This is a genomic window from Clostridium sp. AM27-31LB (assembly GCF_003480745.1).
Taxonomy (GTDB): Bacteria; Bacillota; Clostridia; order Lachnospirales; family Lachnospiraceae; genus Butyribacter; species Butyribacter intestini.
Map to the genome: position 1 here is coordinate 422 of NZ_QUJS01000005.1, position 57,671 is coordinate 58,092.

Sequence of the window (57,671 nt, forward strand, 5' to 3'; positions counted from 1 at the left end):
CCGGTTATTATATTTATCAATTCTACCGCTTCTTTTTCTACATGATTAAATCTTGAGTTTCCTTTTATCCAGCTACCGTCTTTATCACTTTGGTGTTTGATAAACTGTATCACTGCCCCTAAGTCAGTTTTGAATTTATCGAAATTTTCGTCTGATATTTTTGCCGGTTCTATAAGATTTATCTTATAATCCGGTACATACGACAGTAATTCAACATTATCAACTGACAACATTTCATGTATGCTTTTTGCACCATCCCAGTCTCTATCCCCAAAATATACTACCAATGTGATTACAGGCATTAATTTATCTTCCTTTTTAAACCCTGATAAAAATTCTTCTGAGTTTAACTTAATCTGCTTTTTCTTCGACCTGTCTCTATAAGACCGCTTTGCTTCTTCTACCTGCTTTGCATATTGTAATGCATCATAAAGCATATTTTTTACTGACATAGCATAATGGATTTTGTCCTGGTTTTCAATTCCAAGCACTACATAGACCGCCTCGTCATCCTTTGCCATAGACCACAACATAAGATTGTCTCTCAATTTCTGAACTGCCATATCAGCATCATTTCCATATGGCAATGCAATCTCTGCCGTATCTATTTTTTGCAATTCTTCAGGTTTTATTACCTGTCTTCCATCATAAATGTAAAAATTAAAGGCATCCGCTATAATATCCCTATGCGACATATACTGCTTTGTTGCTATATCGATTTTCCCCATAAATGTCTCCTTTCTTACATTATACATACTGTATAATAAAAATGCAATATTCCCTCCCAGTTTTTGCAAACACTTGTTCGCTTTTTGTATTTCTATATTATCACATGAATATATGTTCGTCAAGACATTTCATTCATGAAAGGATATTCGTGCTACGTACAATCATGTATTGACCCATCACACAAAAGCAATGATTGACTCTTTAATTTTATAATTTGATAATGTTTTTTTCTTATACATCACCTCTCAGTTTTTTACCATACAATAGTAAACATAATAAAAAAGACGGACTACCTGCATTGCAAACAGTCCATCTTTCCATTCCATTTTATCTCATCAGATATAATACATTTCATCCGCATCTCTGTCTGTGTTTGAATACTCATCAGCCAGTTTTCTGAGTGTTACATTTTTGATTACTTTTCCTGTCTCCTCATTTATACGGTCTATAACAAGTCTCTGGAGTGCTTTGGATATACCTTTTACCATACAGTTTTCGGATATTTCCTCGTCCTCTATCTTGTAATCACCCTCCACTGCATTTAATACATCCTCCACGCTTATATCTGTGGATGGTCTTGCAAGAAGATAACCTCCGTTTATACCAGCCACACTTTTTACAATACCGGAGCGTTTTAGATTTGAAAAAATCTGCTCAAGGTATTTGGTAGATATATCATTTTCTTTTGCTATCTTGCTCAATGTCATTTTCTCTTTATCACTGTTAAGTGAAAGATAAACCAATGCTCTTAACGCATATCTGCCTCTCTTGGATAATTTCATATCTACAACCCCTCCATATTTTATTATGTACTCTCGTAATCTTTTGAACGAAGAATTCCGAGAGTACATTATTTCTTAACATTACCGTTCATACAAAAGCTGGTCAATGCCTATTCTGCTCTTCAAATAAATTCACCGTTTCCTGCCACTCTCACATCATAGGCAGAAAGTTCATCAATATATTTAACGATTTCATCTGTCTCGACCTTGATATCCTCAGGAAGTACATGATAATACTCTTCACTTGCAATTCTTACTGTTGATGCATATTTCTCCTCTACAAGAAGTAATGTTATAACTCCTGCATGATGAAGATGCTTGATAACATCTGAAATATTTTCTTCTGACCCCGGAGCATAAAGGTATGTATGCTTGCCCTGGATTGAAAGTTCTTTTTCTACTTTTTCAAGCAGACTTCTTGACACGCCCTGTCTCTCAACCGAGAATGCTATTGCTACTGCTTTCTGACCGTTTAATGCTGCTCGTACATTTCTGTCAACTCTTCCTGCAAAAAGTCCTTCACCGCCCTCATTTACTTTTTCAACAACACCACAAGCTGATGTCATGTTTGTTACACGGTCGATAAGGATAAGTTCTCCAAGTGTCTTGTGGTTTTTAAATTCATCTACTACAATCTTATCTGCAAGCGATATTGTGCAAAGTGCGATTTCATTCTTTGACAGTTTGTCGGCTTTCTTTTCCTCACCTGTGTTTACATCTACAGTGTGAACGATTTCCGTTACGATACCAGGAATCATTTTTGTTCCGAGTTTTACAAAGTAGTTTTTGCCGTTTTCGAGAATATCATCATCCATCCAGAGAAGTGTTGCCGTGATTGATGATGATACTTTTATATCTGTATCTTTTTCAAGTACACATCCTCTTGATACATCAACCTCTCTGTCAAGCTGGATTGTAACCGGCTGTCCTTTTTCGATAGTCTCAGCCTTTTTGTCTCCTACAAGTAGGCTCTTTACATGAGCTTTCTCATTGCTTGGAAGTGTTGTTATCTCATCACCTACGCTTATTGTTCCTGCTTCAACCTGTCCCTGGAAACCTCTGAATGTGTGGTTTGGACGGCTTACTCTCTGAACAGGCATATAGAAACCTTTTTCTGTTGTCTTTTCTTCAATATCAACATTTTCGAGATACTCAAGAAGCGGAACACCTGTGTACCACGGTGTATTTTCTGATTTTGTCGTGATGTTATCACCCTCTGTTGCTGATACAGGCACGATGACATAATTTGCAAGCTCAAGCTCTTTTGCAAGTTCAGCAATCTGAGCTTCTATCTCCTTAAATCTGTCCTCACTGTAATCAACAAGATCCATCTTGTTTACGGCAAATACAAAGTATTTAATTCCCATAAGCTCACAGATGCGTGCGTGTCTTCTTGTTTGAACTAAAACACCCTGCTTTGCATCTATAAGTATAACCGATAAGTCTGCAAATGATGCACCTACTGCCATGTTTCTTGTATATTCTTCATGACCCGGTGTATCGGCAACAATAAAACTGCGATTATCTGTTGTAAAGTAACGGTATGCAACATCTATCGTGATACCCTGCTCTCTCTCTGCCATAAGTCCGTCAAGAAGAAGTGAGTAGTCAATCTTTCCCTCTCTGCTTCCAACCTTTGAATCAAGTTCAAGTGATTTCTCCTGGTCGGCATAAAGTAATTTTGAATCATATAATATATGTCCTATAAGTGTAGATTTTCCATCATCCACACTTCCGCATGTAATAAATTTTAATAATCCTTTCATCCTAGAAATAACCCTCCTTCTTTCTTCTTTCCATGCTGCCTGCTGCCTCATGGTCAATAACACGACTCGTTCTCTCTGACTCTACCGCACTAAGTGTCTCCTCAATAATCTCGTCAAGAGTCTCTGCATCTGACTCAACACCACCCGTAAGAGGATAGCATCCGAGTGTACGGAAACGAACTTTTTTGTACTCAATCTTCTCACCCGGTCTGAGTTTAAGTCTGTCATCATCTACCATAATGATGTTTCCGTCTCTCTCAATGACAGGACGCTCTTTTGCAAAATAAAGTGAAGGGATTTCAATGTTTTCTCTCTTTATATACTGCCAGATGTCTTTCTCTGTCCAGTTTGAAAGTGGGAATGCTCTTACTTCCTCTCCCTTGAATATCTTACTGTTGAAAAGTTTCCACATCTCAGGACGCTGGTTTTTAGGATCCCATGCATGAGCTTCATTTCTGAATGAGAAAATTCTCTCTTTCGCACGTGACTTTTCCTCGTCTCGTCTTCCGCCGCCAAATGCTGCAGTAAACTGATATTTATCAAGTTCCTGCTTAAGTGCCTGTGTTTTCATAATGTCAGTATAAGCTGAACCGTGGTCAAAAGGATTGATTCCTTTCTTAACACCATCTTCGTTTGTATATACTATAAGGTCGATTCCAAGTTTCTTTGCCATTCTGTCACGAAACTCTATCATTTCCTTAAACTTCCATGTTGTATCTACATGAAGGAATGGAAATGGTGGTTTCTCCGGATAAAATGCTTTCATTGCAAGATGAAGCATTACCGAGCTGTCTTTACCGATTGAGTAAAGCATTACCGGCTTTTCAAACTCTGCCGCCACTTCTCTTATTATGTAGATTGCCTCTGCCTCTAATTCATCAAGATGAGATAAATTTCCCATAACGAACCTCCTGTTCCTTTTATCAATATTTATTAGCGTCTTTTTTGTTTATAACTATCTCCTCTACACTTCCGTCAGCCTTTGTGATCGTCCATGTATTTATATCTCCCTTAGAGGATACTGATAAAACGCTGCCTGCGCCTCCAACATCAGCTCCCAGGAAAAAGTCGATTGCATTTATTTTACACTCTTTTATACATGATGTGCAACCCCAGCAATCTCTTTCATGCTTTATAAAAGCTTTTCCTTTTTCATTTTTTTTAATCAGATTTCCCGGACAGGCTTCAATACAAAGTCCGCATCCGACACACTTTTCATCATTTATCCGAATGCTCATAAACCTTGCCTCCCGTCACCAAATCTCTGTAAATAATTTTTATCCTGCCATCCTCATATCTTGAGTTTACATATTTGAGATAATCGTCGCTCTTATTAGGATAATCCAAATTTTCGGCAAAACTGTGCCATCTTGTCTCTTTTCTTGCTTTTAAATGCTCAATTAAGACTTTACATACGACTAATCTCTCTTTTAATTCATAAATTCTCAGCAAATCATCCATATCATCCGCATGAAGATTTACAGAAAGTTTTTCAATATCGTCAATCTTTCTCTTTGCAATCTCAAGTCTACTCTCATTATACTCGTAATTTGTACTTATACCGCCTGCATACTGATCCATTATCTTCTGCATTGTCTCCTCAAGCTGCTCTGTATCTATAAATCCTTTTGGATTTGCAAAATAGCTTTCATACTCGGCTTTCTTCTCATCTGTCGAAGCATCATTGCCATCGATAACTTTTACTGATAAATCGTTTGCTGCCTTACTATCTGTATCCGAGCCTGCAAATTCTTTTACATACTCTGCTGCCGACTGTGCCGCTATCTCACCCTCCACCAATGCTCCCGTGACATATTTCTGAGGACATCCTCCTGCAACATCACCTGCCGCATAAAGACCGGTGATAGTTGTCTTTCTGTCATTGTCTATCCAATAGCCGCTCGCCGTGTGACCGCCTACTATATATGGCTCTGTTCCCTCTATCTCAACATTTTCATTTTTAGGACCTCTTCCCAACTCTATCCATTTGAGCGTCTGACTCGGTGCCATGTTGAGATATGCCTTGTAAAGATCGCTCTGCTGTTCATCTGATATTTCGTCTGTCTTTAAGTAACAAGGACCCCTGCCTTCTTTGTTCTCTGTTACTGTACCGTAAAGACGCTGTGATGTTGTAAGACCATATTTATCTTCATATATCTCACCGGCAGAATTTAACTGCTTTGCGTGAACTCCCTGCGCAATAGTTCCCGTAGGTGCTATCGTGTCTTTACATCTGAGTGCGATAAAACGCATCTCAAATGTTGTCATCTCGGCTCCCGCCTTTATACCCATAGCGTATCCTGCTCCGGTGTTGAACGGCGGATACCACATCTTATGTCTTGAAAATCCCGGATTGTTCGGTCTGTAAAGACCTGCCGCACCGCCTGTCGCACAGATGACTGCCTTTGCATTTATCTTATAAACCGTCCTGTCATTTACATCAAACCCGTAAGCACCTTTGATAACACCGTCTTCAACTATATAATCAGTGATGTTTACATGATTTATAACTGTTGTGTTATCAAGTTTTTTTACTGCCTCTGCAAGTATAGGCTTGATATTTTCACCATTTATTTTTATATTTCGGTTGCCTCTTGCAACATATTTGCCATCTTTATCTTTTAAAATGACAAGACCGAGATGTTCCATATGTGCCGTAACTTCATTTAGCCTCTCTGACATTGAAAGAAGTAGATCCTCTCTCACTATACCGTCAGCGTCTTTTTTTGCATAATCCACATAATCCTGTGGAACATGACCTTCTGTGATGTAAGCATTTATGGCATTTACACCTGCTGCAAGACAGCCGCTTCGCTTAATATTGGCTTTTTCAACGATAAGGACATTTACATTCTTCTCCTGACCGAGCGTGATAGCTGCATAACAGCCTGCCGTGCCGCCGCCAATGACCAGCACATCGGTTGTCAGTTCTCTAAAATCCATTGGGCAACCCCCTTTATTTATCGTATTTCCTACTTTTTCTATATGTTTTAGTAACTCATAGCTATAACTATACCCTACTTTTCCTATCATGTCAATAGGAATTATGCAAAAATATTAAAAATAAGGTAACAGTTCAGCCAATTATCTCATCAAAAAAGAACTGCCATCCAAATATGCATCCGAAACAGCAGTTCTTTAATTATCCCATATTAAAAATGTTCTTTTCTTAATACATTCTAATGTACTATATCAATGACATTTCGCCAAATAACTTGCATAAATTTCCATCTGCTGTGTTGTTGTCAATCGCCGTAGCCCGCTACGGCTCATTCCTCCGCCTTGCAGAATGAAAATTTACCCTGCGTTATTTAGCTGAAAATCAATGATACACTACACTAGTAAATATAAAATTCGTATGTGTTTATAAGGTCGCTCTTATAAGTTTTCTTACCTGACTTTGTGCTTGCAAGTATTCTTATGTAATATGTCTTATGCTTTTTAATCTTGCTCTTGCCGCATTTTTTAATAGTAATGGCTGTTGTCTTTGCTTTAGTTGATTTAACAGTCTTAAAACCAGACTCCTTACTTGTAGAAATCATCACCTTATAACCTGAAGCATTTTTTACTTTTGACCAGCTTAATTTCACACTTTTTTTATTTGCCTTTGCAGATATTTTTGAAGAAAGTCCTGCATATCTGTAACTGCTCCATGCACTGTATGCCTTTTTATTGTTGCCGCATGACACATATGTACGAATTCTGTAACGATAAAATGTACCATTGAAATTTCTTATCTCAACTGTGTTTCCATCATTTGAACAGGTTCTTTTATTTTTTCCTGCCGGTGTCTGAAGCTGAACCTGAACACCGTCATATGCTCCTACTGCTGAATCAGCATAGATACCTATCTTATAATCATTCAGATTATACCAGATGTTTGTAAATCCAAAGTTAGAAGAAGCTACTTTGTTGGTAAGCGTTTTTACTCCCCATTTGCTTCCATAACCGGATTTTGCTATAAATCCTGTTGTCTCTGCTTTACGGCAGGGATAACATCTCACATCGTAGCTTGTTCCAGTATTAAGTGCCACTGAAGACTTTATTGTACTTGTTGTGCTTTCACCTATCTGAAAATCACCTGTATATAACTGATACAGATTAGCTCCGACAACATCTGAACTTTTCATCGTAATACTGTTTGTCGCAGCGCCCGTCTGAATAAGTGTCATACCATCTGCATTTGGAGCTGTAACTACTTCGACAGGCTCTGACCATCCTGAAGCTGGTGTCGGTGTATTAGTCTTATCAATTTTCCATGAATATGTAGAAAAACTTCCAACTCTCGCATAATATGTACTTCCTGCCGTGAGAGAATAGACCGTATCACTTGCAGATGATGTAGTCTCTACAGTAACCCATGTACTTCCGTCCTGGCTAAACTGAATCGCATAACTTTTAGCTCCAAGATCCGCATTCCACTGAAGACCTATACTGCTATTATCTCCTTCTGTCTGTGTAACTCCTGTTACTGCTGCCTTACTGTCTGCCTTAGAAAAGACAAGCATACCCGCTGTAAGTGCAACTGTAGCAACTAAAAATTTAACTGATTTTTTCACTTCATATCCTCCTTTTTCTTTTAATGTACTCTCGGTATCTTCTCAAAACAAGTCATTTCGGCTGCATTCCCGATATACTGTTTCCATTTTCTCGTCGTACACACTACAAAAATGTCATTGTATATCAAAAATCCATCTCGAAATTCTTCGTTCAGAAGATTCCGAGAGTACATTTTAATAAACATCAGTTTCGCATATTTATATGACAAAAACAAGTCACATATTCATGCATAAAATATGACATTATAATAATGATTTTAGAATGTCATACATTATAACAGTACACAATATTTTGTTTAATGTCAATCACATATTTTTGCAATGCTTATTTACAAAATACTCTGTGGTATAAATTTTATCTTCTATATTTAATGCAATATTATAACTCCCGTTTTTTATCCTGTCTAACGGCACATTTACATAGTATTTCTGCTTTATAAATATCTGACTTTTCTGCTCCGTATCTGAGAAATCCTGCTCATATGTTCCATTTTCATTGTAGAGATACACCTTTTTTACCAAGTGATCCCTGCCGTATATCTGCAATAGGTCTCCGACTATACGAACAATGACAGGAAGTCCGTTTTCAAAACACTCCACATCATCACTTTCTTCATACTCATTTATGGCAATGGCATTGCTGAGATTTTCAAAATTTCCCTCTTTATATGTTGGAGCTTTAAGTTCCCCTACAATTATATCTCCGTCACCGCAAACAGATTTCGATAATTCTTTTGCATCAAATTTCATCTCGCTTCCACTAAAGAAATCCTTTTTACAGGATATTTCTTTTACACATTTACCTGTCTGATAGTCATATTTATATATTTTTGCCCTGCAGCCGTCAATCTCCTCTTTCAGATTTCCACACATCGCATATATATAATCTCCGTCATCAGTCACAAATGCGTTCGAGCGTGTGATACTTAAAGCAGTCGGCACTCTTTTTTCCTTTGACACTGTTCCCTTTTTTTCATCTATATTTAATATAAGTACATTTGAGCCCTCTATCTTATCAAAATATCTTACGGGTCTTCGATTAGCCGTATGGTTGTCAAATAAGATAATCTTATATTTCCCTGCATCACTGTCATAATCTAAAAGTGAAACCGCATGCTGCTGAAAAAACCATTCCATACTCTCTGCCGGTCTTAATACCTTATCCTTTTGTGCTGTATTCTTATAAAATTTTGGATTTGCAATAATCCATACAAGTTCATTATCTTTAAGACTTATCTTCGCTATCGTGTGTATATTTCTCATTGATACTATGACGCAGTCCTCTTCAGCTATGTAGTCAAATGAATTTATATGTGCCCAGTCACTTCTCGTAACATATGTATCATCAAACAGCTCATTCACATTTATGCTTCTTAGCACATTTCCCGTTTCCGCATCTATTTCAATTATCATGTTTTCTGCAAATGAATCATTTATCGAACTTGATGCTATAAGATAATTTCCTGTATTTTTTTCTCTCACTGCCCAATGATGAAATCCGTTTGGATGAAGAAATGTCTTATAAACACGGCCCATATAGTCCATCTCGTGCATCACCACAGAATGTGCATTTCCGTAATTAGGCTGACGCATATATTTTTCAGCATATAAAAATCTTCCATTGCCAAGCTCATGTATGCCATAAGGATGCGACGGTCTTCCAAGTATAAATCGGACATTTCCATTTTCATCAAAGGCATAAGTTGAACCGCTGTAACCGCCTGTCACAAGCATAAATCTGTCGTCTTTTTCATCCGTCTGCCCCGTCACATTTACATTCGTTTCGAGTTTTCCTCTAAGTTTAGGCGTATGTATCATTATCTTGTTCATATCAAGCACATTTTTGTCAGCATCTAAAAGATACACCTGAACAAGGTTATAAGCATTTTCATAAAGACCTATTATCGGAACTCTGTGTCTTGTTGTGTATGTCTCATCACACACCGTATAATCTTTAGAGCCACGAATCCCTTTTATCACATATCTCACCATACATTGCATCTCAGTGTTAAAAAGCAGCACTGCCGTCAACAACGATATTTTATAAGGATTTAATATCAAAAGAGCATTTTTGAAACTGTAAATGTCATTGTCTAAAATGTGCTTTATCGCCAGTTCTTTTTTATAAGTCTGCACCGCCATAGACTGTTGAACATTTTCAATATTTGTATCATATCCGTATTTTTCTTGATTTTCTGAAAGCTGTTCTTTTTCAGCCATCTGTGAAAAAACTTCTTCATTGATTATAAATGTATTAAATAATTTCTTTTTTATCACATTGCTTAACTGACTCTTAATATTCATTCCGGTGACTCCTTTTTATTTTTATGTACTCTCAAATTCTTCTGAACTAAAAATTCTGGTAGTTCATTTTGTTATCATATAATAATGCTTTAACTGCATGATATGGCTTAAATTCCTATATCACAAAAAAGTGCATTTTTCTACATATAAATCATGTACCTGCCAAGATTAAATATATAATAAAGATAATTCGTGTCACCGGGACGAAAATTTCGTGTCAGTTTTGTTTTATTTTTGTGTCAGTTTTGTTTTACCAATCAACTCCATACCGACTAAGCTCCACCCTGCCATCTTCAACCTTTATGCCGTCAGCTTCGAGTCTTTTTTTCTGTTCGTTTTCACCGCCGAACGCAAATGCTCCCGAAAGTTCCCCCTTAGAATTTACCACACGGAAGCACGGTATATTCTCCGGGTCTGGATTTTTGTGCAGGGCATTGCCGACGGCTCTTGACATTTTAGGATTGCCAGCCATAGCCGCAACCTGCCCGTAAGTTGCAACTTTTCCTGCGGGGATTTTTTTAACCGCCTCGTAAATCCTCTTAGTGGGACTGTCAGTCACTATCTCATAGCTTTCCGTAATCATCCTTTTAATATCCTTGTCAGGAATTGAGCCGTCAAGAATGATAGTGTTCCAGTTTTCCTTATTCTGATGCCACCCCGGAATAACAGACTCAAAAGCATCTCTCCAAAAGTCACGCCACTCATCATTTACCTTTACATTAAGGTTGATGAAGCCGTTTCTTTCATATGTCCATAAAAAAACCTTTTTACTTCCTTTTACACGCACAAGCTGCCAGTTTTCATCGTGAAACGGAGCACTCTGGTAAGTGTTCGGAAATGAAAGTCCGAAGTTTAATGCTTCTTCTCTTGTTGTCATTGTTCGTTCTCCTCTCGTCCATATCCCCCTCCTCTTTCCACCTATTTTCACTACCCAATCAGTCCTCTATCCATATACTCCGCTATCTGCTCAGCAAAATAAGTAAGATATATGCTTGAACCAGCTCTGTAGGTTGCTGCTGCCATCTCACACACTATCTTTTCCTCGTCTATGCAGTCTGCTTTTGCGGCCGCTTTTACCATAGCATACTCTCCGCTCACACTGTATGTTGCCACAGGCACATCCACTATATCAGCAACTTCCCTCACTATGTCAAGATAACTCATTGCAGGTTTTACCATAATGATGTCTGCTCCTTCTTCAACATCCTGCAATGCTTCTTTTATGCCCTCTTTTCTGTTATGATAATCCATCTGATAAGATTTTCTGTCACCAAAAGACGGTGCTGAGCCTGCAGCATCCCTAAACGGTGAATAAAATGATGATGCATATTTTACGGCATATGACATTATCGGTGTGTTTGTAAATCCGTTCTCATCGAGTGCATTTCTGATAGCTAGCACTCTTCCGTCCATCATATCTGACGGTGCAACCATATCCGCACCGGCTTTCACATGGGAAACCGCTGTCTTTGCCAAAAGTTCAAGTGTGGAATCATTGTCTACATCATGACCGCAGAGCAGTCCGCAGTGACCGTGTGAAGTATATTCGCACATACACACATCTGTTATAAAATACATATCAGGAAAATCTTTTTTTGCTGCCCTTAATGCTCTCTGCACGATTCCATCATCATCATAAGCACCACTTCCGACTTCGTCTTTTACATCAGGTATGCCAAACAGTATAACGCTTTTAACACCTGCTTTTTTCAGACTTTCAAGTTTCTCTGACATTCTGTCTATACTGTAACGGAACTGTCCCTCCATAGACGGGATTTCCTCTACTATATTCTCTCCTTCTCTTACAAACATAGGATAAACAAGCGATGACTTATCCATTCTTGTTTCCCTCACCATCTTCCTTAATATCTCATTTTGTCTTAATCTTCTTGCTCTCTGTATCATATTTGCCCTCTTTTCTTTATATCTGTTTTTCTCACAAAATTTGTTATTTAAAATATAATGTTGAGTACAAAAATTATTTTTCCCTCTGCATCAATACATATTTTAATCATACAGCAATAATATCTCGTCGATAAATCAACAATACCACTGTATTTTTGCAATTATTTCCACAAAATCCTGAAATTCCTGTGCATTACTCTTTTCTTTTATATCAAAAATCATCTTATGAACAGCCGCATCCAGTGATTTTTTCTCAGCATTTTCTTTGATATATGCCATAAATCTATCTATTTTTTCACGGTTTGCCCTAAATATCTCATTTTTAAGATATTCCTGCTCATATTCTCTTATTATCTCTTTTGCATCGCACAAATAACTTTTCTTTAATTCATTGTTTTTTGCGGCAAGCCTGTTCATATCTTCCATTGAATATCTCGCCACGCCCTGTATTTTCTCTATATCAGGCGATATGTCAAACGGAACTGCAAGGTCGATAAATACAACTTTATTTTTATGCTCTTTTACCTCAAAATGCTTTCTTGTGACAGTATAATGCGGACTTGATGTTGCACTTATTATAACATCCATCTTTTCCATATGTTCATATCTGTCTTTGTAATCTATTATATTGCATCTCGCATTTTTCTCTGGGATGTGGCTTCTTGCGGTTACATAAACATTTGCTCCCTCTATATCAAGTGCATCCAGCATAACTATATTTCCGATTTTTCCGGACGCACCTATTATCATAATGTTTTTTCCGGATAATGTACCAAATTCCTCGCCCGCCTGTTTTAGTGCAAGACTTGCAGTCGATACGGAAGTCTTTGACATAGGTGTGTCTGTCTTTACTTTCTTTGCCGCCGCCATCGCTGCCTGAAAAAGTGAGTGAAACAAATTTCCTATATATCCTTTTTTGTCACTTGCAAGATAAGCATTTTTTACCTGTCCCAAAATCTGGTCTTCACCAAGCACAACAGAGTCAAGACCTGCCGCAACCATAAAAAGATGGTGAACCGCCTTTTTTTCTTCGTATCTTAATATTACATCCTGAATTTCTGAATTTTCTGAAACTCCGGCTTCTTCTAAAAGTACCTGCTGCATAAAAAGCACCGCTGTCTCCGTTTTTTCCCGGACTTCGCAATAAAGTTCCGTTCTGTTGCAGGTTGCAAGAAGTACCGCTTCATTTATATAAGGCGAACTTATAAGCCTTTCCATTATCCTCGCCTTTGCATCATCATCAAATGCAAACAGACCTCTTATCTTTGTATCTGCGGTCTTATGACTAACGCAAAGTAATTGTATGCTCATAAACTGATAACCTCACAAGTCCTCTCGATATCCTCTTTTGTATGTGCGACTGATACAAACATTGCTTCAAACTGTGCAGGTGCAACATAAATCCCATTGTCGAGCATTTTCCAGAAATATTCTGTATATGCGTTTGTATCAGATGTAAGTGCACTATCATAATCATCCACGACCTCACCTGTCTGGAACGCAGATAAAAGCGAACCTATCTGATTTACATGGAGAGGAATGTTTTTCTCTTTTGCCATCTTTCTGTACGCATCTGCAAGTTTTTTTGCACTCTCATCTATCTGTTTATAGTATTCAGGATGTGCTTTTAAAATCTTAAGAGTTTCAATTCCTGCCGTTGTCGCAATAGGATTTCCTGACAATGTACCAGCCTGATAAACCGGTCCTGTCGGAGAAACCCTGTCCATTATCTCTTTTTTTCCGCCATATGCAGCGATAGGCATACCACCGCCGACAATCTTGCCGAGCGTCGTCATGTCCGGCTTAACACCAAAATACTCCTGTGCTCCGCCAAATTTAAGCCTGAATCCTGTTATAACCTCGTCAAATATAAGAACCGTTTCATATTTTAATGTAATATCACGAAGAAATTTTAAAAATCCCTCTTTGGGAGGAACAACACCCATATTGGCGGCTACAGGCTCAACTATGATTGCGGCAACATTTTCACCATACTGCTCCATAAGTTCTCTTACGGAATCCTCGTTATTGTACTCTGCAACAAGAGTGTTCTGCGTATAAGAAGCCGGAACTCCCGCACTATCCGGAACAGCAGTCGTAAGAGCCGCCGAACCAGCTTTCACAAGAAGTCCGTCAGAGTGTCCGTGATAATTTCCCCTGAACTTTATTATCATATCTCTGCCCGTATAGCCTCTTGCAGTACGAATGGCACTCATCGTAGCTTCTGTCCCCGAATTTACAAGTCTTACTTTCTCAATAGATGGCATTGCATCAGTTATAAGTTCAGCAAGCTCCAATTCTTTTTTAGTAGGAGCACCAAAAGTAAGACCGTCAACACAGGCTTTTTTTACCGCTTCGATAACCTGTGGATGTGCGTGACCTAAAATCCCCGGTCCCCACGAACATACATAATCAATAAATTCATTGCCATCCACATCGTAAATGTGGTCGGCATTAGCACTTTTTATAAAAAGAGGTGAACCTCCGACACTGCCAAATGCTCTCACCGGACTATTAACACCACCGGGAATCTTCTCAAGTGACTTCTCAAACAAAACCTTAGAATTTTCCATATTCGACCTTATATTCATCTTAAAAAGCACCTCCATATCTATATTTACAAATATTCATCTTAATAATACCTATATAAATTCATTATGTTATAATCAATCTTTATCTTAAATTATAATATCTATTTTAAAACAATCTTTACCTGCAATAGATTGTACGGTAACTGTACAATCAACACAATCTAAAATTTTTTCGCAATGTCATTTATTATAACATCCACAATACCTCTTGCATCAAACTCCTCTGCAACAAGTTTCACCCTCAGTCCTGCCTCCTCGCAGTCCCTCTTTGTCACCGGACCTATAGCAACGATATTGTCATGCTCACAACCTGCCATGTTCCTTAATGCTCTTGCACCTGAACCGCTTGTCACAACAATATAATCAACATCAGGACATATCCTTTTTACTTCGTCAGCACGCCTTTCGTCCTGAATTGTCTCATAAATGCAGATTTTATCAAACTCAACCGACATTTCACTAAATTTATCCTCGATAAAGTTTTTACCCTGCTTTCCTCTTACAATAAGTATTTTATCCTTATCTGTCAATTCTTTTGACAATTCCTCCGCCAATATTTTTGATGTAAATTTTGATGGTATAAAATCCGCATATAAACCGTATTTTTCGAGTGCTTTCTTTGTCGATGTACCCACTACGGCAAATCTGGCATTTGCAAGTTTTCGTATATCTACTCTTAAATTTCTCAGCCTGTCAAAGAAAATATTTACACCATTTGCACTTGTAAAGATAAACCATGAATATTTTTCAAGATTATTAAATATATCATCACAATCACTGTAATCAGGTATTGTCTCAACAAGGCTTATCGCAATCGTCTCACCGCCGTACTGCTCAAATTCTTTTTCAAGACTGTCCGCCATATTCCTTGAACCTGTTACAAGTATTCGCTTTCCGCTAAGCACTTTTTTTTCATTTTTGCTCTGCCACTCACATATCTGTTTTCCGACTCCGACAACATCACCGACCACTATTATTGCCGGTGCTTCTATATTATTTTTTCGGACCTCGTCCTTAATAGTAAGCAGATTTCCATATACAGTCCTCTGTTTTGCCGTCATTCCTTTTGATATAACAGCCACGGGAGTTTCTTCGTTCTTTCCGTTTTTGATAAGTTTTTCACAGATATTTCCAAGACTTCTAAGTCCCATCAGAAATACAAGAGTTCCCTCCTCTTTTGCAATAACAGAAAAATCAAGAGCTTCTGATGGCTTTGCAGGATGTTCATGCCCCGTAATAATATGAACCGATGAAGCAGCCCCCCGATGCGTTACCGGAATACCTGCACTTGCCGGAACACTGTACGAAGAAGAAATTCCTGACACGATTTCATATCTTATCCCCGCTTTTTTAAGTGCTAAAGCCTCCTCGCCACCTCTGCCAAAAATAAAGGGGTCACCCCCCTTAAGACGCACAACATATTTTCCGCTCAAAGCAAGATTTACGAGAAGTTCGTTTATCTCAGGCTGTTTTTTATAAATCTTATCAGCCCTTTTTCCAACATAGATAAGCTCTGCATCCATCTTCGCTTCATTTAATATTGACGGTGAGATAAGGGCATCATATACGATAACATCCGCCTTTTTAATACATCTTAGAGCCTCGATACTCAGATAATCCCTCTTTCCCGGACCTGCACCGACAAGAGAAACCATTCCTTTATTACCAGTAAATGACTTTTTTAGTTCATCTTTTTTCGTATTTATATCAATGTCTTTTTTATCAATATTTCCATTATCTGATTTTAAATTTAAACAACATTTTGTATTTCCATTCTCTTTTTTAATATCAGTATTCTTAGCATCAGATTTCAAAACATCCACAAGCCTTTTTGCAAGACTAATGGCAAATTTTAAATCCGTATTATCGGCATTGACAGGCTTAGAGATTTTTCCCCACTGTTCATCCGGTTTTTCATTTATAACAGCATACTTTGGAGTTTTTCCATCATAAGCATACATTCCCCTGAAATTAAAACCGTGCTCATCCACCGTACAATGAGCACCGCATGGTGCATTACAGCTTCCGTCAAGACATTTTAAAAATTCACGCTCAGCTTCAAGACATATCCTTGCCTTTCTGTCATCAAGTGCCGCCATAACATCTTTTAAATCACCATTTCTGCACTCGATTGCAAGAATCCCCTGCCCTGCCGCAGATATAAATTTCTCCTCGTCAGGGTATATATAATCAAGCTCCTTATCATTGTCAAGACCAAGCCTTTTTAAACCTGCCGCCGCAAGAATAATCGCATCATACTCACCTGATTTTAATTTATCTATCCTCGTTCCGACATTGCCCCTCAGTGATTTTATCGTAGCATCCGGATATATCTGCTTTATCTGGATTTCTCTCCTCAAGCTGCTTGTTCCGATGATACTGCCTGCACCGATTTTTCCTGTTTCTTTTCTTTTGAGAATAACATCCCTGTTGTCATCCCTCAAAAGAACCGCCCCAAGACAAAGCCCGTCCGCAAGTTCCATAGGCACATCCTTTGCACTATGGACGGCAATATCAATAGTTTTATCGAGCAGCTTTTCCTCAATCTCTTTCGTAAAAACTCCCTTGCCGCCAATCTCACCGAGCGGCTTATCAAGAACTTTATCACCATGCGTAACCACATGGACAATCTCTATTTTTTCATTCGGAAAATATTTTAAGATCTGAGCTTTGACAAGCTCTGTCTGAATTAAAGCAAGTTTACTTTTTCTTGTTCCTATCCTAATCATACTGACCTCGTTTCTATGTATATCGGATTTGTCTGATGCAATGTGCAAAATCGATAACAATAATGCAATCCACAGCGGCATCATTTATTTTTAATTATAATACATCCTATATAACCCAGTGGTCAAGTATGCTTTAGAAGTAACATGATTAATACAGACTTTCAGCCATCTTAAGCAACTCACTTTCAGCCATATCATCGTCCGTACCAATGGTATTTATATATTTATCATCATTCCATTGCAATGTTCTCTCCCCCTGTTCTTCATATATATAACCCACATAACCGGCAATCCTTACTTTTCTGCCATCTATATCCCTTTCTGAATATCTGGCGTCTTTTAAAATTTTATTTTTTGAATAAAATAAATACTTCTTATTTTTAGTCCATTTTATATAACCAAAGTCATCATCAGTATTTTGTTCACTTATCTTATACATTTCAGGCACATAATCCGGAAAATCTTTTTTTCTTTTTTTAGCTTTATCTGCTCCATTTTCTTTTGTTTTTTTATTTTTGTCGTAAGTTATACCAAAATTTCCAGCCGAATCCTTATCTGTCTTTGTCGTTTTCCAAGCATCAAATCCAAATATATTAGCATCCATTTTTGTGGCAGCGAATAAAACCGAACTTATAAAAACAACTACAGCAGCAGCTTTAGTAAGTAATCTTAAAATTTTATGTTTCCTGTATTCTGTGGTTTTTTCATCGTTTCTCCCACTAATAATCTTATCCATTGTCCGTTCCTTAAAGTCACTGGGTAACTGAATTTTTTCCAAGTCAACATCATCATATTTTTTCTCCACTTCTCTCTCATACACTTTAAGATAATCTCTTATTTCCTTATCGTTCATAAACTTATCCTCCCTACCATCATTTAACTAATCAAAATTTTTTTTCCATCCAGAAGTTTCTCCAGCTTTTTTCTGCCTCTGCTCAGATATGAATACACCGTTGCTATATTCATATCAAACATTTTGGCTATTTCATCAGCAGTATAACCATAAACATAATAAAACAACATTATATCTGCATATTTCTCAGGCAATTTGCGTATATAATACACAACCTTATTATCTTTAGCTGATTTCGTAAAATCATTTTGAAATGTACTATCTTCTTTTAATCCATGCTTACTCAAAATACCTTTTTCATATAATTCTTCAAATGATACAACATTATTTCTTTTTCGTTTATTATACATATTTATTGCTACTCTTCTAATTACTACAACAATAAATCCCTTAAGTTCCTGGCAATCTTTTTCTTTTATTTTTGAAAAACTTTTAGAAATATTAATAAAAGCATCCTGCACCGCATCCTGAGCAAGACCTTCATCTTTTAAGACATCAAAAGCTATATAATACATAAGCTTTGAATATGCATTATATAGCTGATCAAATTTTTCTTGTTCTTCATAATCCCAATCAAGTTTATTCTTCTTCAAATCTTTTCCTCCGTTCATTTATTTGTTACTGTTGATGCCAACGGTACAAACAGTAATATTTCACTTTATTTTTTCATACACTTCTTGGTTCTATGTCCCTTATACTACATCCTTTCTATATAACTAGTCCTCCCCCTTTTCCACTTCTATCACTTTCTCAAGAACCAACTCCATATTTCTTTAATATTTTATGTTTTATCTGATAAAATTTTTTTAAAACTTTCCCGCTATTAGTAGCTATTTCACACCCTTTTACCTGACTATATTTTGTAGTAGCTGCTTTTCCATCTTCGTTTATGTATTTCTTACATACATGGCTTTTTTTATCTGACAAATTTATCGTCTTAAATGTAATAGCCTCTTTATGTATAGGATATACATTCTGTCCCATTGACACTTCTTTAGATAATTTTCCATCTGCAAATATAAGATATTCGTCTCCCATTTTCATAAAATCCATGAACCCCGTATCTGTATAAATTTCCTTAAAATTTTCTGTTGTCAAGTCCAAAGTATATAACCCCGAAAGCAATATATCTTCTCCTGATGTCATCCCATCTTTAGTCTTAATAACTTTTGTAACTTTTATTTTCTGTACAGCATTACCAAAAACATATTGAAGCTTTCCCGTAACTTTTCCAACAAAAATATTCTTACTCCTATCTAAATCTTCATCAACATGTTCCATAAGTCCCATTAAATCCTCTGACAAATATGCTACATTAAAATTATCCCTTGCTTTTTCGTCATTACATCTGTCTTTTATGGAATTTCGCACAATTAAACCACATACACAAAACCCACTGAATATAACAAACAAAAAAATTATTTTTATTTTTTTTCTACTATCCATTTTCTCTCTCCAAACTTATTTTTCCCATATCCATTCTATATATCTTATCCGACAACACTCTTATATCTTCCGAATTATGACTTGCCAAAAGAATAATAGCACCTCTATGTTTTTCTTCCGCAATAACCTTTCTTATGAGATTTACCCCCTCCTGATCAAGTCCATTAGTTGGTTCATCAAGCATAATAACTTTTGGTTTTTCCATGATTGCCTGTGCTATAGCAAGCCTTTGCTTCATCCCAAGTGAATACTTTCTCACCGCTCTTTTATCCCTCGGATCAAGTCCAACGCGTTCAAGTGATTCTATTATTTCCTTTTTACCTATTTTTTTATTTATTCCTGCGAGAATATCAAGATTCTTAAACCCCGAATATTCAAGATACATTCCTGTATTTTCTATTATCATTCCTATATCTGGCAATACTGAATTTTTTGAAAATATATTTTCTCCATTATAATAAATTTTACCTTCATCTATTTTAATAAGTCCTGATAATGCTCTAAAAAGCATTGTCTTTCCAGAACCATTTCTACCTACAAAACCATATACATTTCCACCTGTCAAATAAAGACTTATATTGTTCAATATAATATTTTTTTTAATTTTTTTTGATATATTTTCTGCTTTTAGTTCAACCATACTTACTAATCAACCTCCTTGTCGGTATCAATTATGTCTATTCTATTTATAATTACAGTCCCTATTGCTATTATAATAACATTTACTATAAGCATATATAAAACTGACCATTGATACTTAATGCTAATTCCCAAACCATCAATAATGTCTTTATTCATTCCCCTAAACTTATGTAATGCCGGCAGCATTTGCATATTAAAATTTAAATTAAATTTAATTTTTAATATTTTTGTAATTTTAGTTTCTCCTACAGATACATTACCTACACTCATAAATAACAATATTTGTAACAAAAAAGTTCCTATTACCATCACTTTACTGCCAAACAAAATTGCCAGAATATTTGCAAATATTGTTATTCCGTATAACCAAAGGCTCATAACCAGAATATGTACTGCTAAAAATTTAACTCCTACATTATCAATGCTAATTTGATATTTCATCATAACAATTGGCAAAGCAGATATATTTAACAAAAGCACATAAATCACAGTATATCCTAAAAGTTTTACAGCTTCTCCTCTAAACCACCATCCACGCTTTTGACACCTCGAAAAAATATAAACACTGCTATAACAAAAATGTCTATATATATATGTTGAAAATATTATAGCATATGTATAATACGGTAAAAGATTTCTTATTCTTAACACCATTTCTGCAGTTGTAAATTTAATAAGTTCACCACAATGATTGTAAACAATATAATGTTGAAGACTCAAACCATCAGCACTCATATAACTTCTTAATCCATATAAAATTATACTAAACCCAACTGCCAGCGGCAAAAATTTTGCATAATATTTCATAATGTATCCCTTCTCGCTTTCAAAAATAACAAACCACTTGCCACAAAGATAATACCGCTCCATACTATACCAAATTTTATGAATTTATATACATTAACGACAGCACTACATGTTTCTATATAATCTGAAAATTTGCCATATATATTCATGCCATCAATAATTTGTATTAAAAGATAACATGGCAAAAACAAAAATGCGGCAAACTTATTTATAATGCATGAGCTTGCTGCAGTAACAAATCCAAGCATTGCCGCTATTCCACTAAATAAAATTATCATTATTAACTGATATATAAATGGATGTTTAAAATATATATTAAAAAACATATATTTTACAATTGTTTTATACTCTCTTGAATATAAAGAACAAAAATAACGATTACCATGCACATTTGCAGGAAATGTTATATAATTAATTATATTTTCAAATAATAGCGGAATAAAAAAGCAAATAAATGTCGAAACAAATACTGCCACAGCTTTTGTCATATAATATTTTTTTCTTCCAACTCTATAAATCCAATATGTTTCTCTCCCTGTTTTAATATCACCAAATAAAGAAAAACCAGCGGGAATTATTGAAACAAACGGAAAAACAATTGCAATTATACGCGTTAATGCATACCTTCCACTCGAAATACTACTTATTTCAACATATGACTGCATCTGTGAAAGCTCATATCCATAATAATCTTTTACATTCATAATATATACACAAACTATACATCCCCATATGATAAACATCATAATCTTATAAGATTTTGTCAAAAAAATATTTTTTAACTGACTTTTAAATAATCTATACATATTTTTCTCCAATTAAATACACTGATATTTGAACAATATTTACACCTCTGTTTTAAAATATAAATGTCATCTTTATAAAACAGAGATGTAATAAAATTTCTAAGCATTCATAAAAAACTATCTTGGATTATATCCTACATTTGTATCTGCTGTATAAGCAGGACTGTTTGTGCAAAAACAAAAATATACATCTTTATATTTCAGCATGCTATCCTTAATACTATATGTACCTGCCGCAGCACCAACTCTAAGTACTATTTCTTTATTAAACATAGTAATTTTATCTTTATTTTGTAAATCAAATCTTATAGCCTGCACATTTTTACTAGTATCATCATTCTTCCATGCCGAATGACATACAGCTCTAACGGTATAATAATTACCGCTTCTTTTAGCTAATAACCTTTTATATCCTGAATTCAGCTTAGGAATATGAATAGTTTTATTGGCAGCAAATGCCATATTGGGCGTTGTAAAAATAATAACTGCTGTAATAATTACAGAAACCATCTTCTTAATTTTTCGATATTCATAAAATCTTCCTCTCTTTCTTTTTCTTTAAATTTTACATATAATCCTTATCACTTTTAATAATTTTCCTTTAAACATAGTTTCTCATCTAATAATTAACTACATTAGAAAAGAATGTTTCTGTCTTCTGGCTATTCCCATTTTTTGTAGTAACAACAAACTTAGCTCTATACTTGCCACCGGATGTCACTTTATAGTTCTTCGTTACTGTAATCATTCTTCCCGAAGACTTAACATCATCCCAGATTTTTAATCTCTTCCATGTTCCAGAACTATACTTTTGCAGTCTGACCGAAACCACTATTGAATCCATTTTAGTCTCAGCTATGTAGCTTATTTTCATCTCAGCAGTACCTTTTGACACGGTTAAATGTCTACTGGTATTATTCATTCCTGATGATAATGTAACAATTTCTGAACTTTGTTCACATTCAAGATTGTCACAAGCTAATGTTTTTTCTGAGTTTCCTAATATCATAGTAACTGCCAAAATTCCCAACAGTATTGTTTTGCACCAATGATTTCTCAAATTTTCTTCCTCCTTTCTCCATATTTGACATAATATCTGTTAAGTCCCATAGTCAATTAGTAGCAGGAATACTTTTTGTTTCCTCCCGCCCATGCACTTTATACCAACTGTCAACCTATGTTCACATAACTAATTTTATGCCCTTCACTATACTAAACAAAATAAAAACCCAAAACCTTGCAACTTTTTAAAAATTTTTTAAATTTTTTCATACCTAATATACTACGCTTTATTTTTTTAAGAAAAAAGCAGGTAAACCTTTAAGATTTTTTTAAGAAAAATTTATGACTTGACCTTATTTTTCAACACAAAAAAGGCATTTACCGGTTTTATCCGAATAAATGCCTTTTGCCGTTAATTACATTTTATGTCTTTTGTAACTTCTGCTTACTATTAATTGTTTCTTATAATGTTATAATGTTGCTGCTTTGCACATTTATGTGCTTTATAACTCTTCTAATGCCTTGTCTAGTTCCTCCTCCGTCAGTGTATCTCCTTTTTTTTCACACATTCTGTATATCTTTTCAAATACTTCTTTTCTCTTTTCTTCTTCCGGTATATTCTCTTTGATATATGGTCTTAATTTTCCGAGCCATACATTTATCTTTTCCAGATTGTCAGGTATAGCATTTTCTATTTTTTTTCTAAGCTCTCTTGCAAGTACCGGACTTTTACCTCCACTGCTGACACCGACAACTATATCCCCTTTTTTTACTATTGATGGAAAGTAAAAATTACAATATTCTTTTCTGTCAACGGTATTTACAAGTATGTTTTTCTTAAAACAGATTTCTGATACCTTTTTATTTATCTTTTCATCGTCAGTTGCCGCTATCACAAAAAATCTGTTGTCAGTATCTGAGTCAGTAAATTCCCTCTGCCAAGTCTTTACTGCTCCCGTATATTCTTTTTTTAATAGTTCAAATTCCTCACATATCTCTGGTGCAACGACTAAGACCTTTGCACCATACTTAAGTACGGCACACGCCTTTCTGTATGCTATCTTTCCACCTCCGACAATAAGACACTCCCTATCCGATATATCAACAAAAAACGGAAAATAACTCATCTTTTTTCTCCTTTGCATTTTAAAATTTAACCTAAAACCGTATAACTCCACCTGATATTCCCATATTTATATCATCTGTTGTCACTGATTCATCGGGTGCAGGTAATCTAAGTCTTAAGGTAACACTGAATTTCGTACCCTCGTTTTCTTTACTCTCGACATATATATCGCCGTCCATAAGCCTTGCAAGATTTCTCGCTATCGTCATACCCAGTCCCGTGCCTGATATGTTTTCTCCAAGAACCTTTTTCTCTCTTTCAAACATCTCAAACAGATATGGCATAAATTCTTCGGAAATACCTATCCCATTGTCTTTCACTATTATCTCATATTCCATATAAATATTATCTGTCTCTTCTTTTACTACACCTCTCTCTGATATTGAAAAATAAATCTTTCCTCCATCTTCAGTGTACTTGACTGCATTACTCAAAAGATTTATACATAACTGTCTTATACGCTTTGCATCACCAACCACATTTTCAAACCGAAGCTTCTTATAGTCTGTATCAAATTCAAGATGTTTTTTATCTGCAAGAGGTCTTATAAGCTGCATAATATTTTCTATCTCTTTTGTCCATGAAAATACCGCATCATTAAGCGAAAATTTTCCACGCTCAAAATTACTTACATCAAGCACTTCGTTGACAAGCTCCAGAAGATTTTTGCTTGAATAAAGTATGCTGTTTAAGCTTTCCATAACCTTATCTGTTTCATTTATATGTGATGCCGCTATCATGTCCATGCCTATTATGGCATTTAACGGTGTACGCATATCATGACTCATCCTTGAAAGAAAATAACTCTTTGACTCATTTGCCTTTCTTGCTTCCTGAACGGCAATCTTTACCGCATCATTTTTCTTTTCTTCCCTTTCTATCTGTTCAGTCACATCCATCTGTGAAAGAAGTATTGTTTCTTTCTTGTCATCAAGATACACAAACCTGAATTTTTTATGAAATATTTCTCCACGATATTGCATAGTTGCGTAACATATGTAAACTTCATTTTTTTCTAACTGTCTTTTTATATTTTCAAGCTGCATTTTTTCTGATATTTTTTCGGCATACTCACTTAATACATATTTTTTTATTCGCTGGTTTAAAAATTTTTCATAAAAGACATTATATAATGTTGAATGTCCATATTTTGCTTCATTGTTGCTGTATATGCTTATCTTTTCATTCTGTATATTTATACCTATTACATAATCATAGTCCTCCATGATTGCCTTTTTTTGCATCTCATTTATACATACTTCATTTTCGTTTTTCATCAGAAGTATGATTCTTCTTTTGTCAGCCGGATTTTTTATTAATGTAGCTATATACCATTCTTTTTTATTTGTATCTGTTCTAAGTCTTACAAATTTCTTCTCCTGTTTCATATCCTCTGACTCTGCAAATTTCCTTAATGCCTCCGGCTCAAAATCTGATATGAATTCCTCACAATCATATAAGTAAACCATAGCATCTACATATTCCCAAAAAAAATCTGAATAACATACCGTCATGCCGCACATAGCTGTATCATATCTGCTATTTAAAATATATACACAGTCATCATATGGATTTATTTCAAAAACCTCATCATACACCATCTGTAAAGCTGCCATAAAAGACTGCCTTGTCTCTGTAGAACATTTTAGAAAACACTCCTCAATATCTTCCCTGTTATTTACCATTTTACCCTAACCCCTTTCCTCTCTTAAACTTATATAATTCATTACCGCCTATTTTTCACCCTTATATCATTACATTTTTAAATTTAATAAAAATTCACATAATTCTCTTTCCTCTTCAGTGTCTTTACTATTTATAAATTTCACCGTTCCTTTCTCTTTAGAAGGATTTATAAGTGATGCACATTGCATCCTTCTTCGCATTTCTCTCGCTGTTCCCTCACCACCGTCAAATATCTGCACATCTTTACCTACTACAGCTTCTATGGCTTTTTTTGCAAATGGATAATGTGTGCATCCAAGTACAACTGAGTCAATTTTTTTACTGTTTACCGAACCAAATAAAATCGACAGATAATTGTAAAGATCCTCCCCCTCTAAATCGCCTCTCTCTACAAATTCCATAAGTCCCGGACATGGGAGCGGCACTATTTCTGCCTGATTTTCATATTTTTTCATAAGGTTCTGAAATTTTTCCTGTTTCAAAGTCATCGGTGTAGCCATCACTACCACTCTCGATTTTTCCTTATATTCAACGGCGGGTTTTATTGCCGGTTCTATACCTACAAGCGGTATCTCAGGATACATCTGCCTGAGCACTCTTACTGCGGCACTTGTCGCAGTATTGCAAGCTACTACTATCGATTTTGCACCCATATCCAACAGTTTCTCAATATTTTTTATAGTAAGCTCTCTTATCACACTGACTTCTTTTGTTCCGTAGGGAGCATTCATTGAATCCCCAAAATACAGATAATTTTCGTTTGGCATTATCTTTACCAGTTCTCTAAGTACACTTATCCCCCCTACCCCTGAGTCAAATACTCCTATGGGCTTTTCGTTCTTTTTATCTATACTCACTTTTATTCTCCCTTAATATTTTCTATATTTTGCCTTGCGGCATTTTTGTTGTCGTCCGCACCGCAGGTGTTAATAACAACTCGCTTTTATTATAGTACACTTTTCTTATAATCACAATTATTATAATCCCAGTAACAGTTCAGCCATAAAAAGATAATATAAAAAAGGAAGTGTCCGCTTTCACTACAATAACAGTCAGACTTTACATTTCTGTTAGCTGTAATAGAAAACTTATGACACTTCCTCTACCAAATTTTTATGTCTGCTGATTACTCACAACATATCAGCGGCTATGTTCTTAACAATTTCAATAAGCTGTTTTACCCACACTTTTATGTAAACATCGAAACTTTATCAGTCATCTCTGTCGATAATCTCACGGTAAAACTCAGTATAGTCTTTTCTTCCGGCTTTCATGGCTGCTATAGCTGTACGCGGATGCTGGTTTAAATGACCTGTAAGAAGATATGGAATAGCAAATCCCCATTCAACTCCTGCTGCCTTGAGCGGCTCAATATTTTCTTCAATAAATTTGATTATAGGGAAAAGATTGTACTGTGGATTTTTAAGGAAACCAAGTAAAAGCTCCATCTGACAGTTTCCTGCTCCTCTGCCCATTCCTCCCATTGTTGCATCAAGGTAAGATACACCCTGTGCACATGACTCTATAGTATTTGCAAAAGCGAGCTGCTGATTGTTGTGTGCGTGCATACCGATATATTTGCCGTACTTATCAGCGATTTCCATATACTGCTCTGATATTTTTCTTATCTGCTCAGGGAAAAGAGAACCGAAGCTGTCAACTATGTAAATTCCATCAACAGGACTGTTTCCGAGCATCTCAAGTGCCGTGTTTATATCTGACTCTTTTGCATTTGAAATAGCCATAATATTACAAGTAGTCTCATATCCCTTTTTGTGAGCATCCTCTATCATATCGAGTGCTGCCGGCATAGTGTTTACATATGTTGCTACTCTTACAAGGTCTACAGGACTGTCTGCCCTGTCATGTATATCCTGCTTGTAGTTACATCTTCCTACATCTGCCATAATGGAAATCTTCAGGTCTGTGTTATTATCACCAACAATTTCTCTGATAGTGTCATCTTCAGCAAATTTCCATTTTCCAAACTTGTTTGCATCAAACATTTCTTTGTCGGCACGATAGCCAAATTCCATATAATCTACTCCTGCCTTTACATTTGCAAGATAAAGATTTCTGATAAACTCGTCTGTAAAATAAAAATCGTTGACAAGACCTCCGTCACGAATTGTTGCGTCCAGTACCTTTATGTCCGGACGGAATGATAATAAATCACCTTTCTGTGCCACTTTTGTTTCCTCCATTTCATTTTTAACTGTCGTTAAGTATTTTTATTCAAAAAAAGCATACCCAAAGTGCCGTGTCCCGAATTTTGAGTCCTAGCGAGTGCTAGGTGGGCAACCGCACATATGATTCTGCCTTCCGCTGCTATAGGTGGCGGCTTGGCATCCTCATATAGATATAGGAATCCCAATTCAAAAGTGTAGGTTCAAAATATCAGGAGTATCGAACACCCCAGGCATGTATGCTTTTGTTACTAATAGTATATACACTTTCGTAAAAAAATACAACCACATTTTTAATATTTATTCATATTCATCCATAGAAACACATTCTTCAAACTCAAAAGCGAATTTTGTTCCTTGCTCTATCTCACTTTCAACCATAATATCACAGCCGTGTCTTAACGCTATCTGCTTTGCAATCATAAGACCAAGTCCGGTTCCTTTCTGATTTTGTTTCAACTTTGATTTATAAAATTTTTCAAATATATATGGCAATGCTTCTTTTGATATTCCGGCTCCGAAATCCTGTATCGAAACATATATCTTTGCCTGTTTTTTTGGGGTAACTCTTTTTTCTATGGAGATTATTATCTCCCCGGATTCATACGAGAATTTGACGGCATTGTCTATTATTATCATAAACATCTGTCTGAGTCTTTCATAATCTCCAAGAATCATGCAGGGTTCTTCATCATCCACTAATAATTTCTGAGTTATGGTTATATTTTTCTTTCTTGCTATCTCGCGTGCACTGCGGAGCACATCACCAAATACCTGTCTGATACTGACCGGTTCTTTTTCTATCTTGAAATCAGGGTTTTGCATTTTGGACAAAATGAACAGATCCCCTACCAGCCTTTCCATACTGCGGCATTCTGTGAGCATTTTGCGGTAATATTCATTTACCATCGCTTCATCCGTTATGACTCCGTCATTTAAAGTTTCAGTATAACCACGCATAACAGTTATAGGAGTTCTTAGTTCATGTGAAACATTTGCAAAGAAGTCCATACGAAGCTGTTCCTGATTTTCACGCTCAATTTTTGCTTTATGCAGCCGTTTTGAAAGATCATCAAGATTATTTTCAAGCTTACCTATCTGGCTTCCCGGCTTTTTAACATTTATACCTGAATAATCTCCTGCCGCTATCCGATTTATATATCTTCCTATTTTTTCAAGCGGTCTTGAAAGGTATTTTGAAAATGCAAAACCTAAAGCTATTGATACGACAGCCGATATAAAAAGACTTATGCTTATAAGATATTTTCCCTCATCTATTCCCATCGTCTGCTTGTCTACCATCGACACCATAAGAACAGCTCCACATACCTCTTTTGTCTTAACGGTTTTTATCGGAACAGCTACATATAGTATTACCATTCCATATACCTGGTCATAAGCTGCATTTGAGGAAATCTGTCCTTTATATGCTTTTTCCATTACAATACCCATCTGTTTTGTAATGGTTTCTCTTGAAATTTCAGCATTTGTATAATCCTCATCTAAGGGATTTTCTGCCTGTTCATTGCTAACTATCCATATGTCAGTTTTTTCCGCCTGTTCTATTTCATCCATATATACATTATATCTTTGAAACTGTGACTGTTTTTTCTTACTTGCAAATTTAGAGACACGCTTTGAAATCATTTTCCCTTGTTTTGTAAGAAGCTCCGTATAGGAACGAACATAATTTTTCTGATATAAATTTATAAATATTGCACCAGTCAGCAAACCCGTAAATATCAAAACAAAGGCAAATGATACATATATCCTTATAGATATATCATTGCCTTTTATTTTGTCGGATATTCTTTTACATATCTTCTTCATTGATCGCAAATTTGTATCCTACCCCCCATATTGTTTTTATACTCCACGCCGGATGTTCCACTGAATCTATCTTTGCACGAAGTCTCTTTATATGTGAGTCTACTGTTCTGCTGTCTCCATAATAATCATATCCCCAAAGACTGTCTAAAAGATTATCTCTCGTGAATACTTTGTTTGGATTGCCTGCAAGTGTCCACATTGTCTCTACTTCTTTTTTGGTAAGTGGAATCTTTTTTCCATCTACCATAAAAGAATACTCGTCAAGATTTACCTCCATATTGTTTATTCTTAATACCGAATCTGAGTCTGCTGATACTTCATCACGGTTTATACGGCGCAATACTGCACGAAGCCTAGCCATAACTTCACTTGGGCTGAAAGGTTTTACTACATAATCATCTGCACCTATATCAAGTCCCATTATCTTGTCGTAATCCTCACCTCTTGCCGTTATAAGGATAATAGGCACTGCCGACTTTTGTCTTATGCTCTTGCACACTTCATATCCATCCTTAAAAGGCATCATTACATCAAGAAGGACAGCCGCAGGCTCGTATTTAAAAAACATATCCTCTGCCATAACTCCATCCTTAGCTATAATGGGCTCATACCCCTCTTTCTTTACATAAACAGACAAAATATCAGTTATATCATTATTATCATCAGCTATTAAAATATACTGCATGGTACACCTCATCTCCTTAAGTTAAAACATTTTAATCCTTTTGTTTTTTATTGCTGCCCGGTGCTCTTACTTCAACCCGGCACTTTGCAATTTTTCCATTTGATATTCTCGCAGTTATTGTTGCAGTTCCTATAAATCCTGCCGTAATCCTGCCCTTTGAATCAACTTGCACAATATCTGTATCAGATGACACAAATGTTGCTTTTTCCTTTGAAATACTTGGTCTGGTCGTCAGTTTAAGCTTTTTTGAATTACCTGATTTTATTTTAATTTTCTTTTTTGTAAAGCGTATGCTGACGGCTTTTGGCGACACTTCTACTCTGCATTTCAAATAAGTGGTATCCGGCATAAACAAAAATCCCGGCTTTGTTATCTTGACATTTATATCAGCACTTCCCACTCTTTTTCCACGGTATTCACAGGTATTATCTGATAATTTTTTTACACCAAGTACATTAGTGTCTGAACTGCTAAATTCTATATTACATTTTCTTTTTATATTCAGAACAGATAAACTTTTCCTTTCCTTTACGATTATCTCATCTTTTTGTTTGCTCAACTCATATTCATCAACACTTTTTTTATTTCTGTTTCTAATTGAATTTATGCTTGTAGTATTCTTCTCTGCTGCCGAAGTCCTGACCCCTGCCATACCCATTGCCAGAAAGACCAGAACAAGCATTAAAAAACTAATACCTCTTCTCATTTTTTCTGCCATCTTATACATATTTACTCTCCATTTCTCATTATTACACTTTACCCAAATAAGTATAAAAATCATAATATTTTATACTTATCACCATTCATGCACTATCTTCGTGCATGGTATAAGAAATTTTATTTCTCATACTTTATCCCTACTATAATCTCCTTTGATGGCAGTTTATTGTCAATTCACCAACAATATTTATATTTTTATATTATGATACACGAGTCAAAAGCAGATAGCAATATATGTTTACTTACAAATTGCTATCTGATGGCTTGACCCTGATATCATAATATAACAATAAAAGACATAATGCAACATTCACATATTACATTATGCCTTTTATTGTAACAGTTCAGCCATAAAAAGATAATTGGCAATACAATGAGCTTGTTCATTGTATTGTTAAGTAGCTTTTTATGGTAGAATAGCCTTTCATTTCTGAAATGAAATAAACAAAAGCTGCAAAGCAGCGACTGACAGCTCGCTGGCAGGTTTATGAATGTAAGAAATGCAAGACTGAACTGTTACCTTTTATTTCTTAACATCTTTTTAATAATCTATTATTAATAGTCAAGTGTTATATCATTTGTAAATGCAGGATGCTTTCCGTCTTTCTCAGATATGTTTGGAGTTGTCCCATCAAGTATAGGCCATTCTACGCCTATTGCAGGGTCATCCCATTTAATGCCTGCTTCTGATGAAGGATCATAAAAATCTGTACATTTATAAGCAAACTCTGCCGTATCCGATAATACATAAAATCCATGTGCAAACCCTTCAGGAATATAGAACATATTTTTCTTCTCGGCACTTAATGTCACACCAAACCATTTTCCGTAAGTTTTTGAACCTTTTCTTATATCAACAGCAACATCAAAAACCTCTCCCGATAAAACTCTTACAAGCTTACCCTGTGTGTGTTTTTTCTGATAATGAAGCCCTCTTAGAACTCCCTTAGTAGAGCTTGACTGGTTGTCCTGAACAAATACCATATCAAGTCCTGCCTCTTTGAACTCCTCATAGTTGTAAGTTTCCATAAAGTATCCTCTTGAATCGCCAAATACTGTAGGCTGAATCAGATACAGACCATCAATCTCACCACATTTTTCAATTTGAAATTTTCCCATAATACTCCTCATTTCTTAAAAGGGAAGCTGTCACTTCACTATGCAACAGCTTCCCTTATATTTTCTGCTTTATGAATCAATTATGCAAGCTTAGATTTTGCAACTTCTACGAGTGCTGCGAAACCTTCAGGGTCGCTGATTGCCATCTCTGAAAGCATCTTTCTGTTAAGATCTACATTTGCAAGCTTAAGACCATACATAAATTTGCTGTATGAAAGTCCATTCATTCTTGCTGCTGCATTGATACGGGCAATCCAGAGTCTTCTGAACTGTCTCTTCTTCTCTTTTCTTCCGGCGAAGGAAGATGTAAGAGCTCTCATTACAGACTGCTTTGCAACTCTATACTGCTTAGATCTTGCTCCTCTATAACCTTTTGCAAGCTTTAATACTCTATTGTGTTTCTTCTTTGCATTTAAACCGCCTTTAATACGTGCCATTGATCTATCCTCCTAAATTATTTTGAATATGGTAAAATACGTTTCATCATCTTTGCGTTTGTAGCATCAACCTCTGTTGCTTTTCTGAGGTTTCTCTTTCTCTTTGTAGATTTCTTATTTAAGATATGGCTCTTATAAGCCTTCATCTTCATGAGCTTACCTGTTCCTGTTGTCTTAAAACGCTTAGCTGCTGCTCTTTTGGTTTTCATTTTTGGCATGATAATTTCCTCCTTAACATATGTTTATCTATCGGAACTTTATTAATTCCATCTAAAGAATGTCTTTTAGACAAGCTTTACCAACTCTTTAAAATCCTAACGTTTCTGTGATAAGAACATAACCATTGAACGACCTTCCATCTTAGGATTTTTGTCAACTACCGCAATATCCTCAAGTCTTTCATAAAAACTGTCAAGTATCTGTTTGCTGTAGTTTACATGAGCCATCTCTCTTCCACGGAAACGAAGAGTAACTTTGACTTTATCTCCCTTTGTGATAAACTTTCTCGCCTGATTTGCCTTTGTGTTCAGGTCGTTTGTATCAATATTCGGAGAAAGTCTTACTTCCTTGACTTCCATCGTCTTCTGTTTTTTCTTTGCTTCTTTTTCTTTACGCGCAAGCTCATATCTGTACTTACCGTAATCAATAATCTTACAAACCGGTGGCTTAGCATTTGGTGCAATCTTTACAAGATCTAAATCTGCCTCTCTTGCAAGTTTTAATGCCTCCCTCGATGACATGATACCAAGCTGTTCTCCGCTTTCACTTACTAATCTGACTTCTCTGTCCCTGATTCTTTCATTAATCATTAATTCGCTAATTGTAGTGCACCTCCAAATAATTATATACTTTTTAATGTTAAAAAAAATGTGGATAGCAAAGTCTATCCACATTTTATCTATAATAACCGTAAATTATATCTAATCAAAACCCGAGTCACTCATAGGTGCTAAGGTGAGAGTGGATAACTCTACTTCGCATTTGCTCACGCAACATAAATCATAATAGCACAGCGACATTTATATGTCAAGCGTGTTTTTTATCTTTTTTTACACATTACTGTACTCTTTTATTATTCCGAGCAGCTCTCCCTTTATCTCCGGATGTGCATTTATCATTGCATCAAGCTGGCTTATTATCCCCTCTTTGAGCTTCTCATTATTTTCTATGCGTTCCCTGAGCATCTGCCTCCTTTGATTAAGTTCATGGCGTATCTCTACCATTTCCCTGCTGTCAACTATCGCCTCACATCTGCTTATCCATATATCAGCATCTTTAACCCCAAGTTCTTTTAACATGATAACAAGATTTTCATTGTTTGCATTGAGCATTTCCGTATTTTCACGGAATTTTTTCTCATACTCACGCATTTTGCAATATTCATTCCACTTTTCCTCGAAATCCTTTGCATTTTTCACACCGAACTTATTGCAATTGTAGTCGAGCACATTGATGTTATTGATATATTTTATTTTCACCTTGTTTAAAAGCGTTATAGCCTTGTTTATCTTTCTTTCAACAAGTATTATGTCACGCCTGTTTTTTGATGACTCAAATACGAGCATCGCCGCTGAAACTCCGGCTAGTGCAACAACACCAAGATAAGGCAGCGTCATATCAGTTTTTGTGGCATAATATATCACTATAAGAAGAACTATAAGTGAGATTATAAGTACCGCAAGTACCTTTGTCATACCTTTAAGTGCATTTTGCTTTGCTATGATTTCCTTTCTCTGCGAATAAAGCGAGTCTTTTTCTTTTTTCAGATTTTTTATATCTCCCTCTATCGCATCCTGATATGCCTGGGCATTATACATTTTCTTTATCTCATCGACAAGCTCATCTTCAAACGGCTCAAATTTACGCATCTGTGCATCGCTTATCGTAAGATTTCTGTTTTTGTATTTACTTCTCTCCTGCGTAAGTGTGAGAATACTTTTACATATATCTTTTATTTCACGATACTCATCTTCCCTTGCCATGTCGATATGCTGAATATCCGTCAAATATGATGTTACTTTTTCATATTCTTTTTTTGCCTCAGCTATCTGTCTTTCGTTTTCAGCTATGGCTTCACAGTTATTTCTCACAAACCTTATTGTATCTGTTTTTCCGGTTGTTACAGGCTTATCCTGCGTGAGCATTTCCTGTTCAATCTGTTTTCTGATACCGTCATCTTTTTTTTCATAAGTTTCATATTTTTCACTATTTCCGGATATTTCGCCTTTTAAATTTTCTTCATCTGTCCCTTTTTCCACTACATCTTCTATATTATCATGGTCTTTTTTCTTTTTTCTCCTGCTAAAAAAAAACATATATATCTTTTGCCCTTTCTAACTAACTCCGAATATTACTATCCGGTCATTAACATACGATAGTTATAGCAGCTGCTATCTGCTGCCGTCCGCACCTATCTCATTTCTATATTCTTCTTTCCACTGTTTTATATAGCCATCTACCTTATGATAATATTCTTCAAGGTATCCCGCTTTCATTGTTTCTTTTAATTTCATGATACGACGGACATTCTTTGAATTTCTCGTCTCATCATTTATTTCTGCAAATTGTTCCATTATTTTATTTAAAACCGAAACTTCCACATCCAGTTTTTTTACCGCCTTATCAAACAGCTTTTTGTCTCCGGTAAGTTTAAGCGTATAAAAGTAAGAATATAAAGACTCTGTACTCTTATTTTTTTCATATGCGTGTTCAAAACTATCAGATGCTTTTATAAATGCACCTAGTCCGCAAAAAGCAGTTCCCATATTGTGATATATTTTTCCATAATCCTCATCATTGGCACCGAGCATATCATCTTTTTCCAAGATTGCCGCATACTCCTCAACAGCCTTTTCATAAAGACCAAATCTTGAATAATTATCTGCTTTTATCTTTGATTTCTGCCATTCTGAAAGATTTTCTATAGAATCCATCACACCGATAAGTTCATTTATCTGCTCCTCATCATAGTAATCACAACTGCAGCAAATCGTTACAACAATGTCTTTTAATTTTCTCTTGTCAAATCTCATGCTGTCTATCTTGTCTGCAACTACTGTCATTCCAAGTTCATTTCTAAGCCACATTGAAAAATCTTTGTCAAATATCTGCTCGCGTATTATATATATATTGTTGTAAATATAGTAGCAGACTTCCTCTATCGAATATACATTTGTATCAGTGAGCCTGAAATGATATGGTTTATCTGCTATTTTTCCGCAACATTCTATTAATTTTCCCATCATTTTCCTCCAGCTTAATTCTTTGAATCTGCTCCATTTATTTTAATGTAACGCTCCCATATCCTGTTTGTCGAAGGATAAAATTCTCCAAATCCATTGTCCTTTAATGTGACAATACAGGTATATTGGTCGGCAAATCTGATTCTTACAGTAAATCTGGTCGTCTTATTATCCCTGACAGCAAAACCGCTGAGCGAAAGTATATGAGCTCTCGTTTCTCTTGTCAGTACATTTTTGTCGGTAATCTGAATTTCATCTTCATTATCAGGTATTATATCTATAGATTCATCTATATCGCTCCACAATGTTCCAGCCTTTGCAAGCACAACATCGTGCATCTTTGCATTGTGATATGTCCGGATAGATATATCACTTGTGAGCATATCGTCATCGAGAAAAATAAATTCTTTTGTCTTTTCCCTGTCAGTGAGCATCCTTGCCGCATACGCTGCTCCTTTATTAAAAAGATTCTGTCCTCTAAACACTCTCCTGCCGTTGCACAGTTCTTTTAACGCATCAGTTGCCCACCTCTGATCAAACCCTTTTCCTGTCACATAAATCGTTGTAACCATTTTTTTATGCAGCATTGTATTTGCCGTATTCAAAAACATATATTTAACATCGCCTTTTTCCTGCAACACTGAATATGGCATAATGTCTGACAGGTCATACACATCTGCACCGACAATATATGGTATTGTTCTCTTATCTACAGTAAGATTTGTGTATCTTAATCCCATCTCATCAAATTCAAACAATCCTACACTATTCGCCCAAAGTTCCTTTGGCTGACTGACTGCATAATACATATAACTCTGCTTATGTCCCAGAATAACAAGTCTGTCATTTCTTATCCCCAGTTCCGCAAGAATGTTTTTCAATAAATCTACGATAACATTTTCTCTCTCTGGAATAGTAATGACAAGTTTTAATATTGTTTCATTCGGAAAATGTTCATTTAACAGACTTAAAAGTTTCACCATGAATTTTTTGACAACATCTTTCGTCTTAAAAATGTAACTTCCCTCCTGGAACTTTTCACTTTTCTTTATCTTGCTTAACAGGTTGGATATAAGCGTATATCCGCCTAATTGCATATTTTCTTTTGTTTTCCACAGCCACTCATTTGTATTTGGATTTACAAGAAGTGCCGAAGGAATTTCATATATATATTTATCGCCAACAGGTATGCCCACCGGAACAGGCTCATATATTTTTTTGTCATAATATGAAATCTGTGCCATATCGTCACATAAATCAATACCCACTAAAAGACTTCTTCCTGCTTCCATCTAAACTTTCCCCTTTCGTCGCCATACGAAACAAATCGGATATTCGCAATTTGCTTCGATGCTTGCTAACATAAAATCTGTGCAACACATAAATTTCATATGTTTTTATCAGACCATGAGTCCACATATAAACTTATAACAGCTTAAACATTTTTTTGACATTTTCTCTCTCTGTCGCATAATCTGTCATCATCTCGATAAGAGTCTCATCATCATTCATCTCTTTTGCGATAAGCATCATATTTATATTGTGAAATCTGCTGCCCGCCCTCTCATTGTCCATTGTCTCATCAAAGTGAACACTACTTCTTAAGGTTTCAACTTCTCCTTCAGGACGCATTTCAGTTATATAATATTTAAGTATCTCATCCTGAAACATTACAAAATCTTTTACCCTTATACCCTCAAATATATCAGGCATCACTTCCGTTATATACTCACCCTCATCCTGTTTTACCGATGTGATAAGATAATGTATCTTTACTTCGTACTTAGGATCTGCTATGTATTCTACATAATGTTCATCAAGAATATGTATAGGTAACGGAAACTTTCCATAGTAATCTTTAAAAAACGGAAAAATTTTCCCCTGCGAATATAATTTGTTTAAATTGTAATCGGCAAAATTTATCTTGTCCGTTGTAAGCTCTTTACATTCGCTGAAATATTTTAAAACAGCTATCAGACATGGCAGATTTTCATGCTTTCTCACTTCCTGATAGAAACAATCAAAAAGCTTTTCAGGCAGTTCAAAGTTTTTAACAAGGTATCTGTAAGCAAGCATTTTCATAAATGCCGATGTGAGTTTTCTATTGGAGTCATGCTCATAAAAGCTGTAAAATACGCTGTAACTTTCCGGGATTATCTCCTCAGTAAACACCATCTGTGCGATTATTCTTTCTTCAAGATTTTTTGCATCGATATTAAACCCTATGGCAGCTTTCCATATCCCCACCATACCCGCAAGACTTCCATTGTAGAACATACATATATACCGAAGTACATTCTCATCAAATTTGCCAGACTTAAATATATGCCATGCGAGCTTTATCATGAATGAATCTTCATTTTTCTGCTGTGCAAAGAAGTCTGATGATATTTGCAAAAGGCGTTTTGCGTCTATGTCTTCGTATCCGAAACTCATTATACCATCCATTGCCTTTTTGTAACAATGCCTTACCGCACAATATTCTATATACTGCTGTCTGTCTCCCGGATTTACATCCTCCCAGTCAATACTTTCAAGTGCTTCATCGAGAAGGTCTCCCTCAAAATTATCAAAATAATATCTGAGCAATGCTGAAAATATTTTTCTTTTCTGAAATTCACTTACTATATCAAGTTCATAAACTCTCTTTAATACATCTACTGTATCAGCGTTCACCTGTCTGAAATGTTCAATCTTATCATACATATAAAGTAACAAAAGTACATTCGTCTTATTTTTTTCATAACATTTTTCTGCTATATGGTCAAGATGAAGCAGTTTATTTAGAGTGTAATCTATCGACATGGCATATCTGTTGTCAAGTGCATCTGCCAAAAAAATGCGTGCATTTTCCGTAAATATCTGCACTACCGCCCTGCCATTTACAAGAGGTACGAACTGCTCGGTTTTTAATTCTCTGTGACGCACATACACTCCGGCTATATCAGGGTTTGCACATCTTACTTCATGGGCAAACATTATATTGGGAAGTTTATCCGCTATCTCATCGGTAATATTTTCTTCATTTAAAAACTGCTCATAGCAAATTGCAAGATTTTCACTTATCCTGCCTGCCTCTATCTGCTTAAAAGCAAAATTTTCAATAATCTCCTGATATGATTCATATGTCCCCGGATCGTTCTCACGATTTTTTATTATATATGAGTAAAGAAGTGCTTTTTTGGAAACTGATAAATGATTATCATACATAAAGTATAACAATACCTGTTTCGTAAGCTTAATGCCCTCCTCAACATTAATCGAATCCATATAATATTCAAAAAGTTCTGTAATCTTTAAGTTGTGTTCTATTGCCAGAGCATACCATTTATTTGCTTCTTCATTTATGAGCTGTCCTCTCATTAACATACGGCATATTGCTGCGAGTACCTCATCCTCACTAAAGTTCTCGTATGTTTTTATCATGTCACGCAATACGACTTTGTTAAATTCTTTTGAACGGCTTGCAAGATAAATATATCTGAGTGCCAGTTCTTTTGATAAAAATTTATTTTCGCATCCCCAGTGAAGACATCTTATGATACCAGGTGTTAGCTCCCTTAATGTTCCGGCAGAAGAATTGAGTGCACTGCACATCTCAAAATAGATAACAGGACTGCTGCATCCTCCCTCTACACAAATAAGTACATCTTCAAGTTTTCTTCTGTCTGATTCATATACAGGGTCAAGATAAAGTAAAAACCATAACACCTGCCAACTGTTATCTTCTATCTCATAACATTCCCTTACATTTTTGATACATTCATCCTTTATTTCATTTTCCTCTGCCCACAGTGCCTTGAGATACTGATATGCACAATAAACAATCTTATCATTTTCATATATTTTATTTTCAATCTCATTAAAATAAGCAAGACCACCTTTTACAACTCCATTGTCTCCGGCAAGGATGCCAAGATGTATGTCATAAAGTTTTTTTTCATTGCCATGCAGATATATGATTTCTTTTTGTACCTGCGATATATACTCTTTTTTATCTATCTTTGACATAGAAAAATCGAGATATAATTTTACAAGAGAATAATATGCCCTCTGTCTTGCAAGACTTTTTACCACTATCTCATGGTCTGTCCCGTGCTTCTGAGCCATAACCTCTATTGTAAGGGTCTGTCTTACGGTGCATATCCTGATTCGTCCATAATTAATGCCGGCAGTCATCTTATCAATATCCACGAGAAATTTAAGTTTGTAAGAATCTCCGAAAAATTTATCTGTCCATATTATTTTATGTTCAGGCTGCAAAAATTTTGCATCTGACTCTATATGTATCTCGCAAAAACCCCAGTTGTCCTTTGTGAGCGTTACTTCCTCAACAAATGACTCTATACAGTCATCATAAATAAAATTTGATTTATCTATCGAAAACCTGATAGGCAGTTTTTTGCGAACCGCAATAAGAAATTCTTCTAATGCCACACCCTTGCCTGTTCCTGCAAGCAGTCCTCTGTATAATGCAATATTATCAGGGTCTTTATATAAAAATATCTGCTCGAAGTTTTTATTTTTAAACAGAGCTGCTGCCTCTGACTCATCTTCTCTTGCAAGATTTGCAAAATGAAACATATCCTTTATCTTTCCTATAGATGCATTGCACGCCGGAACACCAATCAATACATTAAATGGAATCCTTATACATCCATGATCTGATATAATGTAAAAATCACCTTTTATAACTTCTCCCGGAACACATTTCTCACCTGTGAAAGTATATTTTATCTCTTCCTCTTTTCCCTGAAAAACATCTTCTTCCAAAGTCATGTAATGACAATCCGTAACAACCATGCCTCTGACTTCTTTTGCATCTTCGACCCAAATTTTAAAACTTCCACTGACATTCTCACCTGCCTGCGTTTCAAGCTGTAACATCTGCCTGTCACACTGAATCTTTGACTGAGTATATTCAAATTTTCCTTTTGCATATTGATTTATCTTTTTGTTCATTTTAACCTCCATGCTGTCTCAACCCGTTACCGTCACCCGTACATTTTGGAACGCCAGGCACTAATGTTTATATTATATCACTTATCAGTTCTATATGTAAACATTTAACAAGACGGAATTATTTTCGCTGTGTAACAGTTCAGCCTTGCTTCTTGAATAATTAATGTAAAGTGGATATAATAATGGAGTTACTGATATAAATAAATGCGAACAGAAATGAGGATTATGATGAAAAAAATATCTGACAGAAAACGTATTGTTATAAAAGTGGGTACTTCTACGCTTACCCACCGCACCGGTATGTTAAATATAAGGAGAGTTGAACAGCTTGTGAAAACTCTTGCCGACATTCAAAATTCAGGACACGAGGTTATTCTTGTTTCGAGCGGAGCCATCGGACTTGGCATGGGTAAACTCGGACTAAGAGAACGACCTAAGGATACCCCCGGCAAACAGGCTTGTGCCGCCGTCGGTCAGTGCGAACTTATGTATCTCTATGATAATCTTTTTGCCGAATACAGTATTTCAGTCGCACAGATGCTTCTTACGAAATATGTTCTGCTTGAGGATAGAAGAAAAAATGTAGAAAATGCTATGGAACGCCTTATAAGCCACCGTGTCATTCCTGTTATAAACGAAAATGATACAGTTGCCATCGACGAGCTGGAGCTTGAGGTGGGCGAAAATGATTCTCTCGCCGCCATTGTTGCTGATATTGCAAAAGCAGATCTTCTTATAATCATGTCAGATATTGACGGTCTTTACGATAAAGATCCCCATACATATGAAGACGCAAAACTTATCCCTGTTGTTCACGAGATAACCGATGAAATAAAGGCTCTTGCCGGAGGTGCCGGCACAAAGCTTGGCACGGGCGGTATGATAACAAAATTAAATGCCGTTGAAATTGCTTATAAGTCAGATATTGATGTTGTCCTTATGAACGGTCAGCACCCTAAGACTTTGTATGACCTATTTGACGGCAAGTCTGTCGGTACCATATTCAGCAAAAATGAAGATTGAAAATAGTTATAGTTCTGGCATAAAAATATTTAAGTCAGGGATATTTGCAATCTGCTCACATAAAATTATTTTATTAAATGTATTTACAAAACATAAATACCTGCAGACAAAAACTCCATCACATTTATATATGGCGATGGAGTTTTCATTATTATGATAATTGATTATTACGGCAATTTTTTATCAGAAAATATTTTATGAAAGTTTATCAAGAAGTATCTTTACAAGTTTATCATTATCTTCAGGATTCATAAAACAAAATCTTATATATTTGTTGTCAAGGAAAGGAAAAGTCGAGCAATCCCTTATCATAAGTCCCTGTCTTATCGCCGTGTCAAACAATTCCTCCGATGTAATACCATCTTTCAATATTTTTATAAGGATAAAGTTTGCGTGCGGCTTGTAAAACTTTAAGCCGTGACATTTTTCAAGTATGCCGCATATTCTTTTTCTCTCCGATGATATAAGATTCCATGTCTCATTTATATAATCAGTATCTTTAAACATTATCTCTCCGGCTATTGCTGCAAGTGAATTTATAGTCCATGGATTTTTTCTGCTGTCAATTTCCTTTAGGAGTTCATGATTTCCACATACCGCATATCCAAGCCTTAATCCCGGTGCTGCAAAGAACTTTGATATTCCACGCAGGATAATGATATTATTGTAATATTCCGTAAGTGGTATAGATGTTATCTTTGATGTATCCTCTGAAAACTCAACATATGTTTCATCCACCATAACAAATATACCTTTTTCTTTACAGGCATCAAGTATTCGCCGCATTGAACTTCTGTCTATTTGAGAAGATGTAGGGTTATTTGGATTGCATATCACAAGCAGGTCTATATCACTTGTAAGTGCATTTTCAAGTCCCTCTATATCCAATTTAAAATCATCTTTTTCCCTCAGTCTGAAATAATGTGAACGACCTCCGCCAAGTGCAACCTCATGTTCATACTCTGAATATGTCGGTCCTACAATAAGTGCCTTTGACGGCTTCTTTATCTGAATAACAAGCGAGATAAGTTCCGTAGAACCATTTCCCACAAGTACGCTTGTGTAGTCTGTCCCGGCGTACTTTGCTATACACTTTCTAAGAGATGTGTACTCTCTGTCAGGATATGATGTGATGGCATCTATATGAGATGCAAGTTCTTTTTTTAATTTATATGAAATCCCCAGCGGATTTACATTTGCCGAGAAACTTATTATATCCTCTTTTTTTATGCCATATATCTTTTCTATTTTTTCAAGGTCACTTCCGTGAAAATGTTCTTTATGCTCTATCTTATTACTATCTGTCTCTGCACTCATTTTAACCCTCCTGCTTTTCTGCCATTGCACTCATTTTAATGCAATAATTAACTTTTATACAATAACGATAATCACATTATTGTTCATCCGTTATCTAATTAAGTATAGCACCTTAGCTATTGTATGTTAAGATACTGTTTTCTTTTTTCTTGTGGGTTTTAAAAGAATTGCAGATATTCTCAGCAATATAACAGTTACTATCATCTGTGATATCATACTTAACCTAAACCAATTGTCAACAATTGTTGAAGGCATCGAACCATTGAGCATACCGGCTGCTTTTGAAATGACAGATACTGACTCACAATGCCTTGCTGTCATCTGAACAATTGTAAATGCCGGGTTAATCAAAAGTATAAACAAAACTGAACTCACATCAGGCATACTTCCGACAGCACCCATACAATTATAATAATACAATTTTGCTGCTATGTATGTGACTATGACTACAACTACAGTTCCACCACAGACAAGCACTATCTGTGCAAATGAACACACTGTAGCCTGAACCGTTTTTTTCAGCACGGTAGATGCGAGCATCCCCATACTTCCGATAAAAAATGATATTATCAATATCTCTAACATAAACAAAAGCATATCTTCCATCCCTATACCACCTATGGTAAAGACTATTGATATGATTGGAAGACTTGATACCACAAGCAGAAAAACCATACTTATTGATGACATAAGCTTTCCCATAATAATCTCACCCGGAGTAAGTGTTGTCGTAAGTAAAATATCCAGTGTCTGTTTTTCACGCTCTCCGGCTATGCTTCCGGCTGTAAATGACGGAATAAGAAACATAACAGTAAGAATTTCCATGCTTACCAGTATGTAAAATACTTTAGCTGCCCCTGAGTAATCGACATATGGATTAAGATGCATATTAAACATTACTTCAAATCCTGTAATTGCAACTATCCCAAGCATCAGATTAAAAAGAAATATGGTAAGTGCAAACTTTACTGAACGCACCTTCATTTTCAGTTCTTTACCATATACCGGATTTATCCTTATCCTCATCACCTAGCACCTCCCTTTTTTCCGTCACTTTCATAAATATCTCCTCAAGGTTTCCCGACTGTCTTGCAAACGAAGATAACTTTATATCATTTAATATCAGTTTTTTTAAAAGTTCCGCTTCATCTTCTTCTGAACCTAAAAATCCAATAGATATATCCTTATCAGATATTGATATATTTTTTACCTTACTTTCATTCTTTAGGACATTTATCGCCTTTTGTACTCCATCATTTATGTGAATCTGTATGGGATTTGATGCATTTAAATGAAGCATTATCTCATCAACCGTACCCCTCACAACCATTTTCCCATGGTCTATCACACCAACAGATGTACACAGCTCTGAAAGTTCCTGTAATATGTGCGAGCTTATTATTATTGTCTTTTTTTCTTCTTTCAGTCTTTTTATAATCTTCTGTATCCCGTGTCTGGCACGCGGATCAAGTCCGGAAGCAGGTTCGTCAAGTATTAGAAGTTTCGGATCATGTACAAGACATCTGGCAAGACAAAGTCTCTGTTTCATACCACGCGACAACTCATCTACAAGAAACTCCGACTTGTCTGTAAGATCTACCAGCTCCATAAGCTTTCTACATAGTTTTTCAGCTTTACTTCCTGTTATACCATAAATTGAAGCGTAAAATTCCATATATTCCATAACTTTAAGATTATCATAGACCCCAAAAAAATCAGGCATATATCCTATAATTCTTTTTATCATCCGGCTTTCCTTTAATGCATCAATACCTGATATTTTTACACTGCCACCATCTGCCTGAACAAGTCCTGCCATAATTTTCATGGTAGTAGTTTTTCCTGCACCATTTGGTCCTACAAAGCCTAACACCTCACCATCTGCGACCGTAAGATTCAGATGGTCAACTGCCGTAAACTCACCGTATTTTTTATATAAGTCTTCTACCTCTACCATAAAACATTCCTCGTTTCATTTTTTGCTCATTTCATTACTTACCATTCAATATCACTGATGTCAATCCGTTTCCGCTTGTAAAATAAATCTCACTTGTTTCTTTTTCATAGTTTCCTGCAAGCTTAACTTCCGGAAGACAGAGATTTCCAAGTTCTTTTGAACTTTTATACTCGACCGAGTAATAAAGAGTGAGCGAACCGTCTGCATCAAGATAATCACTCATGTTAATTATCTTTGTTTCTTTTCCTGAGCTAAAAAGCTTTTCATATTTATTTGTTTCTTTATTTTTAATGCTGACAACACCATAAAACCCATAGTCAGCATACTTTAATTTTTTAGTTGAGAACTCTGCACCTGAACTTGTCTGCTTTGAATACACTAACTCCTTCAGCATGAAATTTTTAGGAAATCTGTATGTAACCGCAAATCGTTCCGGAGCACCCTGATACACATCATAACCGTTAGTGTATTCACTGTTATATTCAGATGCATATGTTTCAAGGTTATCTATAACATCATAACCATCAATCTTTTCGGTCATGCTGAAATTTTTACAAACACCTGTCACACCATACTTGTCATAATCAAATTTATCAGTAAAAGTTTCTTCATGTCCCTCCTGAACAAATCCGTAAAACCATGCCTGTGCATTGGAATTATCTTCAAGATATTCCTCAACAACACCAATTTTTCTCTTAAGACTTGCTGCTACGCCGCTTGAATACATTGTTCCTCCCATGACACTTTCTATCATGGCTTCATCTGAGTCACCATATTCAGACTTATTGTATGTTGATGACCTTGCAATTTTTTCTACATCTATAGTTTCATCCTTTTTTATATCACCTATATATAGAAGATTTCCCTGATAGTAGATCATACAGTTGTTTAAGTCATATCCCAGCGTATTTGTCATTTTTCCGACAAGCTGCATATCCTCCTCTGATACTTTTATGGTAATATTTCCGGAATTTTTAACTTTCTGTTTCATAACAAAATTGGCACTCTGAAATGAGGACATTTTGTTCATTATCAGTTTTGTTTTATTCTGTCCATAATCAACACCATAATCATAGTCATTTATATCTATATTTCCAATTTCTTCTTTTCCCGTATATTCATCGCTTTCTTTAGGTATAACATTACATTTTCCGGCAATATCCGCACTGAATGAATCATTTGAAACTCCGGTCACACTAAACAAGGTAGTCATATCCTTTGTTTTTGAAATCTGTCCGTCACTTAAGACTATCTGCGACAGATAATTTATGTACGGTCTTTGTATTCTCGTACTCGTTCCTACTATATAAATAATAGCTGAAAATGCAATTGCAAGAACCGGCACGGCAATCCACAGACGGCTTCTTCTTTTTCTTCTCTTAAATATTAGATAAAGTCCCGGTCCCGCGATAGTAATATATACACCAAGAATACACCCATATAAAACCATATTTGGCAGAACATCATTTTCATTTATTTTTAATGCTTCATCAAGAAATGAATAACCTGCTTCTTCCGGTGAAACAATTTCATTTTGAAGAAGCATCTTTTTCTTTGTTCCTTCACTTAGATTTTCCTCTATTGTGGTCATAACAGCCTTACCATAACTATTCCAAAGACTTTTTTTCAGATTAAATGAAAATTCAGCTACGATTATACTTCCTTCACCGTATTTCTTGGACACCATAAGTTTGTTATCGTTGTCTTTAATCAGAACATCATCCTCCTTTAGATTAAGTTCCACAATATCCATTTCTATCTGAGAGGGCACCGAACTTTCAAAACTAAATTTCATCGCCGAATTGTTATCTTCATTCCATCCAAAATCAGTAACTATGCGTTTTGTCCTGCCTATATATCCCCTAAGCAGTGTACTGTGAAGTTTTTCAAACTCTTTCTGATAATTGCTACCTGTTCCAACAACAAGCGTTCCACCTTTATCAACCCAGCGTTTTAATACTTTTATATTAGCATTACTGAATTTGCCTGTATTATAATTATCTATAACGACTATATCAACTGTATCAAGAATGTCTTCCTGCTCAAAATCACTCGCATTCATCTCAAATACTTTTCCAGTAACTCCATTGTCTGACATTCCATATTTTTCTGAACTTCCCAGACAATCAGCCATATAACCGAGTTTTGCCGGTGTATCAGACAACACCCCGACATAAATTCCCGTGGTGTCCGTATCGGCATTAACGACGGTATTAGCTTTCAGACAAATCTTACCTGAACTATCACACACCGAAACTATATATTCCTGACTTTCTGAAAGTAACGGAATAGCAAACTGAACTTTCCTGCTCTCCCCTCCTTCAACGCTGAATGATTTCTGAAGCATCTTAAGACCACTGTTTTTTCCCGTCTTATATGTTATTCTGAATTTGCCCGAAAAAAATGTTCTTTCATTGTTTATAACAGCACATACTTTCATACGCTTTCCGTATTTTGTATTGCCTTTATATCCAAAAGAAATCTGTGCAGAAAGCTGCTTAGAACTTATTTCCATAGCTCCGTTTTTTAATCTGACCGTATCTGCTGCCTTCGCTCTGTATATACAAGGATTTAAAAATATCAGCATTATTATAATGATAATTATCCCTAATCCCGATAATTTATATTTTGATTTCATTTTTTACCTACTCTGTAATATTCACTAATCTCTCTTTATCTTTTTCTGTTTTTTCTAAAGGAAGTGCTATTGTAAAAATAGTTCCATCAATATCACTTTCAACTTTAATCATCCCACCATGCAATACTACTATCTGTCTTGCAATATTTAGACCAAGTCCCGTACCTCCGGTCTGCATTGAACGCGAATCCTCCACCCTGTAAAATCTTTCAAATATGCGTTCAAGACTTTCTTTGGGTATAATAAGTCCAAAATTGGTCACTCGTACCTGAATTTCTTTTTCAAACTTTTCAACTTCGACGAATACTCTTTTCCCATCCTTACCATACTTTATTGCATTGCTTATAAGATTTTGCACGGCTCTTGCCATAAGTTCTCCGTCGGCATTGATAATGCAGCTTGAAACATTCTGTGAAAGCTCATACTCAAGATTATTTTCACAAAACTGAGGATAAAATTCCTCAACCATCTGTTCTACAAGCTTGACTATGTCAATCTCACTTTTATGAAGTGTTATCTCTCCACTCATAAGTTTAGTGTAGCTGAACAGTTCCTCTATAAGTCCCTGAAGCCTGTTAGCCTTGCGCATAGCTATCTCGGCATATTTATGTCTTTCCTGTTCACTGAACTTTTCCATGTCTGCCGCTAACTGAAGATAACCTATAACAGATGTAAGAGGGGTACGCAGATCATGTGCAACACAGGTTATCATATCTTTGTTTGCCTGAAGTACATCTCTCTCTGACCTCATAAGAGTGTCTATTTTTTCAGACATCCTGTTTACCTGAATAGCAATCTCTCCTATCTCGTCCTGTCTCCTCACCTCTATTTTTTCTGCTCCCTCCGAAAATGCCATATGGGCTATACTTCCCGATATATACCCTATATCAGCCGTTAGATTTTTTGTTATGAGCATAAAATACATTACAAAAAACAAGAATAGGAAAAACAATATAACAAACATTACAAATATAAGTGTGGTTTTATCCCATCTTCTTATAGCCTGATAAGTGAAAAAGTTTGTCTTAGGAATATGTTCCCCAGCCTTTCTTCCGACAATGTTCATATCACTCCTGCCATAACCTCTGTATGAAATACCAAGTGCCGTACTCAGTATGTAAAGTCCCACACCACACGCAAATTCAGTAATAACGGACAAAAACATACTTACTGCTACATAAAATATCAACTCAGCCCTAAGGCTTTTGAATAGACTATGCTTCAATTTTATATCCAACTCCCCAAACTGTTTTTATTATCTTACTTTTATCCGAACCCGACTCTATCTTTTCTCTGAGTCTCCTAATGTGAACCATCACCGTGTTGCTCATTTCAAAACTTTTTTCTTTCCAGACACGCTCAAAAATCTCATCTGTAGAAAAAACTTTGTTTGGATGTGAAGCCATAAGAAAAAGTATATCAAACTCAATCGGTGTAAGTTTGACCGGATTTCCATATGCTTTAACCTCATGCAGACTCTTGTCCATCCATAAATTTTCTATATTCACAACATCTGATGTTTTAGATTCTACTCCTCCGAAGCTGTGGTATCTTCTAAGCTGCGAATTGACCCTTGCTATAAGTTCACTCGTATTAAACGGTTTAGTGACATAATCATCAGCACCATTTACAAGTCCCGATACTTTATCACTCTCACTGTCTTTTGCACTCAACATAATTATTGGAATCGTGCTTGTCTGTCTTATCTTTGCACAAACCTCATTTCCATCCATTCCGGGCATCATTATGTCAAGAATAGCAAGATCAATCTCTTCTGCGTCAAATATTTCCAAAGCTTCTTTCCCATTATACGCTTTATAAACCTGATAGCCCTCACCCTTTAAATGTATTTCTACCAGGTCCGCTATTTCCTTGTCATCATCGACCATTAAAATCTTTCCCTCTGCCATATCAGCCTCCTCTCCGGACAGTACAAAATGCACATTTTATCTTTCTATCCTTCTATATGTAACAGTTCAGCCTTGCATTTCTTACATTCATAAACCTGCCAGCAAGCTGTCAGTCGCTGCTTTGCAGCTTTTGCTTATTTCATTTCAGAAATGAAAGGCTATTCTACCATAAAAAGTTACTTAACAATACAATGAACAAGCTCATTGTATTGCCAATTACCTTTTTATGACTGAACTGTTACAATAATAACATATTGACTGTCCACAAATCTTTACTTTTTTCTTAATATTTTTATGTATATTGTAACAGGTAAATCCCCGAAAAACATAAAGCACTAAATTTTTAAGGGACTGCCGCAATACCGAAACTTCATACACGATATAGAATTGCTTCTATAATATCTGCATAAAATTTTTACTGCGACAGCCCCTTTTGTTTCTGTATCAGATTATATTTGTAAAATCACTTTCGCAATCTGATATATTTTTCTTTTTATATCACATAACTGCATTGCAAGCATTTGTTACTTTTTTTAGCAGCTCTCATCTTTCATTGTGAGCTGTAATTCTTTCATTGCCTTGGTGTCAATCTTTGGTGTTGAACGCTCTTTTAATGACTCATACACCTTTGGCACCATAATACTCTTATATGCCGGTCTTATTATCTTATCGACATTTATAAGTTCTTCCATACGGTGTGCACTCCAGCCGACAATACGCGCCATAGCAAATATAGGAGTGAACAATTCCTGTGGGATTCCAAGCATTGTATAAACAAATCCGCTGTAGAAATCGACATTTGCACTTACGCCCTTGTAGATGGCACATTCCTCACCTATGACCTCAGGTGCCATCCTCTCTATCATTGAATAAAGCTCAAATTCTTTTTTCTGATGCTTTTCATTTGCGAGCATCTCAACGAACTGCTTAAATGCTACAGCTCTAGGATCTGATATTGAATATACCGCATGACCCATACCGTAAATAAGTCCTCTCTTGTCAAATGCTTCTTTGCGGACAAGTTTTTTAAGATACGCTCTTACCTCATCCTCGTCAGTCGTATCTTTTACATTTGCCTTAAGATCCTGCATCATCTCAACAACCTTGATGTTGGCACCACCATGCTTAGGACCTTTGAGCGATGAAAGTGCTGCCGCAATAACGGAATATGTATCTGAACCGGCAGATGTCACTACCCTGGTTGTAAATGTTGAGTTGTTTCCACCACCATGCTCCATGTGAAGTACAAGCGCAAGGTCAAGAACCTTTGCTTCAACATCAGTATATTCCTTGTTTGGTCTGAGCATGCGAAGAATATTTTCTGCTGCGGAAAGTTCATCCGATGGTCTGTGAATATAAAAGCTCTCATCACACTCATAATGGTTGTATGCGTGATAGCCATATACGGCAAGCATTGGAAATACACTTATCAGCATAATACTCTGACTGAGCACATTTTCAAGCGAATTGTCCGTAACCTTATCATCATAAGAAGCAAGTGTAAGCACACTCTTTGTGAGTGAGTTCATAATATCCTTTGACGGTGCTTTCATGATTACATCTCTTACAAAGTTCGTAGGAAGACGCCTGTTCTTTGCAAGTACATCCTGAAATTCTTTAAGCTGGCTTGCTGCCGGAAGTTCTCCAAACAGCAGCAGATAAGCAGTCTCCTCAAAACCAAATCTATTATCCTGTCTGAAACCTTTTGTCAGGTCATAAATATTGTATCCTCTGTAAAAAAGCTGACCTTCACACGGAATGACCCTGTCACCGTCCATATCGGTAGCCTTAATAAGGGATATATTTGTAATACCGGACAATACTCCCTTTCCGTTTTTATCCCTGAGTCCCCTCTTTACGCCAAATTCATCGAAAAGTTTTCCATCAATGGAGTTATTTTCAATACATATTTTCTTATAACGCTTTGCATATTCTTCCATCATCTGTTCGTGACTTCCCTGAAGTATTCCATCCTGCATATACCACTCATCCTTTCCTCTTTATTTTGTCGTTATTTTTAAATTATAACTCAATTTAGTAATAACTGTCAAATTTGTCTGACATCTTTTAATAAACTTTTCATATTTATTAAATAAAAATTCTAACGCAACACATATTTAAAATAAAAATAAAATGTGCTACACAATGAATGACAGTACCAAAACTGTCATGGAAAAAGTAACAGTTCAGCCTTGCATTTCTTACATTCATCAAAGGCACACTTGAAAATATTCTTAAATACATTTATTATATTATGGATACATTTATTGTTTTATTATGAATATAAATATTTAAATTAAAAAATAAAAATCTAACTGATTTAAAGAAAGGCTGTGTATTATGTTAGAAAAAAAGACGCTTGAAAGTATCGTAAATGAAATTACTGATAATTATAACAACGAAGAATTGTTTTATTTAAAATCAGGACATTGTATGCCAAACCGTGATACTATAAAACATATCATCATGGGACTCAGACAGCTTATGTTTCCCGGATATTTCGATGATGAAAATCTAAATAAAACCGTGCCGGAGTTTTTTGTCGGTCACAATATCACAAAAATATACAACAATCTTCACTGCCAGATAAAAGCTGCTTTTATACAGCAGGCAAAAGATAATGCCAATGAAAACGAGATTGAAGAACGAACAACAGATATATGTGCAAAGTTTTTTTCATCTTTCAGTCACATACAAAATCTTTTGTTAAAAGATGTAAATGCAGCTTTTGACGGCGACCCTGCCGCAAAGACAAAAGAAGAAATAATATTCTGCTATCCGGGTCTTTTTGCAATATTTGTTTACAGATTTGCTCATGAACTTTATAAAATGAAAGTTCCTTTTATCCCACGAATAATGTCAGAATATGCCCACGACCACACTGGTATTGACATAAATCCAGGTGCAACTATCGGTGAATATTTCTTTATAGACCACGGTACAGGTGTTGTTATCGGCGAGACAACGGAGATTGGAAATAATGTAAAAATTTATCAGGGTGTTACTCTTGGTGCACTCTCAACCAGAAGCGGTCAGTTACTTAGAAATGTCAAAAGACATCCTACCATCGAGGATGATGTTACAATCTATTCAAGTGCATCTATACTCGGCGGTGAGACTGTTATCGGAAAAGGCTCTGTAATTGGCGGTAACGCTTTCATAACAGAATCAGTACCTGCCGGCACAAGAGTAAGTGTAAAAAATCCCGAATTAAGTTTTTCAACAAGAGGTCATCACACGGATAGTGAACTTCCACGATAGAGCTAATATAAAAAACAATAGAAAAATGAGGTTTTATATGAAAAAAAATTTAACGAAACTAATAATTGTGGCAATTTTGATTTCAACACTCAATCCCATTGCAAACACTTCACAGGCAAAAGCCAAAACCAAAAAAATCATATGTCTTTCTCTAAAAGGCAATACGCTTACATATGCAGATGCCGTCTGGACATATGAACTTGGAATTGAAGATGAAAACATTGTAGGCAGACCCAAAAAGCATACTATGAAACTTGCATCAAAAGTTTCATACTCTCTTTTAAATGCTGACAAGATGAAAAATTACAAAGTCAATAAAAAACGCTTTGTAAAAGCAATAAAAAGTGCAGGACCTGAACTTGCAAAAGATCACAAAATAAAATATTACTGGGGCATGGCTGCAAAAGTAACGCTAACCGGAAATAAAATCACAAAAATCCAGCAGTTGTATCAGGACTAAAGATAGAATAACACTAATCTAAAAAGATGAGAGTTTTCACTACAAACTCTCATCTTTTTAAATGTTAGCAAAACTACTTCCAATACTTATCAATTTCATCCTGTACTAAATCTTCACCGATTACGATAAATATTTCCTGTCCTTCTTTTATCGGCTTTATAACCGTTTCTTTTTTAGTGGCATTAAGTTCTATCCAGCCATCTTCATCAGACATAAAACCTTTAATTCTGAATACATTTCCACATTTTTCGTCAGAAAAAGTTTTATTTACACAATCTTTAAGCTGATTAACAGTCATATGTTTATTCATATAGTAAAGTGATGAAAATTCCACATCGTCTGCATTATATCTTTTTTCTATGCCCGCACCGACATACTCACAATTTTCAATCTTTTTATAATCATCTTCATTAAACTCATCCCACGGCTTTGCCATGACTACACTGTCAATCTTTCTGGTACAGTGAAATTCCTCAAGACTTTTATTTATATATGCAGTGACCTCCTGTATCTGTCCACCATCTACACCGTCTGTCTTGCTAAAAAGTATCTTTCCCGCATTAGCCGCCTCTGACGCCAGGATATATCTTGAACGCTCCGACAGGTCAAGTTCGAGGTGTGCATCAACTACCGTTATGACATTTCCTATCTGATACCATCTTTCCAGTGGATCTTCGTGCAGAGTATCAAAAAATTCGTCCATGTCAAACACACCTGACGGCTCGACCAAAACCCTGTCAAATCCCTGCATCCCCATGGCAATAAGTTTAGTCTTAAATCGCCTTCTGTGGCAGTCCGCATCACAGCCGCCCGCCACCATCTCAAGGTCACAGCTTTCACCTAGAATATCCTGCAAAAGCATCGCATCTACATTGACAGCACCGTAATCATTTTCAAGAATTCCTATCTTTAACCCTTTATCCGTGAGATATTTCACATATTTTCTGATAAAAGTTGTCTTACCTGAGCCAAGAAACCCCGTAATCAAATCTATCTTAATCATATTGCTCTCCCTTTTACACCGCAGCTTAAATTTATTAAACCGGTTATGAAGCTGCTTTTAATATCATTTAGATATATTAATAAACTACTCACAACCGGTTCACTTTTTAATTATGCGATTTTTTTAATAAAATCAACAACTATCTCAATACCTATCTGGGCTGCTTTTTCAGCAAATGTGGCATAATCCATTGCACCGCCCTCACCATCTGAAATTGTGCGAAGAATTGCAAACGGAACTTTATTTACATAGCACACATGACCGATACTTCCGCCCTCCATCTCTGCCGCTATCGCATTGAAACGCTCATGAAGTTTGTCTTTCTGATGCTTATCGTGCATAAACATATCACCCGTGGCGATAGTTCCGACCCTATACTTTCTCTCTTTTTCGTCAAGACACTCTTTTAATGTAGCCATCATCTTTTTATCACATGGAAGATAAATCTCATTTATTCCAGATAAAAGACCTATCGGATCACCGAGTGCAGATGTGTTCATATCGTGCTGTACAACCATATCCGCAACAGCTATTCCCATAACCCCAAGCTCCTTGCACAATGTTCCGGCAACACCGATATTTATAACCATATCGACATGGTATGTAAGTATCATAGCCTCCGTACAAATAGCTGCAAATACCTTTCCTACTCCGCTGACAGCGGCAACCACTTCCGTCCCACCTATAGTTCCTTTTACAAATTCTACGCCGCTTATCGACTCATACGACGGATTTTCCAATGTCTTTTTCAGATTGTCAATCTCAATCTGCATCGCTCCTATAACACCGATTATCATAATGTCCCTCTTTTCTCTGTTATTTTTACTCTGTCGGATAAGTAAACTCCATATTTGTCTGGTTTTCAAGCACCTCAAGATAAGTCCTGCACTCTTCCTTTGCAAGCTCTATATCAAGATTTTCATAATGTCCGCACTCAATCGCAGATTTTCCGAATACATCACCGTCATGCTCTATCGTCTGTTTAAGAATTTTCTTTGTAAGTTCAAAGACATCCTTTGCATCCATATCACGGACAAGAAGATAAAAACCTGTCTGGCATCCCATAGGTCCAAAATATACTATCTTGTCTGACACCTCGGAATTGCGTGCAAATGTCGCAAACATATGCTCAACTGAATGCATAACGGCATTGCTCATATAATCGCCTGCATTTGGCTTTCTCGTACGGAGATCATATGTCACAACATCTCCATCCTCCCTTGAGATATAAAATCCCGGCTCTAATACATTATGGTTAATCTGAAAACTTTTTATTCTCTGCATTATAAATACCTCCGTTTGTTATTTCTGATTAGTTACTTCTAATATGATATTATACACATTTCGCTTTAAAAATAAAGGTAAAAGCGGCTATCTACCTGTCATCTAACAGCACTCCTATCTTTTCTCCCTTTCTCATATTTATAAACAAAGCCCCTTATTTAATCAATTACATTCTAACATTGATATTCCAGCGTGTAAAGTATCGTGGATAAAAGAAAAACCGTTCCAAAAACAACCTTATTACTTCTCACACTTACAGTGCTGTCAGCAATTTTTACATTGATTTTGAAACGATTTTCTACAATTTTTTATATAATGATGTAAGTTTCAAACGACTACTACATCATTTTAATACCACAAATTTGTTCATTTCAAGTGTTGAGATAAATGTTATGACTCTTTTGAGCATATCATTCTCCTCCTCTGGAAATGCTTCGTTCATTTTCCCTACTATATCATATATGGTTCTCTCACCGTCTATGCTTTTCCATACAACTGAACCATACTCGTCAAGTTTAATATGACTGACCGCCGGTTTATGAAAAAATTTCTGTGCTATCTTTGCATAAAATCCCTTGTGCGGCATATCGACCTCTACATTGCCGTCATCGAGTTCTCTCCACTCATGTCCCTCTGATATATGTGGTATCTTATCCATATAATTTCCTGAAACAACTTTAGCTTTTGGCTTTCGCTTCCGCATTAACTTCCGCCTTTCTTTCTAAGCCTTCTTCATTTTCTTTGTGGCAGCATATAAAAGTGATGCACAAAGAAGTATAAAGAATACTACGCTTCCGCCCTGTCCAAGACTTATTCCATAATTTCCAAGATTTATCTTGTCTGCTACTCCGATTACCGTAAGTATCGCAAGAATAATACCTACAAGACCCTCACCGGCAATAAGACCTGATGAGTAAAGGATTCCCTTGCTGTCGTCCTCCTTTATTTCCTCCTCTGTCTTATTCTTACGCTTTGTAACGATAAGTTTGATAAGTCCTCCGACCATGATAGGTGTTGAAAGGTAAATAGGGAGATATAAACCAATCGCAAATGGAAGTACCGGAATACCGATAACTTCTATCATGAGTGCAAGGAATACACCGATAAATACGAGATTCCACGGAAGATTTCCCTCCATAACACCCTCTGTTACCATCTTCATAAGTGTTGCCTGAGGAGCCGGAAGCTTGTCTGTACCAAATGTCCATGCAGAATCGAGAAGCATAAGAACTCCTGCGATTGCAAGACCTGCACATACAGCACCGATAAGCTCACCTATCTGCTGACGATAAGGTGTAGCACCTACGATATAGCCTGTCTTAAGATCCTGTGAAGTATCACCTGCCATAGCAGCGATTATACAGATAACCGTACCTATACAGATAGCCATTGTCATACCCTGGATACCTGTTTTTCCTGTTGCCTTAAGAATCATTGTTGCAATAAGAAGTGTTGCAATAGCCATTCCTGATACAGGGTTGTTAGATGAACCTACAAGTCCTACCATTCTTGATGATACTGTTGCGAAGAAGAAACCAAAAATGATAATGATGATTGCAGCGATAATGCTGATAGGTACTGATGGAATCAATACAAGTGCAAGTGCAACTAAAACGACAACAACCATTGCCCATTTGATTGAAAGATCTTTTTCTGTACGAAGATCTCCACCCTTATGTCCCAGACCACCAAGAGCTTTCTTGAATGTTCTGATAATAAGAGGCAATGACTTGATAAGGCTTAAGATACCACCACAGGCAACTGCACCTGCACCGATGTATCTTACATAATTACTCCAAAGCTCTGCCGGTGCCATATCTGCTATAGCTTTTGTAGCAGGGAATAATATAGCACTGTCTCCACCCAATGCACCAATAGTATGCATAAGAGGCATGATTACGAAC

General features: G+C 36.0%; 51 protein-coding genes, 1 other RNA gene and 1 other annotated feature (1 of these 53 cut by a window edge). Of the genes, 3 read left to right on the plus strand and 49 right to left on the minus strand.

The window, feature by feature from the left end:
- The 37 genes from DW721_RS16240 to DW721_RS08650 all read right to left on the minus strand — a co-directional run.
- Positions 1-728: Rpn family recombination-promoting nuclease/putative transposase (locus DW721_RS16240; RefSeq protein WP_207665616.1), on the minus strand; the 728-nt coding region annotated here is incomplete at its 3' end.
- Between the two features lie 336 nt (positions 729-1,064).
- Positions 1,065-1,511 (minus strand): Rrf2 family transcriptional regulator, encoded by a 447-nt coding sequence (locus tag DW721_RS08475; RefSeq protein WP_055944600.1) that lies wholly within the window; start codon positions 1,509-1,511, stop codon positions 1,065-1,067.
- Between the two features lie 122 nt (positions 1,512-1,633).
- Positions 1,634-3,277: a GTP-binding protein gene (locus DW721_RS08480; protein ID WP_118745479.1), complete on the minus strand. Its 1,644-nt coding sequence runs from the start codon at positions 3,275-3,277 to the stop codon at positions 1,634-1,636.
- Between the two features lies 1 nt (position 3,278).
- Entirely contained in the window at positions 3,279-4,178 is a 900-nt protein-coding gene (cysD, locus tag DW721_RS08485) for a sulfate adenylyltransferase subunit CysD (protein WP_118745480.1), read from the minus strand.
- Between the two features lie 22 nt (positions 4,179-4,200).
- Positions 4,201-4,515, minus strand: coding sequence for a ferredoxin family protein (locus DW721_RS08490; protein ID WP_118745481.1), 315 nt, complete (start codon positions 4,513-4,515; stop codon positions 4,201-4,203).
- The gene (locus DW721_RS08495; protein WP_118745482.1) at positions 4,496-6,220 is read right to left on the minus strand and encodes an adenylyl-sulfate reductase subunit alpha; all 1,725 of its coding nucleotides are present in this window, start codon (positions 6,218-6,220) and stop codon (positions 4,496-4,498) included. Before DW721_RS08495 ends, DW721_RS08490 begins: the two co-directional genes overlap by 20 nt.
- Before the next feature lie 395 nt (positions 6,221-6,615).
- Positions 6,616-7,836, minus strand: a complete 1,221-nt coding sequence (locus DW721_RS08500) for a hypothetical protein (protein WP_118745483.1) — start codon at positions 7,834-7,836, stop codon at positions 6,616-6,618.
- A 306-nt stretch (positions 7,837-8,142) separates the two neighbouring features.
- Positions 8,143-10,140: an aryl-sulfate sulfotransferase gene (locus tag DW721_RS08505; RefSeq protein WP_118745484.1), complete on the minus strand. Its 1,998-nt coding sequence runs from the start codon at positions 10,138-10,140 to the stop codon at positions 8,143-8,145.
- Positions 10,141-10,390: 250 nt separating this feature from the next.
- Complete coding sequence (locus DW721_RS08510; protein WP_022013861.1) at positions 10,391-11,017, minus strand: methylated-DNA--[protein]-cysteine S-methyltransferase; 627 nt, start codon at positions 11,015-11,017, stop codon at positions 10,391-10,393.
- Positions 11,018-11,067: 50 nt separating this feature from the next.
- On the minus strand, positions 11,068-12,045 hold the full coding sequence (gene hemB, locus DW721_RS08515; RefSeq protein WP_022013862.1) for a porphobilinogen synthase: 978 nt from the start codon (positions 12,043-12,045) through the stop codon (positions 11,068-11,070).
- 135 nt (positions 12,046-12,180) lie between these two features.
- Positions 12,181-13,356 (minus strand): glutamyl-tRNA reductase, encoded by a 1,176-nt coding sequence (gene hemA / locus DW721_RS08520; RefSeq protein WP_118745485.1) that lies wholly within the window; start codon positions 13,354-13,356, stop codon positions 12,181-12,183.
- Positions 13,353-14,636, minus strand: a complete 1,284-nt coding sequence (gene hemL / locus DW721_RS08525) for a glutamate-1-semialdehyde 2,1-aminomutase (protein WP_022013864.1) — start codon at positions 14,634-14,636, stop codon at positions 13,353-13,355. Before hemL ends, hemA begins: the two co-directional genes overlap by 4 nt.
- A 161-nt stretch (positions 14,637-14,797) precedes the next feature.
- The gene (hemC, locus tag DW721_RS08530; RefSeq protein ID WP_182436276.1) at positions 14,798-17,365 is read right to left on the minus strand and encodes a hydroxymethylbilane synthase; all 2,568 of its coding nucleotides are present in this window, start codon (positions 17,363-17,365) and stop codon (positions 14,798-14,800) included.
- Positions 17,366-17,513: 148 nt separating this feature from the next.
- The gene (locus DW721_RS08535; protein WP_022013866.1) at positions 17,514-18,218 is read right to left on the minus strand and encodes a DUF4367 domain-containing protein; all 705 of its coding nucleotides are present in this window, start codon (positions 18,216-18,218) and stop codon (positions 17,514-17,516) included.
- A gap of 23 nt (positions 18,219-18,241) precedes the next feature.
- On the minus strand, positions 18,242-18,811 hold the full coding sequence (locus DW721_RS08540; RefSeq protein ID WP_022013867.1) for a sigma-70 family RNA polymerase sigma factor: 570 nt from the start codon (positions 18,809-18,811) through the stop codon (positions 18,242-18,244).
- Positions 18,812-18,968: 157 nt separating this feature from the next.
- Positions 18,969-19,664 (minus strand): hypothetical protein, encoded by a 696-nt coding sequence (locus DW721_RS08545; RefSeq protein WP_118745488.1) that lies wholly within the window; start codon positions 19,662-19,664, stop codon positions 18,969-18,971.
- The gene (locus tag DW721_RS08550) at positions 19,657-20,304 is read right to left on the minus strand and encodes an ABC transporter ATP-binding protein (protein WP_118745489.1); all 648 of its coding nucleotides are present in this window, start codon (positions 20,302-20,304) and stop codon (positions 19,657-19,659) included. Before DW721_RS08550 ends, DW721_RS08545 begins: the two co-directional genes overlap by 8 nt.
- Before the next feature lie 5 nt (positions 20,305-20,309).
- Positions 20,310-21,113 carry a hypothetical protein gene (locus tag DW721_RS08555; RefSeq protein WP_022014968.1) on the minus strand — a complete coding sequence of 268 codons (804 nt, stop codon included), beginning with the start codon at positions 21,111-21,113 and terminating at the stop codon, positions 20,310-20,312.
- Positions 21,110-21,817 carry a hypothetical protein gene (locus DW721_RS08560; RefSeq protein WP_147355394.1) on the minus strand — a complete coding sequence of 236 codons (708 nt, stop codon included), beginning with the start codon at positions 21,815-21,817 and terminating at the stop codon, positions 21,110-21,112. Before DW721_RS08560 ends, DW721_RS08555 begins: the two co-directional genes overlap by 4 nt.
- Positions 21,818-22,036: 219 nt before the next feature.
- On the minus strand, positions 22,037-22,429 hold the full coding sequence (locus tag DW721_RS08565) for a hypothetical protein (RefSeq protein WP_118745490.1): 393 nt from the start codon (positions 22,427-22,429) through the stop codon (positions 22,037-22,039).
- Positions 22,430-22,538: 109 nt separating this feature from the next.
- On the minus strand, positions 22,539-22,979 hold the full coding sequence (locus DW721_RS08570) for a hypothetical protein (protein WP_118745491.1): 441 nt from the start codon (positions 22,977-22,979) through the stop codon (positions 22,539-22,541).
- 445 nt (positions 22,980-23,424) lie between these two features.
- Positions 23,425-24,048: a bifunctional precorrin-2 dehydrogenase/sirohydrochlorin ferrochelatase gene (locus DW721_RS08575; RefSeq protein WP_182436277.1), complete on the minus strand. Its 624-nt coding sequence runs from the start codon at positions 24,046-24,048 to the stop codon at positions 23,425-23,427.
- 31 nt (positions 24,049-24,079) lie between these two features.
- Positions 24,080-25,732: a HAMP domain-containing sensor histidine kinase gene (locus DW721_RS08580; protein ID WP_118745493.1), complete on the minus strand. Its 1,653-nt coding sequence runs from the start codon at positions 25,730-25,732 to the stop codon at positions 24,080-24,082.
- A 69-nt stretch (positions 25,733-25,801) separates the two neighbouring features.
- Positions 25,802-26,590: a glutamate racemase gene (gene murI / locus DW721_RS08585; protein WP_347560366.1), complete on the minus strand. Its 789-nt coding sequence runs from the start codon at positions 26,588-26,590 to the stop codon at positions 25,802-25,804.
- Between the two features lie 354 nt (positions 26,591-26,944).
- The gene (locus DW721_RS08590; protein ID WP_022014961.1) at positions 26,945-27,922 is read right to left on the minus strand and encodes an aldolase catalytic domain-containing protein; all 978 of its coding nucleotides are present in this window, start codon (positions 27,920-27,922) and stop codon (positions 26,945-26,947) included.
- A 54-nt stretch (positions 27,923-27,976) separates the two neighbouring features.
- A non-coding RNA gene (ssrS, locus tag DW721_RS08595) (6S RNA) lies at positions 27,977-28,158 on the minus strand.
- 61 nt (positions 28,159-28,219) lie between these two features.
- A complete protein-coding gene (locus DW721_RS08600; RefSeq protein ID WP_118745494.1) occupies positions 28,220-29,749 on the minus strand; it encodes a HAMP domain-containing sensor histidine kinase in 1,530 nt (509 codons plus the stop codon).
- Entirely contained in the window at positions 29,733-30,434 is a 702-nt protein-coding gene (locus DW721_RS08605) for a response regulator transcription factor (protein WP_118745495.1), read from the minus strand. Before DW721_RS08605 ends, DW721_RS08600 begins: the two co-directional genes overlap by 17 nt.
- A 31-nt stretch (positions 30,435-30,465) precedes the next feature.
- Positions 30,466-31,161, minus strand: coding sequence for an Ig-like domain-containing protein (locus tag DW721_RS08610; RefSeq protein ID WP_182436278.1), 696 nt, complete (start codon positions 31,159-31,161; stop codon positions 30,466-30,468).
- A gap of 548 nt (positions 31,162-31,709) precedes the next feature.
- Positions 31,710-32,273, minus strand: coding sequence for a dTDP-4-dehydrorhamnose 3,5-epimerase (rfbC, locus tag DW721_RS08615; RefSeq protein ID WP_055944671.1), 564 nt, complete (start codon positions 32,271-32,273; stop codon positions 31,710-31,712).
- 80 nt (positions 32,274-32,353) lie between these two features.
- Positions 32,354-32,710, minus strand: coding sequence for a 50S ribosomal protein L20 (rplT, locus tag DW721_RS08620; protein WP_022014891.1), 357 nt, complete (start codon positions 32,708-32,710; stop codon positions 32,354-32,356).
- Between the two features lie 17 nt (positions 32,711-32,727).
- Positions 32,728-32,928 (minus strand): 50S ribosomal protein L35, encoded by a 201-nt coding sequence (rpmI, locus tag DW721_RS08625; RefSeq protein WP_022014892.1) that lies wholly within the window; start codon positions 32,926-32,928, stop codon positions 32,728-32,730.
- A gap of 96 nt (positions 32,929-33,024) precedes the next feature.
- Positions 33,025-33,519, minus strand: coding sequence for a translation initiation factor IF-3 (infC, locus tag DW721_RS08630; protein ID WP_055944674.1), 495 nt, complete (start codon positions 33,517-33,519; stop codon positions 33,025-33,027).
- A 46-nt stretch (positions 33,520-33,565) separates the two neighbouring features.
- Positions 33,566-33,692: a sequence feature (ribosomal protein L20 leader region), on the minus strand.
- Positions 33,693-33,759: 67 nt separating this feature from the next.
- Positions 33,760-35,025 carry a hypothetical protein gene (locus DW721_RS08635; protein ID WP_118745497.1) on the minus strand — a complete coding sequence of 422 codons (1,266 nt, stop codon included), beginning with the start codon at positions 35,023-35,025 and terminating at the stop codon, positions 33,760-33,762.
- A gap of 75 nt (positions 35,026-35,100) precedes the next feature.
- Positions 35,101-35,952, minus strand: coding sequence for a tetratricopeptide repeat protein (locus DW721_RS08640; RefSeq protein WP_055944678.1), 852 nt, complete (start codon positions 35,950-35,952; stop codon positions 35,101-35,103).
- Positions 35,953-35,966: 14 nt separating this feature from the next.
- Entirely contained in the window at positions 35,967-37,244 is a 1,278-nt protein-coding gene (locus DW721_RS08645; RefSeq protein ID WP_055944681.1) for a DUF5716 family protein, read from the minus strand.
- Positions 37,245-37,377: 133 nt separating this feature from the next.
- Positions 37,378-40,914: a DUF5717 family protein gene (locus tag DW721_RS08650; protein ID WP_118745498.1), complete on the minus strand. Its 3,537-nt coding sequence runs from the start codon at positions 40,912-40,914 to the stop codon at positions 37,378-37,380.
- Positions 40,915-41,142: 228 nt separating this feature from the next.
- Here DW721_RS08650 and proB point away from each other — a divergent pair, with 228 nt between their 5' ends.
- Positions 41,143-41,937 (plus strand): glutamate 5-kinase, encoded by a 795-nt coding sequence (gene proB, locus DW721_RS08655; RefSeq protein ID WP_118499033.1) that lies wholly within the window; start codon positions 41,143-41,145, stop codon positions 41,935-41,937.
- A gap of 195 nt (positions 41,938-42,132) precedes the next feature.
- Here proB and DW721_RS08660 read toward each other — a convergent pair whose 3' ends face one another.
- The 7 genes from DW721_RS08660 to DW721_RS08690 all read right to left on the minus strand — a co-directional run bounded on the left by DW721_RS08660 (position 42,133) and on the right by DW721_RS08690 (position 51,738).
- Complete coding sequence (locus tag DW721_RS08660; protein ID WP_118745499.1) at positions 42,133-43,254, minus strand: histidinol-phosphate transaminase; 1,122 nt, start codon at positions 43,252-43,254, stop codon at positions 42,133-42,135.
- A gap of 126 nt (positions 43,255-43,380) precedes the next feature.
- The gene (locus tag DW721_RS08665; RefSeq protein ID WP_118745500.1) at positions 43,381-44,280 is read right to left on the minus strand and encodes an ABC transporter permease subunit; all 900 of its coding nucleotides are present in this window, start codon (positions 44,278-44,280) and stop codon (positions 43,381-43,383) included.
- A complete protein-coding gene (locus DW721_RS08670) occupies positions 44,249-45,211 on the minus strand; it encodes an ABC transporter ATP-binding protein (RefSeq protein ID WP_118745501.1) in 963 nt (320 codons plus the stop codon). Before DW721_RS08670 ends, DW721_RS08665 begins: the two co-directional genes overlap by 32 nt.
- A 34-nt stretch (positions 45,212-45,245) precedes the next feature.
- Positions 45,246-47,849, minus strand: a complete 2,604-nt coding sequence (locus DW721_RS08675; RefSeq protein ID WP_118745502.1) for a hypothetical protein — start codon at positions 47,847-47,849, stop codon at positions 45,246-45,248.
- 7 nt (positions 47,850-47,856) lie between these two features.
- Positions 47,857-49,074: a HAMP domain-containing sensor histidine kinase gene (locus tag DW721_RS08680; protein WP_118745503.1), complete on the minus strand. Its 1,218-nt coding sequence runs from the start codon at positions 49,072-49,074 to the stop codon at positions 47,857-47,859.
- Complete coding sequence (locus DW721_RS08685) at positions 49,064-49,759, minus strand: response regulator transcription factor (protein ID WP_022014904.1); 696 nt, start codon at positions 49,757-49,759, stop codon at positions 49,064-49,066. Before DW721_RS08685 ends, DW721_RS08680 begins: the two co-directional genes overlap by 11 nt.
- Before the next feature lie 533 nt (positions 49,760-50,292).
- A complete protein-coding gene (locus DW721_RS08690; RefSeq protein ID WP_118499041.1) occupies positions 50,293-51,738 on the minus strand; it encodes a citrate/2-methylcitrate synthase in 1,446 nt (481 codons plus the stop codon).
- Between the two features lie 361 nt (positions 51,739-52,099).
- Here DW721_RS08690 and epsC point away from each other — a divergent pair, with 361 nt between their 5' ends.
- Entirely contained in the window at positions 52,100-53,020 is a 921-nt protein-coding gene (gene epsC, locus DW721_RS08695; protein WP_118745504.1) for a serine O-acetyltransferase EpsC, read from the plus strand.
- A gap of 37 nt (positions 53,021-53,057) precedes the next feature.
- Positions 53,058-53,480 (plus strand): hypothetical protein, encoded by a 423-nt coding sequence (locus DW721_RS08700; protein WP_118745505.1) that lies wholly within the window; start codon positions 53,058-53,060, stop codon positions 53,478-53,480.
- Positions 53,481-53,553: 73 nt separating this feature from the next.
- Here DW721_RS08700 and DW721_RS08705 read toward each other — a convergent pair whose 3' ends face one another.
- From DW721_RS08705 to DW721_RS08725, 5 genes are all read right to left on the minus strand, one after another.
- A complete protein-coding gene (locus DW721_RS08705; protein ID WP_118745506.1) occupies positions 53,554-54,483 on the minus strand; it encodes a GTP-binding protein in 930 nt (309 codons plus the stop codon).
- A 110-nt stretch (positions 54,484-54,593) separates the two neighbouring features.
- Positions 54,594-55,280 (minus strand): 5'-methylthioadenosine/adenosylhomocysteine nucleosidase, encoded by a 687-nt coding sequence (locus tag DW721_RS08710; RefSeq protein ID WP_022014909.1) that lies wholly within the window; start codon positions 55,278-55,280, stop codon positions 54,594-54,596.
- A 25-nt stretch (positions 55,281-55,305) separates the two neighbouring features.
- A complete protein-coding gene (locus tag DW721_RS08715; protein ID WP_022014910.1) occupies positions 55,306-55,767 on the minus strand; it encodes an S-ribosylhomocysteine lyase in 462 nt (153 codons plus the stop codon).
- A gap of 343 nt (positions 55,768-56,110) precedes the next feature.
- Positions 56,111-56,470 (minus strand): PqqD family protein, encoded by a 360-nt coding sequence (locus DW721_RS08720; RefSeq protein ID WP_022014911.1) that lies wholly within the window; start codon positions 56,468-56,470, stop codon positions 56,111-56,113.
- Between the two features lie 18 nt (positions 56,471-56,488).
- Positions 56,489-57,671, minus strand: partial view of an oligopeptide transporter, OPT family gene (locus DW721_RS08725; RefSeq protein WP_118745507.1) — the 3' portion only. Its footprint extends 722 nt past the window's final position; only the last 1,183 of its 1,905 coding nucleotides appear in the window; the start codon falls outside the window, past its right edge; the stop codon is at positions 56,489-56,491.

Excerpts from the sequence above, each read along its gene's own strand:
- DW721_RS08475 (WP_055944600.1), bottom strand. The coding sequence starts at position 1,511 with ATGAAATTATCCAAGAGAGGCAGATATGCGTTAAGAGCATTGGTTTAT.
- DW721_RS08480 (WP_118745479.1), bottom strand. The coding sequence starts at position 3,277 with ATGAAAGGATTATTAAAATTTATTACATGCGGAAGTGTGGATGATGGA.
- cysD (WP_118745480.1), bottom strand. The coding sequence starts at position 4,178 with ATGGGAAATTTATCTCATCTTGATGAATTAGAGGCAGAGGCAATCTAC.
- DW721_RS08490 (WP_118745481.1), bottom strand. The coding sequence starts at position 4,515 with ATGAGCATTCGGATAAATGATGAAAAGTGTGTCGGATGCGGACTTTGT.
- DW721_RS08495 (WP_118745482.1), bottom strand. The coding sequence starts at position 6,220 with ATGGATTTTAGAGAACTGACAACCGATGTGCTGGTCATTGGCGGCGGC.
- DW721_RS08505 (WP_118745484.1), bottom strand. The coding sequence starts at position 10,140 with ATGAATATTAAGAGTCAGTTAAGCAATGTGATAAAAAAGAAATTATTT.
- DW721_RS08510 (WP_022013861.1), bottom strand. The coding sequence starts at position 11,017 with ATGACAACAAGAGAAGAAGCATTAAACTTCGGACTTTCATTTCCGAAC.
- hemB (WP_022013862.1), bottom strand. The coding sequence starts at position 12,045 with ATGATACAGAGAGCAAGAAGATTAAGACAAAATGAGATATTAAGGAAG.
- hemA (WP_118745485.1), bottom strand. The coding sequence starts at position 13,356 with ATGAGCATACAATTACTTTGCGTTAGTCATAAGACCGCAGATACAAAG.
- hemL (WP_022013864.1), bottom strand. The coding sequence starts at position 14,636 with ATGAATATAAGGTCGAATATGGAAAATTCTAAGGTTTTGTTTGAGAAG.
- hemC (WP_182436276.1), bottom strand. The coding sequence starts at position 17,365 with ATGATTAGGATAGGAACAAGAAAAAGTAAACTTGCTTTAATTCAGACA.
- DW721_RS08535 (WP_022013866.1), bottom strand. The coding sequence starts at position 18,218 with ATGAACGATAAGGAAATAAGAGATTATCTTAAAGTGTATGAGAGAGAA.
- DW721_RS08545 (WP_118745488.1), bottom strand. The coding sequence starts at position 19,664 with ATGGATAGTAGAAAAAAAATAAAAATAATTTTTTTGTTTGTTATATTC.
- DW721_RS08550 (WP_118745489.1), bottom strand. The coding sequence starts at position 20,304 with ATGGTTGAACTAAAAGCAGAAAATATATCAAAAAAAATTAAAAAAAAT.
- DW721_RS08555 (WP_022014968.1), bottom strand. The coding sequence starts at position 21,113 with ATGAAATATTATGCAAAATTTTTGCCGCTGGCAGTTGGGTTTAGTATA.
- DW721_RS08560 (WP_147355394.1), bottom strand. The coding sequence starts at position 21,817 with ATGAATGTAAAAGATTATTATGGATATGAGCTTTCACAGATGCAGTCA.
- DW721_RS08565 (WP_118745490.1), bottom strand. The coding sequence starts at position 22,429 with ATGGTTTCTGTAATTATTACAGCAGTTATTATTTTTACAACGCCCAAT.
- DW721_RS08575 (WP_182436277.1), bottom strand. The coding sequence starts at position 24,048 with ATGAGTTATTTTCCGTTTTTTGTTGATATATCGGATAGGGAGTGTCTT.
- DW721_RS08580 (WP_118745493.1), bottom strand. The coding sequence starts at position 25,732 with ATGGTAAATAACAGGGAAGATATTGAGGAGTGTTTTCTAAAATGTTCT.
- DW721_RS08600 (WP_118745494.1), bottom strand. The coding sequence starts at position 29,749 with ATGAAGAAGATATGTAAAAGAATATCCGACAAAATAAAAGGCAATGAT.
- DW721_RS08605 (WP_118745495.1), bottom strand. The coding sequence starts at position 30,434 with ATGCAGTATATTTTAATAGCTGATGATAATAATGATATAACTGATATT.
- DW721_RS08610 (WP_182436278.1), bottom strand. The coding sequence starts at position 31,161 with ATGTATAAGATGGCAGAAAAAATGAGAAGAGGTATTAGTTTTTTAATG.
- rfbC (WP_055944671.1), bottom strand. The coding sequence starts at position 32,273 with ATGGGAAAATTTCAAATTGAAAAATGTGGTGAGATTGATGGTCTGTAT.
- rplT (WP_022014891.1), bottom strand. The coding sequence starts at position 32,710 with ATGGCACGTATTAAAGGCGGTTTAAATGCAAAGAAGAAACACAATAGA.
- rpmI (WP_022014892.1), bottom strand. The coding sequence starts at position 32,928 with ATGCCAAAAATGAAAACCAAAAGAGCAGCAGCTAAGCGTTTTAAGACA.
- infC (WP_055944674.1), bottom strand. The coding sequence starts at position 33,519 with ATGATTAATGAAAGAATCAGGGACAGAGAAGTCAGATTAGTAAGTGAA.
- DW721_RS08635 (WP_118745497.1), bottom strand. The coding sequence starts at position 35,025 with ATGTTTTTTTTTAGCAGGAGAAAAAAGAAAAAAGACCATGATAATATA.
- DW721_RS08640 (WP_055944678.1), bottom strand. The coding sequence starts at position 35,952 with ATGGGAAAATTAATAGAATGTTGCGGAAAAATAGCAGATAAACCATAT.
- DW721_RS08645 (WP_055944681.1), bottom strand. The coding sequence starts at position 37,244 with ATGGAAGCAGGAAGAAGTCTTTTAGTGGGTATTGATTTATGTGACGAT.
- DW721_RS08650 (WP_118745498.1), bottom strand. The coding sequence starts at position 40,914 with ATGAACAAAAAGATAAATCAATATGCAAAAGGAAAATTTGAATATACT.
- proB (WP_118499033.1), top strand. The coding sequence starts at position 41,143 with ATGAAAAAAATATCTGACAGAAAACGTATTGTTATAAAAGTGGGTACT.
- DW721_RS08660 (WP_118745499.1), bottom strand. The coding sequence starts at position 43,254 with ATGAGTGCAGAGACAGATAGTAATAAGATAGAGCATAAAGAACATTTT.
- DW721_RS08665 (WP_118745500.1), bottom strand. The coding sequence starts at position 44,280 with ATGAGGATAAGGATAAATCCGGTATATGGTAAAGAACTGAAAATGAAG.
- DW721_RS08670 (WP_118745501.1), bottom strand. The coding sequence starts at position 45,211 with ATGGTAGAGGTAGAAGACTTATATAAAAAATACGGTGAGTTTACGGCA.
- DW721_RS08675 (WP_118745502.1), bottom strand. The coding sequence starts at position 47,849 with ATGAAATCAAAATATAAATTATCGGGATTAGGGATAATTATCATTATA.
- DW721_RS08685 (WP_022014904.1), bottom strand. The coding sequence starts at position 49,759 with ATGGCAGAGGGAAAGATTTTAATGGTCGATGATGACAAGGAAATAGCG.
- DW721_RS08690 (WP_118499041.1), bottom strand. The coding sequence starts at position 51,738 with ATGCAGGATGGAATACTTCAGGGAAGTCACGAACAGATGATGGAAGAA.
- epsC (WP_118745504.1), top strand. The coding sequence starts at position 52,100 with ATGTTAGAAAAAAAGACGCTTGAAAGTATCGTAAATGAAATTACTGAT.
- DW721_RS08700 (WP_118745505.1), top strand. The coding sequence starts at position 53,058 with ATGAAAAAAAATTTAACGAAACTAATAATTGTGGCAATTTTGATTTCA.
- DW721_RS08705 (WP_118745506.1), bottom strand. The coding sequence starts at position 54,483 with ATGATTAAGATAGATTTGATTACGGGGTTTCTTGGCTCAGGTAAGACA.
- DW721_RS08710 (WP_022014909.1), bottom strand. The coding sequence starts at position 55,280 with ATGATAATCGGTGTTATAGGAGCGATGCAGATTGAGATTGACAATCTG.
- DW721_RS08715 (WP_022014910.1), bottom strand. The coding sequence starts at position 55,767 with ATGCAGAGAATAAAAAGTTTTCAGATTAACCATAATGTATTAGAGCCG.
- DW721_RS08720 (WP_022014911.1), bottom strand. The coding sequence starts at position 56,470 with ATGCGGAAGCGAAAGCCAAAAGCTAAAGTTGTTTCAGGAAATTATATG.